A 40616-nucleotide genomic window follows, 5' to 3' on the forward strand; every position below is an offset into this window, starting at 1 on the left:
CGATCTTCTCCAGACGCGGAATCTGGTTCGGGTTGGTGTAGTTGAAGGCTTGCTTCAACTGGTCCCGCACCGAGCTCTTGTAGTGCTCGTACAGTCTTGGCGAAGACATGATCCGGTCGCTCCTTCCGCTCGCCGCTACCGGTCGATGATCTCGCCGGATCGCTTGGCAAAGCGCACTTTCCGGCCGCCTTCCAGGAAGGTGTAGCCGACCCGCGTCGCCGTGGAATCCTTCGGATCGACCATCGCCACATTCGAAATGTGAATCGGCGCTTCGCGCTCGACGATGCCGCCGGGATTCATCTGGGTCGGCTTGGTGTGCCGCTTGACCATGTTTGCGCCGCCTACGACGACGCGGTGATCCCCCGGCTTGCTCCCCTTGATGACCCTGGTGATGTCGCCGGTCTTGCCCTTGTCCTTGCCGGCGGTGATGACCACCCGGTCTCCCTTCTTCAGCCTGATCTTGACAGCCATGGTCTCGACCGTTCCTTCCGACCGTTCGTTCTTCCGCCGGTGCCCTAAAGCACTTCCGGGGCAAGCGAGATGATTTTCATATAGCCCTTGCCGCGCAGTTCGCGCGTTACCGGACCGAAGATACGGGTGCCGACCGGCTCGCCAGTCTTGCTGATGAGCACGGCGGCGTTGCGATCGAACCGGATCGCCGTGCCGTCGTCCCGGCGTACTTCCTTCGCGGTTCGTACGATCACGGCACGATGCAGGTCGCCCTTCTTCACACGGCCTCGCGGAATCGCTTCCTTGACCGACACGACGATGACGTCGCCAACGCCAGCCGACCTGCGCTTCGAGCCGCCGAGCACCTTGATGCACTGCACCTTGCGCGCGCCGCTGTTGTCCGCGACTTCCAGCCTGGATTGCATCTGGATCATGGTTTCGGTCTCCCGAATTCAAGCCGTGCTCCGCCGTCAGGCGTCGCCGGCCAGAACCTGCCAGGTTTTGCGTTTCGAATAAGGCCTGCATTCCTGGATCGACACGCGATCGCCCGTCTTGCAGGCATTGCTTTCGTCATGCGCCATGAATTTCTTCGAGCGGCGGATGAACTTCTTGTAGAGCGGATGCATGATCCGGCGCTCGACCCGCACGATCACGGTCTTGTCCGCAGCGTCGCTTACTACGACGCCCTGGAGTATGCGTTTCGGCATCTGCCTCAACTCCCTGCGGCGGCGCCCGCCGCGCGCCGCTTTTCGTTCATGATCGTCTTGACCCGCGCGATGTCTCGCCGGACTTCGCGTGCCCGCACGGTGTTTTCGAGCTGGCCGCTGGCCGCCTGAAAGCGCAGGTTGAACTGCTCCTTTTTCAGGTCCTCCAGCTGCTCGTTCAGCTGATCCATGGACTTGGGGCGGAGATCGCCGGCGTGCATGGCCCCTACTCCTCTTCCAGCCGCTTGACGAACCGGGTGCTGACCGGAAGCTTGGCCGAAGCCAGTTCGAAGGCCCGGCGCGCGACATCTTCCGGCACGCCATCGAGCTCGAACATGATGCGGCCCGGATGGACGCGCACCGCCCAGTATTCGGGCGATCCCTTGCCCTTTCCCTGGCGGACTTCCGCCGGCTTCTGACTGACCGGCAGATCCGGGAAAATGCGGATCCACAGTTTGCCGACACGCTTCATATGGCGGGTGATTGTCCTGCGTGCCGCCTCGATCTGGCGCGACGTGACGCGCTCCGGAGACGTCGCCTTCAGGCCGTAGGCGCCAAAATTCAGCTGCGTGCCGCCTTTGGCAAAGCCGTGAATGCGGCCCTTGTGCTGCTTGCGGAACCTAGTCCGTTTGGGGCTGAGCATCCTTCCCGCTCCCGTCGGCTAGTTTCGGCCCGCGGTCTGCAGGTCCAGGGCGCGGCGTTCCTGGGCCTGCGGATCGTGTTCCATGATATCGCCCTTGTAGACCCACACCTTGACGCCGCAGGTGCCGTAGGTCGTCTGGGCCGTGGCTTCGCCATAGTCGATGTCCGCACGCAGCGTGTGCAGGGGCACCCGGCCCTCGTGGTAGCGCTCGGCGCGGGCGATTTCCGCGCCGCCCAGCCGGCCGCCGCAGATGATGCGGATACCGGCGGCGCCGAAGCGCATCGCCGATTGCACCGAACGCTTCATCGCCCGGCGAAATGCGACCCGCCGCTCAAGCTGCTGCGCCACATTCTCGGCGACGAGTTGCGCTTCGATTTCCGGTTTGCGGATTTCGACGATGTTCAGGCTGACATCGTCGCCCGTCATCCGGGAGACTTCCCGGCGCAGATTCTCGATGTCGGCGCCTTTCTTGCCGATCACGACGCCGGGACGCGCCGTATGGATCGTCACACGCGGCTTGCGCGCCGGGCGCTCAATCACGATCTTCGAGACAGCCGCACTCGACAGCCGGCGCTTGAGATGATCTCTGAGCGCCAGGTCCTGCTCCAGCAGTTCGGCATAGTCGCCGTCGGCATACCAGCGCGATTCCCACGTCCGGTTTATGCCCAGGCGCATGCCGATCGGGCTTACTTTCTGACCCATTCGATCAGGCCTCCTCGCGCTCTTCGACGATCACGGTCAACTTCGAAAACGGCTTCTTCACCCGTCCGACGCGGCCGCGCGCCCGCGCCTTCCAGCGCTTCATGACCAGGCCCTTGCCGACAAAGGCCTCCTTGACCCACAGCTGGTCGACATCGAGGCCGTGGTTGTTCTCGGCATTGGCAATTGCCGATTCCAGCACCTTCTTGACGTCGCCTGCGATCCGCCGGCGCGAGAAGGCAAGATCGGTGACCGCCTTCTCGGCTTTCTTGCCCCGGATCAGGGCGGCGACCAGGTTCAGCTTCTGCGGGCTGACGCGCAACCGCGTCGCCACAGCCTTGGCCTGGTTGTCTTCGAGCCGCCGTTCGGCCTTGGCTTTACCCATCGTCCGCTACCCCCTGCGCGCCTTCTTGTCGGCAGCGTGTCCGTAATAGGTCCGGGTCGGCGCAAACTCGCCGAACTTGTGGCCGATCATGTTTTCGGTGACGAGCACCGGAATGAACTTGTGGCCGTTGTGCACGCCGAAGGTCAGGCCAACGAACTGCGGCAGGATCGTCGACCGGCGCGACCAGGTCCGGATGACCTCGTTGCGACCGGATTCGCGCGATTTCTCCGCCTTCTTCAGCAGGTAGCCGTCGACGAACGGCCCTTTCCAGACTGAACGCGTCACTGTCCTCTCCTACCGCTTCTTCCGCGCGTGACGGCTGCGGATGATGTATTTGTCTGTCGCCTTGTTGCTGCGGGTGCGCCGGCCCTTGGTCGGCTTGCCCCACGGCGTGACGGGATGGCGTCCGCCGGACGAGCGGCCCTCGCCGCCGCCGTGCGGATGATCGACCGGGTTCATGGCAACGCCACGCACCGACGGGCGCTTGCCCTTCCAGCGGTTGCGGCCGGCCTTGCCGAGGTTGGTGTTCTGATTGTTCGGATTGGAGACGGCGCCGACCGTCGCCATGCATTCCTGGCGCACCATGCGCATTTCGCCCGACGCCAGACGCAACTGGGCATAGCCGCTGTCCCGGCCGACCAGCTGGACATAAGCACCGGCGGCGCGTGCAATCTGCCCGCCCTTGCCGACCTTCATCTCAACATTGTGGACGATAGTGCCGACGGGAATATTGCGCAGCGGCAGCGCATTGCCCGGCTTGATGTCAGCGCCTAGGCCGGATTCCACCGAATCGCCAACTCCCAGGCGTTGCGGCGCCAGGATGTAGGAAAGCTCGCCGTCCGCGTAACGGATGAGCGCAATGAAGGCGGTGCGGTTCGGATCGTATTCCAGCCGCTCGACCGTCGCCCGGCCTTCCCTCGTGCGCTTGAAATCGACGACGCGATAGCGCTGCTTGTGGCCGCCGCCGCGCCGGCGCGCCGTAATCCGCCCGGCATTGTTGCGGCCGCCCTTCTGGCTCTTTCCTTCGGTCAGGTGCTTGACCGGTTTGCCCTTGTACAGGCCGGACCGGTCGACAAGCACCAGGCCGCGCTGGCCCGGCGTCATGGCCTTGTAGTGTTTCAGCGACATCGTTCCGTCCCGTTCCGTCAGTTCCCGATGCCGGTCAGACGCCGGTCGTGATGTCGATAGCCTGATCGCCCAACAGGGTAACCACGGCTATCTTCACGTCGTTGCGCCGGCCTTTGCGGCCCCGGAACATCTTTTCCTTGCCCTTGCGGACATGGGTGTTGACGCGCTTTACCTTGGCGCCGAAAAGCCCTTCGACCGCGGCCTTGATTTCCGGCTTGGTCGCATCCATGGCCACGCGGAAGGTGACCTGGGCGTTCTCCGAACCGGAGGAAGATTTCTCCGTCACCACCGGCGCCCGGATGATGTCGTACATCCGCTCCTTGGGCGGCTTCGCCTTATTAAGATACTTCCAGCTCATTTCAGGCGCGCCTCCAGCGCTTCCACCGCATCCGCCGTCAGGACCAGCGTGTCGTGACGCAGGATGTCGTAGACATTGGCGCCCTGCTGGGGCAGCAGATCGACGCTCCGCAGATTGCGTGCGGCGCGCACAAAGCCGTCGTCGGCCTCCGCTCCGGTAATCACCAGCGGTCGCGACCAGCCGAGTTTTTCGAGTCTGGTCGCCAGATCCCGGGTCTTGCCGGATTTCAATGACGCCGCCTTCAGCACCACGAGCCGGCCTTCCGCCTGTTTGGCCGAAAGCGCCATCTTGAGGCCGAGTTTTCGGACCTTCTTGGGCAGGGCTTGGGCGTGGCTCCGCGGTTTCGGCCCGAAAGCCACGCCGCCGCCGCGCATCTGTGGCGCCTTCAGATTGCCGGCGCGGGCGCGGCCTGTGCCTTTCTGTTTCCAAGGCTTGCGGCTGGTTCCCTTGATCTCGGCCATACCCCGCGTGTTGTGCGTCCCGGCTCGGCGCTTGGCGAGCTGCCAGCGCACCACCCGGTGCAGAATATCCGCGCGCACCGGCAGACCGAAGACGCTTTCGTCCAGCGTAACCTTTCCCGCAGCCTTGGCCGCCATGTCGACAGACTTGATCTCGATGGCCATCAGTCTGCGCCCCCTTCGGCGGGGTCGGCGCCTTCGCCGTCCGAAGCATCGGCCGGCGCGGCGGCATCCAGGATCGCGGCGGGTACCGGCAGATTGTCCGGCGCGGCCTTCTTCCGGGCATCGCGTATTTCGACCAGGCTGCCCTTGGCGCCGGGCACCGCACCCTTGACCATGATCAGGCCACGGGCGGCATCGGTCGCGACGATCTCCAGACTGACGGCCGAGCGGCGTTGCGTGCCCATATGGCCGGCCATTTTCTTGCCCTTGAACACTTTGCCGGGGTCCTGGCACTGACCGGTCGAGCCGTGCGCCCGGTGCGAAACTGAAACGCCGTGGGACGCCCGCAGACCGCTGAAATTATGCCGCTTCATCGCACCGGCAAATCCCTTGCCGATGGTTACGCCGGCGACATCGACAAACTGGCCCGGCACGAAATGCTCGGCCGAGAGTTCTGCGCCGACCTCGACCAGATTCTCTTCACTGACCCGGAATTCGACGAGCCGGCGCTTCGGCTCTACCTTCGCCTTCGCGAAATGGCCGCGCATGGCGCGGGTGACATTCTTCGCCTTCGCCGTGCCGTGGCCGAGCTGGACCGCGGTGTAGCCGTCGCGTTCGGTCGTCCGGTTGTCGACAACCTGGCAGGCATCGAGCTGCAAGACGGTCACAGGCAGATGCCGGCCGTCTTCCGCGAAGATGCGGCTCATGCCTTTTTTCTCGGCGATGAGACCGGTGCGCATCACGCTTCTTCCTTCAGCTTGATATCGACGTGCACGCCGGCCGCGAGGTCGAGCTTGCCCAGCGCATCGACCGTCTGCGGAGTCGGATCGACGATATCGATCAACCGCTTGTGCGTCCTGGTCTCGAACTGCTCGCGCGATTTCTTGTCGATGTGCGGCGAACGGTTCACCGTATATTTGCGGATCCGTGTGGGCAGCGGGATCGGTCCGCGTACTTGCGCGCCCGTCCGCCTGGCCGTGTTGACGATCTCGCCGGTCGATTGATCGAGCAGACGGTGATCGAAGGCCTTGAGCCGGATCCGTATCGTTTGGCTTTCCATCGTCAATCCCAATCAAAATGCCGCCGGTTTCGAAAAGTCCGGCGGCATCCCGCTATTGCCCGCTATTTCTTGATGGCTGCGACGACGCCGGCGCCGACGGTGCGTCCGCCTTCGCGGATCGCGAAGCGCAGCCCCTCGTCCATCGCGATCGGCTGGATCAGCGTCACGTCCATCTGCACATTGTCCCCCGGCAGCACCATCTCCGTGCCCTCCGGAAGCGTCACCGCCCCGGTCACGTCCGTCGTCCGGAAGTAGAACTGCGGACGGTAGTTCGAGAAGAAGCCCGTGTGACGCCCGCCCTCCTCCTTGGTCAGGATATAGGCCTCGCAGGTGAACTCCGTGTGCGGCGTGATCGAGCCCGGCTTCGCCAGGACCTGGCCGCGCTCCACCTCGTCCCGCTTCGTGCCGCGCAGCAACACGCCGACATTGTCCCCCGCCTGCCCCTGGTCGAGCAGCTTGCGGAACATCTCCACGCCCGTGCACGTCGTCTTCGCCGTCTCCTTCAGGCCGACGATCTCGATCTCGTCGCCCACCTTCACCACGCCGCGCTCGACACGGCCCGTCACCACCGTGCCCCGGCCCGAGATCGAAAACACATCCTCGATCGGCATCAGAAACGCCTGGTCCACCGGACGCTCGGGTTGCGGAATGTACTCGTCCACCGCCGCCATCAGCTCGATGATCTTGTCCTTGCCGATGCCGTCGTCCCGGCCCTCCAGCGCCGCCAGCGCAGAGCCCATCACCACCGGAAGGTCGTCGCCCGGAAACTCGTAGCTCGACAAAAGCTCCCGGACCTCCAGCTCGACAAGCTCCAGAAGCTCCTCGTCGTCAACCTGGTCCACCTTGTTCAGATAGACCACGATCGCCGGAACCCCGACCTGGCGCGCCAGAAGGATATGCTCGCGCGTCTGCGGCATCGGGCCGTCCGCCGCAGACACCACCAGGATCGCCCCGTCCATCTGCGCCGCGCCCGTGATCATGTTCTTCACGTAATCCGCATGGCCCGGACAATCGACATGGGCATAGTGGCGGTTCGACGTCTCATACTCGACATGCGCCGTCGCTATCGTAATCCCGCGCTCGCGCTCCTCCGGCGCCTTGTCGATCTGGTCGAACGATACCGCCTCCGTCCCGCCCAACGTCTCCGACATCACCTTCGTAATCGCAGCCGTCAGCGTCGTCTTGCCATGATCCACATGGCCGATCGTACCCACATTCACATGCGGCTTCGTACGCTCAAACTTCTCTTTCGACATGGTCCTGCCTCTGCCTGCCCCTGCCGGGGTCCTTTTCTTTCCTGCTGGTTTTTTCCTGCTGGGTTGAGCCTCGCCGTCAGGCCATCTTGGCGCGGACTTCCTCCGCGACCGCCTGGGGCACCTCTTCATAGTGGTCGAACTGCATGGTGTAGGTCGCCCGGCCTTGGCTCATCGAGCGTAGCGTGTTGACATAGCCGAACATGTTGGCGAGCGGCACCATGGCGTCGATGACCTGGGCGTTGCCGCGGGCGTCCATGCCCTGGACCTGGCCGCGCCGGCTGTTCAGGTCGCCAATGATATCGCCCATATAGTCCTCCGGCGTCACCACCTCGACCTTCATCATCGGTTCGAGCAGCTTCGGCTTGCCCTTCTGCATCGCTTCGCGGAAGGCGGCACGGGCGGCGATCTCGAACGCCATGACGCTTGAATCGACATCGTGATGAGCGCCGTCATAGAGCTCAGCCTTGAAATCGATCACCGGGAAACCGGCCAGCACGCCGGATTCCTTGGCGCCAAGGATGCCTTTCTCGACGCCCGGCGCATATTCCCTCGGCACGTTGCCGCCCACGACCGTGTTCTCGAAAACGAACGGCTCGCCCCGCTCGCCCGGCGAAAAGCGGATTTTGACCCGGGCAAACTGACCCGAGCCGCCGGTCTGTTTCTTGTGGGTGTAGTCGATATCGGCGACCTGCGAGATCGTCTCCCGGTAGGCGACCTGGGGCGCGCCGATATTGGCGTCGACCCGGAATTCGCGTTTCAGCCGGTCGACCAGAATTTCGAGATGCAGCTCGCCCATTCCGGCGATGATCGTCTGCCCGCTTTCCTCGTCCGAACTGACCCGGAATGACGGATCCTCGGCCGCCAGCCGGCCCAGCGCCAGCCCCATCTTGTCGTGGTCGGCCTTGGTCTTGGGCTCGATAGCGATCTCGATGACCGGCTCCGGAAACTCCATGCGCTCCAAGACAATCGGCTTGCCGGCGTTACACAGGGTATCGCCGGTGGCAACTTCCTTCAGCCCGGCAAATGCGACGATATCACCGGCGCGCGCTTCCTTGATGTCCTCCCGGCTGTTGGCGTGCATCAACAGCATGCGGCCGGCACGTTCCTTCTTGCCCTTGACCGTGTTGAGCAGCGAATCGCCGGTGTTGACAATGCCGGAATAAATACGGGCGAAGGCCAGCGATCCGACATAGGGATCGTTCATGATCTTGAAGGCGAGCGCCGAGAACGGCTCCTCGTCTTCGCTTCGGCGTTCCGACGGCTCTTCGCTGCCGGGCAGGATACCGGCAATAGCCGGTACGTCGACCGGCGACGGCATGTAATCGACCACGGCATCGAGCAGCGGCTGGACGCCCTTGTTCTTGAAGGCCGAACCGCACATGACCGGGATGAAAGCGCCGTTGATCGTGCCCTTGCGGATACAGGCCTTCAGTGTCGCTTCGTCGGGCTCAGTCCCGTCGAGAAATGCCTCCAGCGCCGCATCGTCCTGTTCGACTGCCGCTTCCAGCAGCCTGTCGCGATATTCCCCGGCCTTGTCCTGCAAATCGGCCGGAATTTCCTCATCGCGGAATTCGGCGCCCAACTGCTCGCCGGACCAGACGACCGCCTTCATGCGCACCAGGTCGATGACGCCGGCGAACTTCGCCTCGGCGCCGATCGGAAGCTGGATGGCCAGCGGTGTCGCGCCCAGCCGGTCCTCGATCATGGCGATTGTGCGATGGAAGTCTGCCCCGACCCGGTCCATCTTGTTGACGAAACACATGCGCGGCACGCCGTATTTGTCGGCCTGTCGCCAGACGGTTTCGGACTGCGGTTCGACACCCGCCACCGAATCGAACACCGCCACCGCGCCGTCCAGGACACGCAGCGACCGCTCAACCTCGATGGTAAAGTCGACATGGCCCGGCGTGTCGATGATGTTGATCCGGTGATTGCGCCAGAAACAGGTGGTCGCCGCGGACGTGATCGTGATGCCACGCTCCTGCTCCTGCTCCATCCAGTCCATGGTAGCCGCGCCGTCATGCACCTCGCCGATCTTATGGGACCGGCCGGTGTAATAGAGGATGCGCTCTGTGCACGTCGTCTTGCCGGCATCGATGTGGGCCATGATGCCGATGTTGCGATAGCGCTCCAGGGGTGTCTTGCGTGCCATTCTTGCGGGCCTCTGCGGGCGATTCCCGAAACCGGAAACCGCAATTCCTCTATCTTCTCGTTACCAGCGATAATGCGAGAACGCGCGGTTGGCCTCGGCCATCCGATGCGTATCCTCGCGCTTCTTGACGGCGGCGCCGCGATTTTCCGCCGCCTCCATGAGTTCGGCCGACAGCCGCTCGGCCATCGTGCGTTCGGCCCGGGCCCGGGCCGCTGCGATCAGCCAGCGGATCGCCAACGCCTGGGCGCGGTCCTGGCGGACTTCCACCGGCACCTGGTAGGTCGCTCCGCCGACGCGACGCGAACGCACCTCGATGGCCGGGCGGACATTGTCAAGCGCATCGTGGAACACGCGCAGCGGCTCGGTACGCATCCGGCTCTCCACGCGGTCGAGCGCACCATAGACGATATTCTCGGCGACCGACTTCTTGCCGTCCTTCATGATGCTGTTCATGAATTTGGTCAGCACCACGTCGTGATACTTGGCGTCCGGCAAAATCTCGCGTTTTTCTGCGCGGTGGCGACGGGACATGGGTCGGTCTTTCCTCTGGGACCGGCCTGCCGCTCCGCGGTAAGCCGGCGCTACTCGAATTCTTTCGCTGCGGCTTCCGGGTTACTTCGGCCGTTTGGCGCCGTATTTCGAACGGCGCTGGCGGCGGTCGGCGACGCCGTGGGTATCCAGCGTGCCGCGGATGATGTGATAGCGGACGCCCGGCAGGTCCTTTACGCGGCCGCCGCGGATCATCACAACCGAATGCTCCTGCAGGTTGTGGCCCTCTCCCGGGATGTAGCAGGTCACCTCGAAACCGTTGGTGAGGCGGACGCGCGCGACCTTGCGCAGCGCGGAGTTCGGTTTCTTCGGCGTCGTCGTGTAGACGCGGGTGCACACCCCCCGCTTCTGCGGGCAGGATTCCATGGCCGGCACCTTGTTCCGCTTGACCGGCGCCTTGCGCGGCTTGCGGATCAGCTGATTGATCGTCGGCATGACTGCCCTGCCTTTTCGCACCGGACGCGCAGCTCCGAGACGGCGGGCGCAGGCTTCCGGCATTCCTTGTTCTCGTTGGCCGATCCGCTTCGCAGGCCGCCTGACAATCGACGCAGCGACCGGTCGATACAAAACACCGACCCGAAAGCGCTTCATCGGCTTCAGGCCGGTGCAAAGCCGACCCGGCGGCAGTACCGGACGCTGCGTCTGACGCCCGAACCGGCCGGATCGTGTGGATGGCTCTACAAATAGCTGCGGGAGCGGCATTCATCCGCTCCCGCCTGAACGCGAGCGGAAAATATTGCCGACCCGGCGGTCCGTCAAGCGGCAAGCTGCGGGAAAACCCCTATAAACCGCTGCGATGCGACAGTTTTGATACGTTTGTCGGGATTCGAAATGGCATCCCGCCGCCAGGCGCCCGGCGATTCGGAAATCGCCGGGCCGGCCAGTTGCAATGCCCGAGGTCAGGCGGCGTCGAAGCCCGCTTCCTCGCGCGGACCTTCGAGGGCCTCGGCAACTTCGGCCTCTGCCCAGGCGGCGCGTTCCGCAATGATCTGCTGATCGCGTTCCGAAGCCTCGTGGCGCAGACGCTTCATCACGCTGCCCGTCCCTGCCGGGATCAGCCGTCCGACAATGACGTTCTCCTTGAGGCCGGTCAGCCGGTCGACCTTGCCGTTAACTGCCGCCTCGGTCAGCACGCGGGTAGTTTCCTGAAATGATGCCGCCGAGATGAAGCTCTTGGTCTGGAGGCTCGCTTTGGTGATGCCCTGAAGAACCGGGACGCCCGTGGCAGGGTCGCCACCGTCCCCGCGCACCCGGTCGTTCTCTTCTTCGAACTCGTAGCGGTCGATCTGCTCGCCAACCAGAAAAGTGGTGTCGCCGGGCTCCGTTACCTCGGTCTTCTGCATCATCTGGCGCACGATCACTTCGATATGCTTGTCGTTGATCGGCACGCCCTGCAGCCGGTACACCTCCTGGATCTCGTTGATCAGATAGTCCGCCAGCGCCTCGATCCCGAGCACGGCCAGAATATCGTGGGGCACGGCATTGCCGTCCATCAGCAGGTCGCCCGGCTCCACCCAGTCGCCTTCCTGGACCGTGATATGGCGATCCTTGGGTATCAGATATTCGCGGGGTTCCGCCCCCTCGGCCTCGGGCCGTACGACAATGCGCCGTTTGGCCTTGTAATCCTTGCCGAATTCGACGCGGCCGGCGATCTCCGAAATAATCGCGAAATCCTTGGGCTTGCGCGCCTCGAACAATTCCGCCACCCGCGGCAGGCCGCCGGTGATGTCGCGGGTCTTGCCGGTTTCCCGCGGAATGCGGGCCAGTACGTCGCCGGCCTGGATATTCTGGCCGTGCTCGACCGAAAGCACCGCGCCGACCGACATGAAATAGCGGGCCTCCTGCCCGTTCGGCAGAACGACCACCTCTCCGCTGTCGTCACGCAGCGTAATCCGCGGACGGAATTCGGCGCCCTTCGGCTGCTGTCGCCAATCGACCACGACCTTGCTCGCGATGCCGGTCGCCTCGTCGACATCCTCGCGCATGGAGACTCCCTCTGCGAGGTCCATGTAGTTGGCCGTTCCGGCTTTCTCCGTGATGATCGGCATCGTATACGGATCCCACTCGGCCAGCGTATCGCCCCGCGCCACTTTGGCGTCGCTATCGGCGTGCAGCCGGGCACCGTAGGGAATGCGGAAACGCGCGCGCTCGCGGCCGGTTTCGTCTTTCAGGACGATCTCCGAGTTGCGGGCCATCACGACCAGCCGCCCGTCGGCGGCCTCCACGACATTCCGGTTCGTGATCGAGACGACCGAATCGATACTCGCTTCCACGCTGGACTGTTCCGCGCCGCGCTGCGCCGCGCCGCCGATATGGAATGTCCGCATCGTCAACTGGGTGCCCGGTTCGCCGATCGACTGGGCAGCGATAACGCCGACCGCCTCGCCGACATTGACCGGCGTGCCGCGGGCGAGATCGCGGCCGTAGCAACTGGCGCAGATGCCGTTGCGCGCCTCGCAGGTCAGTGCCGAGCGCACCTTCACCACGTCGACGCCGGCATCCTGGATCGCGTCGGCCTCCTCTTCGCCGATAAGCTCCCCGTCCGCGACCAGAACGGTCTCGTCGGCAGGATGGAGGACATCGCCCTGCGCTGTCCTGCCGAGCAGGCGTTCCGCCAGAGAGACGACGATATCTCCGCCTTCGACGACCGCGCGGAGATTGATGCCCCGGTCGGTGCCGCAATCCTGTTCGTAGACGATGCAGTCCTGAGCCACGTCGACCAGACGCCGGGTCAGATAACCGGAATTTGCCGTCTTCAGTGCCGTATCCGCCAGGCCCTTGCGAGCACCGTGTGTCGAGTTGAAATATTCGAGGACCGAAAGCCCTTCCTTGAAGTTGGAAATGATCGGCGTCTCGATGATCTCGCCCGACGGCTTGGCCATCAGGCCGCGCATTCCGGCAAGCTGCTTGATCTGCGCCGCCGAGCCTCGGGCGCCCGAATGGGCCATGACGAAGACCGAGTTGGTCGGCTTGTCCTTTTCGACCGCCTGCATCGAGCGCATCATTTCCTCGGCTACTAGATCGGTGCAGCGCGACCAGGCGTCGACCACCTTGTTGTATTTCTCGCGCTGGGTGATCAGACCGTCCTGATACTGCTTCTCGTACTCCTTGACCCGCTCCTGGGCCTGGACGATCAGCGTGTCCTTGGATACCGGGATCTTGAGGTCGTCTTTGCCGAACGAAATTCCGGCCCGGCAGGCATAGGAGAAACCCAGTCCCATGATCTGGTCGGCGAAGATCACCGTCTCCTTTTGACCGCAATGCCGGTAGACGGTATCGATGACCGTGCCGACCTCTTTCTTGGTCAGCACCCGGTTGACCAAGTCGAACGGCACGTTGGGATGCCGGGGCAGCACATCGCCGATGATCATGCGGCCCGGCGTTGTAATCACCTGTTCCACGGTCTCGTCGCCGGCGTCGTCCTTCGAGCGCCACAGCGCCTTGATCCGCGTGTGCAGATCGACCACGCCGTTGTCCAACGCCAACTGGATCTCGCCGAAATTGGCAAAGCGCGGGACGCGGTAGGCGGCAAGCGCGCCGGCCTTGAGCGCCTTCAACGACGCCTTGAAGTCGGTAACCTCGACCTCGTCAAGCGGCTTCTTCGGGTCCTTGACCAGAATGTCATGATGGTCGACCGCCGCGCGCAATGCATCTTCCGACGGGATATCGACCCGCGGTCCGGTGACGTCAGGTCGCTCGTCCGACAGATAGTAGATGCCCAGGACGATATCCTGGGACGGCACGATGATCGGTTTGCCGTTGGCCGGGCTGAGGATATTGTTGGTCGACATCATCAGCACCCGAGCCTCGAGCTGGGCTTCCAGCGACAGCGGCACATGGACCGCCATCTGGTCGCCGTCAAAGTCCGCATTGAAAGCGGTGCACACCAGCGGGTGGAGCTGGATCGCCTTGCCCTCCACCAGCACCGGCTCGAAGGCCTGGATGCCGAGACGGTGCAGCGTCGGCGCGCGGTTCAACAGCACCGGATGCTCCCGGATCACTTCTTCCAGGATATCCCAAACCTCGGGCAACTCCTTTTCCACCTTGCGCTTCGCCGCCTTGATGGTCGTCGCGAGCGCCCGCTCCTCCAGCTTGGCGTAGATGAAGGGCTTGAACAGTTCCAGCGCCATCTTCTTGGGAAGGCCGCACTGGTGCAGCTTGAGCTCCGGGCCGACCACGATGACCGACCGGCCGGAATAGTCGACGCGTTTGCCGAGCAGGTTCTGCCGGAAGCGGCCCTGCTTGCCCTTCAGCATGTCGCTGAGCGATTTGAGCGGCCGCTTGTTGGCGCCGCTGATAACCCGGCCGCGGCGGCCGTTGTCGAACAGTGCATCGACCGATTCCTGGAGCATCCGCTTCTCGTTGCGGACGATGATATCCGGCGCGCGCAGCTCAATCAGCCGTTTCAGCCGGTTGTTCCGGTTGATCACCCGGCGGTAGAGATCGTTGAGGTCGGACGTCGCGAAACGGCCGCCGTCCAGCGGCACGAGCGGGCGCAGTTCCGGCGGGATCACCGGCACGACATCCATGATCATCCATTCCGGCCGGGCGCCCGAGCCGATAAAGGCCTCGACCAGCTTCAGCCGCTTGACGAACTTCTTGCGCTTGGCCTCGGAACGGGTCTCCTTGAGGTCCGTGCGCAGGGTGATCCGCTCCTTTTCCAGGTCGATTTCCTCGAGCAGCGCCTTCAGAGCCTCAGCGCCGATGCCCGCCTCGAAGGAATGGTCGCCGAATTCGGTGATCGCGTCCCAGTACTGTTCTTCGCTGAGCAACTGGTATTTTGCGAGCGCCGTCATGCCAGGCTCGGTGACGACATAGTTTTCGAAATAGAGGATCCGCTCCAGATCCTTGAGCGTCATGTCCAGCAGCAGGCCGATGCGGCTGGGCAACGACTTCAGGAACCAAATGTGCGCCACCGGCGAGGCCAGTTCGATATGGCCCATCCTCTCGCGGCGCACCTTCTGCAACGTCACTTCGACACCGCATTTCTCGCAGATAATGCCGCGATATTTCATGCGCTTGTACTTGCCGCACAGGCATTCGTAGTCCTTGATCGGGCCGAAAATCCGCGCACAGAAAAGGCCGTCGCGCTCCGGCTTGAACGTGCGGTAGTTGATGGTCTCAGGCTTCTTGATCTCGCCGAACGACCAGGAGCGGATCTGTTCCGGGCTTGCGATCGAAATCTTGATCTGGTCGAAATCCTCCGTCTTGCGGACGGGACCGAAGACATTCATCACTTCGTTCATGCAAGCGTCTCCCGGAGGGTTGCCGCGGCCCGGCGCCGGGGCGAGGGCTCGGGCCGGAGGAGGGTCGGACGACGAAACGGCGGCACTGCGGCCTCCGCACCTGCCGGCCCGGTTCAGTATGGGTCCTGTTTCAGTTCAACGTTCAGGCCCAGCGAACGCAGTTCCTTGACCAGGACGTTGAACGATTCGGGTATCCCGGCCTCGAACGTGTCCTGTCCGCGCACGATCTTGGCATAGACATTGGTCCGGCCGGCGACATCGTCAGACTTCACGGTCAGCATTTCCTGCAGCGTATAGGCGGCGCCATAGGCCTCGAGGGCCCAGACTTCCATCTCGCCGAAACGCTGGCCGCCGAACTGCGCCTTGCCACCCAGCGGCTGCTGGGTCACGAGACTGTACGGCCCGATGGACCGGGCGTGAATCTTGTCGTCCACCAAATGGTGCAGCTTCAGCATATAGATGTAGCCGACCGTCACCTTGCGGTCGAAGGGTTCGCCGGTGCGTCCGTCGATCAGTGTGACCTGGCCTGAGACGTCCAGCCCAGCCTTGCCCAGCAGGTCGACGATATCGTCTTCCCGGGCGCCGTCGAAGACCGGCGTGGCCATCGGTACGCCGGATCGCAGACTGCGCGAAAGTTCGATCACATCGTCGTCGCCCAGGCCCGCGACATGCACCTTGTAGGTTTCGTCACCCAGGGTCGTTCGCAGATGCTCGCGCAAGGCCTTGGCAGCCTCCTTCTTGGCGCCGCCCAGCGATTCCTCGAGCACCTCGCGGACCTGCCGGCCGAGGCCGGCCGAGGCCCATCCAAGGTGGGTCTCGAGAATCTGGCCGACATTCATCCGCGACGGCACGCCCAGCGGATTGAGTACGATATCGACCGGCGTTCCGTCGTCGAGATAGGGCATGTCCTCGATCGGCATGATCTTAGACACAACGCCCTTGTTTCCGTGGCGGCCGGCCATCTTGTCTCCGGGTTGCATTTTGCGTTTCACCGCGACGAAGACCTTGACCATCTTCATCACGCCGGGCGGCAGTTCGTCGCCGCGCTGCAGCTTGTCGACCTTGTCCTGGAAACGCTCCTCGAGTCGGGCGAGCGACGCATCGAAAATCCTGGACAGCCCTTCAATCTGCTTCGATACCTTGTCCGCCTTGACGGTGAAGTGGCGCCACTCGTAACGCTGGCACTGGTCAAGCGTCTCTTCCGTGATCTTGTTTCCCCGTCTAAAGCCCTCCGGCCCGTTCTCACCGGTCTGGCCGACCAGCAGGTCTTTCAGGTTTGCATAGAAAGCGCGCTCGAGGATCGTCCGTTCGTCATCCCGGTCCTTGGCCAGGCGCGCAATCTCCTGGCGCTCGATCGCCATGGCGCGCTCGTCCTTGTCGACGCCGCGCCGTGAGAAGACACGCACCTCGACAACGGTGCCTGCCACGCCCGGCGGCAGGCGCAACGAGGTATCACGCACGTCCGAGGCCTTCTCGCCGAAGATCGCCCGCAGCAGCTTTTCCTCAGGCGTCATCGGCGATTCGCCTTTCGGCGTCACCTTGCCAACAAGGATGTCGCCCGGCTGGATCTCGGCACCGATATAGACGATACCGGCTTCGTCGAGGTTCTTCATCGCCTCTTCGCCGACATTCGGGATGTCGCGGGTGATCTCCTCTTGGCCCAGCTTTGTATCGCGGGCCATGACCTCGAATTCCTCGATATGGATCGAGGTGAAAACATCCTCGCGCACGATGCGCTCGGACAGCAGGATCGAATCCTCGAAATTGTAGCCGTTCCACGGCATGAACGCGACGAGGACGTTCCGGCCCAGCGCCAGTTCGCCGAGGCTGGTCGATGGGCCATCGGCGATGATTTCGCTGCTTTCAACCTCGTCGCCGACCTTGACCAGCGGTCGCTGGGTGATCGAAGTATTCTGGTTCGAGCGCTGGAATTTCAGCAGGCTGTAAATGTCGACGCCCGGCGAGCCGGTCTCGACATCGTTTTCCCGCGCCCTTATCACGATGCGGGTTGCATCCACCTGGTCGACGATGCCCGCCCGGCGCGCGACGATCGTGGCGCCGGAATCGCGCGCCACCCGGCCTTCCATCCCGGTGCCGACGATCGGCGCCTCGGGCTGCAGCAGCGGCACCGCCTGGCGCATCATGTTCGAGCCCATGAGGGCGCGGTTGGCGTCGTCGTTCTCCAGGAAGGGAATCAGCGAGGTGGCGACCGAGACGACCTGCTTGGGCGAGACGTCGATGTATTCGATCGCGTTGGCCGGAACCATGAGATAGTCGCCGGCCTTGCGGCAGCTGATCAGTTCGTCGACGAAGCGGTCCTTGTCGTCCAGCCCCGCATTGGCCTGGGCGATGGTGTATTTGCCCTCGTCCATTGCCGAGAGATAGACCACCTCATCCGAGACTTTGCCGTCGTTGACCTTGCGGTACGGCGTTTCGATAAAGCCGTATTTGTTGACGCGGGCATAGGACGCCAGCGAATTGATGAGGCCGATATTCGGCCCTTCCGGCGTCTCGATCGGACAAATCCGGCCGTAGTGCGTCGTGTGCACGTCCCGCACCTCGAAGCCCGCGCGCTCGCGGGTCAAGCCGCCCGGACCGAGCGCCGATAGGCGCCGCTTGTGTGTGATCTCCGACAGCGGATTCGTCTGGTCCATGAACTGGGAGAGTTGCGAAGAGCCGAAGAATTCGCGCACCGCGGCCGCCGCCGGCTTGGCGTTGATCAGGTCGTGCGGCATTACGCTGTCGATCTCGACTGTCGACATCCGCTCCTTGATCGCCCGTTCCATGCGCAGCAGACCGATACGGTACTGGTTCTCCATCAGCTCGCCGACCGATCGGACGCGCCGGTTCCCCAGATGGTCGATATCGTCGATCTCGCCGCGGCCGTCCTTCAGCTCGAGCAGCAGGTGGACGATCTCCATGATGTCCTCGCGCCGCAGCACGCGGATATCGTCCGGCACTTCGTCGTTGGAAAAGCCGAGGCGCGCGTTCATCTTGACCCGGCCGACCGCCGAAAGGTCGTAGCGCTCGCGGTCGAAAAACATGGATCGGAGCAGGTTCTCCGCTGCTTCCACGGTCGGCGGCTCGCCCGGGCGCATGACCCGGTAAATGTCCATCAGCGCTTCGCTGCGGTTCATGTTCTTGTCGGCCGCCAGCGTGTTGCGCAGATAGGGCCCAACCGTCACATGATCGATGTAGAGGATCGGCAATTCCTTGACGCCGGCCTCTTTCAGCGTGTCCAGCAGCGCCTCGGTGATTTCCTCGCCGGCCTCGGCATGGATCGCGCCGTTTTCCCGGTTGACCAAGTCGCAGGCGACATAGGAGCCGATCAACTCTTCCGGCGACGCAATCCGGTCCTTCAATCCGCCGTCCTTGAGGCGCCGGACTAGGCGCGGCGTGACCTTCTGGCCGGCCTCGGCGACGATTTCGCCGGTCCGGGCATCGATCATGTCGGCAACCAGCTTCTGGCCGGCCATCCGCTCGGCGTCGAACGGCGTCTTCCAGCCTTTCTGCGAGCTGGCGAACGTTACCGTATCGTAAAAGTAGTCCAGCAGGTCGTCCTGGCTGTAGCCGATCCCGTCATGCGGGTCGAACGCCTTGCCCTGCTCTTGGAATTCGGCGCGCCGGGCGGCGGTTTCATCGTTATCGAGCGCCAGCAGCAGCGTGGTGACCGGCAGTTTGCGGCGGCGGTCGATGCGGACATGCACGATATCCTTGGCGTCGAACTCGAAGTCGAGCCACGAGCCGCGATAAGGAATGACCCGCGCGGTGAACAGGAACTTGCCTGAGGAATGGGTCTTGCCCTTGTCGTGATCGAAGAAAACGCCCGGCGACCGGTGCATCTGGGACACGATGACCCGTTCCGTCCCGTTGACCACGAAGGTGCCGTTCTTCGTCATCATCGGCATGTCGCCCATGTAGACGAACTGCTCCTTGATATCGCGGACCGACTTGGCGCCGGTTTCCTCGTCGACATCCCACACGACGAGCCGCAGGGTCACCTTGAGCGGCGCCGCGTAGGTCATGCCGCGCTGCTGGCACTCCTCCACATCGAATTTCGGTTCTTCGAATTCATAGCGGACATATTCCAGCATCGACCGGCCGGAAAAGTCGCTGATCGGGAAGACCGAATCGAAAACAGCCTCCAGCCCCCACTTGCCCCGCACGTCAGGATCGGTGTCCCGCTGCAGAAAATGCTCGTAAGAGGTTTTCTGGACCTCGATCAGGTTCGGCATCGGCGCGACTTCGGCAATCCTCCCGAAGCTCTTGCGAATGCGGCTGCGGCCTGTGAAGGTCTTCGCCATCGAATTTCCTTTTCATACACCCGGTACCGCGGCCGGGACCGACCGGTCCGTCACTTCCGGCTCAGCGATACGTTGCCGGATCCTGCGCCCGGCACTGCCACGCCCGACTCATTTCCAATGGCACAACGCCGAATGGGCCGCGGGGTACGGCCCCGCGGCCTCCACGGTGACAGCGCTTTCGAAAGCGCTGTCAGGCAAGCTATTTGAGCTCGACCGAAGCGCCAACTTCTTCCAGCTTCTTCTTGATTTCTTCGGCTTCGTCTTTGCTGGCCCCTTCCTTGACCGGCTTCGGCGCGCCTTCGACCAGATCCTTGGCCTCCTTGAGGCCGAGGCCGGTAATGGCACGCACTTCCTTGATGACGTTGATCTTCTTGTCGCCGAAGGAACTCAGAATGACATCGAATTCCGTCTTTTCTTCGGCGGCGCCGTCATCGCTCTCGACAGCGGCGGCACCCGGCATGGCGCCCGGCATCATCATCATGCCGCCGCCGGCCGAGGCCTGCACGCCCCACTTCTCTTCCAGCATCTTGCTGAGCTCCGCCGCTTCCAGAACGGTCAGCGACGAAAGATCTTCTGCGATTTTTTCCAGATCGGCCATGTGGCTTTACTCCAGTGAGATAGGGTTGATTTCCGAATCGGCCAGCAGGCAATCGAACAAAATCGAACGCCCGCTGAAGAATGGCGGGTGCGCTTACTCCTTGGCTCCCTGTGCCGCCAGCACGCCGATAACGTCGCGCGCCGGGGCGGCCAGGACGCCCACCGTATCCCGCGCGGGCGCCTGAAGAACGCCGGCGAGCCTCACGGCCGGGGCCTGAAGGAGACCGAGCAGCTGGGCGCGCAGTTCGTCGAGCGAAGGCAGCGTCGCGAGCGCCTTGAGCTGGTCGATATCGATGACCTTGCCGCCCAGTCCGCCGCAAAGAACATCGAGCTTCTGGTTCCTTTTGGCAAAATCAAGAATCGCCTTTGCCACGGATACGGGATCCTCGGCGTAGGCGATGGCGGTCGGTCCTTCGAAACGGTCGGCCAGTCCGGCGTGCGGCGTGCCCTCCAGGGCGATCTTCGCCAGCCGATTCTTGGTCACTTTGAAACGGGCGCCGGCCTCCCGCATTTCCGCGCGAAGCGTCGAGGTTTCGGCCACCGTCATCCCGGTCTGCCGGGTGACGATGACGAGCTCGGCGTCGCTGAAAATGCCGTTCAGTTCGGCAACCAGCTTCACTTTTTGCGTGCGGTCCACGTTTTCCGTCTCCGACACTTGTCTGGTCCGTTCTAGCCGTCGGAATGACGGCGTTCGCGAACCGGTTTCACTCGCCCTGCGCCGGGCCGGAACCCGGCGCCGGGCCGAAACCTGTCCCGGAGAAACGCGGCTCCCATCCGTCACCGGATCGAAACCCTTTTCCTCCGTCTCATGCCGGCCGCCCCACAGGGTGATGAAGGGGGCGATTAAGCCGTTCTTCCGTCCGCGTGGACGGTCCGGCGCCTGCAATCTCGGACAGGGGCCGGCGGCCTCGCTCCGAAAAGCCCGGCCGCCGCTCCGCCGGGCCCCGGGCCCGACGAAATCCCGTTGCTGCGGCTAGCCGCCGCTCAATTCGGCCACGTCCAACCGGACGGACGGGCCCATGGTCGAACCGATCGACACCCGCTTGATGTAGGTGCCCTTGGCGCCGCTCGGCTTTGCGGCGCTGATCGCGCCGAAGAAGGCGCGGACGTTTTCGACCAGCGCCTCCTCCGCAAAACTCGCCTTGCCGATACCGGCATGGACGATGCCGGCCCGCTCGGCGCGATACTGGACCTGGCCGCCTTTGGCGTCCTGGATCGCCTTGCCGACATCCGGCGTTACCGTGCCGACCTTCGGGTTCGGCATGAGGCCGCGCGGCCCGAGGATTTTGCCGAGCCGGCCGACCACAGGCATCATGTCCGGAGTCGCGATCACCCGCTCGAAATCCGATCGCCCGTTGCGGATTTCCTCTGCCAGGTCCTCGGCCCCGACGATATCCGCGCCCGCCGCCGTCGCTTCCTCGGCCTTGGCGTCGCGTGCGAATACCAGCACTCGAAGGCTCTTGCCGGTGCCGTTGGGCAGGGTGACGGCGCCGCGCACATTCTGGTCGGCATGGCGGGTGTCTACTCCGAGATTCATCGACATTTCGATGGTCTCGTCGAACTTCGCGGTCGCCCTCTCCTTGATGACCCGGACAGCTTCCTCCACCGGATAAGTCCTGTCTCTTTCAAGGCTTTCACGAGCGTTGCGGAGACGTTTTCCTGCGCGCGCCATGACTACCCCACCACCTCGATGCCCATCGAGCGGGCCGAACCGGCGAGAATGCGAACGGCCGCGTCCACATCGTTGGCATTCAGGTCCTTCATTTTCTCTCCGGCGATCTGCTCGAGCTGCTTGCGTGTCACTGAGCCGGCGACGATATGGCCGGGTTCGGTCGACCCGCTTTCCAGCCTGGCGGCCTTCTTGATGAAATAACTGGCCGGCGGCGCCTTGGTTTCGAACGAGAAACTGCGATCCGCATACACGGTGATGATCACCGGGATCGGCATACCCTGTTCCATATTCTGCGTCGCCGCGTTGAAGGCCTTGCAGAATTCCATGATGGTGATGCCGCGCTGGCCCAGCGCCGGCCCGACTGGCGGGGACGGGTTGGCCTGCCCCGCCGGTATCTGAAGTTTCAGATACCCATCGATCTTCTTTGCCATGCTTTTTCAGCTCCCGTTTCGGCGGCGACCTTCCTCGTCGCTGCCGGATTGCTGACGCGCGGTGCGGCTATGGCGGGCCTCCCGCACGATTCGGCGATGGCCGGCAGACGGCACCGGCCGATGCCCTTCCCTGACCGGAATTTCCGGCCGTCTAACCCTTCTCGACCTGGGTGTACTCCAGTTCGACCGGTGTCGACCGGCCGAATATCGATACCAGAACCTTGAGGCGCGTCCGCTCCTCGTCCACTTCCTCGACCATGCCGTTGAAATTCTCGAACGGTCCGTCGCACACCCTGACCTGCTCGCCGATCTCGAAGGTGACCGAAGGTTTCGGACGCTCCACACCTTCCTGGACCTGCTGCAGGATCTGCCGGGCTTCCCGCTCCGTGATCGGGACCGGCTTGCCGCCGCCGCCAAGAAATCCCGTTACCTTGGGCGTATTCTGCACGAGATGCCAGGTATCGTCGGTCAGTTCCATGTTGATCAGCACATAACCGGGGAAGAACTTCCGCTCTGCATTGACTTTCTGGCCGCGGCGCATTTCCACCACTTCCTCGGTGGGCACCAGCACGTCGGAGATCTGCCCTTCCAGCCCCTTTGCCCGGGCCTGTTCCCGGATCGAACCGGCGACCTTCTTCTCGAAGCCGGAATAGGCGTGAATGACATACCAGTGCTGCGCCATCCGGCTAGCTCCCGAGGCCGAGTATGGCCTGCACGACCGAACCAAGCAGCCAGTCCACGATCATGAAGAACACTGCGACCAGCGCCACCATGACGAATACCATGACGGTCGTCTGCACGGTTTCCCTGCGCGACGGCCAGGTGACCTTGCTGGTCTCCTGTCGCACCTCGCGTAAGAATTTGGCCGGGTTCATACCTGTCGTTTTCCGCCTGTTTGAGGTCGCCGGTTACGCGCTACCCGTCACATGTCGGTCGTCGCGCTCTTCGAGTGCGCCCACCGCCTGTCTGGCAGGAGTGGAGGGGCTCGAACCCCCAACCCCCGGTTTTGGAGACCGGTGCTCTACCAATTGAGCTACACTCCTGCCTGCCCTGCCGGCGGCCGGAGAAGCGCCGCCCCCGGTCGAGGAACGGCGTCGGCCCGCTGTATCGCGATACCGACGCCGAAATGAAGCGGTCTACATACGCTTTCATGGTCCCGAATCAAGCCAACGGATTGCCGCGCTGCCCAATCGTGCCCCGTTGTTTCCTGCCCGCTATTTCTTGATGGCTGCGACGACGCCGGCGCCGACGGTGCGTCCGCCTTCGCGGATCGCGAAGCGCAGCCCCTCGTCCATCGCGATCGGCTGGATCAGCGTCACGTCCATCTGCACATTGTCCCCCGGCAGCACCATCTCCGTGCCCTCCGGAAGCGTCACCGCCCCGGTCACGTCCGTCGTCCGGAAGTAGAACTGCGGACGGTAGTTCGAGAAGAAGCCCGTGTGACGCCCGCCCTCCTCCTTGGTCAGGATATAGGCCTCGCAGGTGAACTCCGTGTGCGGCGTGATCGAGCCCGGCTTCGCCAGGACCTGGCCGCGCTCCACCTCGTCCCGCTTCGTGCCGCGCAGCAACACGCCGACATTGTCCCCCGCCTGCCCCTGGTCGAGCAGCTTGCGGAACATCTCCACGCCCGTGCACGTCGTCTTCGCCGTCTCCTTCAGGCCGACGATCTCGATCTCGTCGCCCACCTTCACCACGCCGCGCTCGACACGGCCCGTCACCACCGTGCCCCGGCCCGAGATCGAAAACACATCCTCGATCGGCATCAGAAACGCCTGGTCCACCGGACGCTCGGGTTGCGGAATGTACTCGTCCACCGCCGCCATCAGCTCGATGATCTTGTCCTTGCCGATGCCGTCGTCCCGGCCCTCCAGCGCCGCCAGCGCAGAGCCCATCACCACCGGAAGGTCGTCGCCCGGAAACTCGTAGCTCGACAAAAGCTCCCGGACCTCCAGCTCGACAAGCTCCAGAAGCTCCTCGTCGTCAACCTGGTCCACCTTGTTCAGATAGACCACGATCGCCGGAACCCCGACCTGGCGCGCCAGAAGGATATGCTCGCGCGTCTGCGGCATCGGGCCGTCCGCCGCAGACACCACCAGGATCGCCCCGTCCATCTGCGCCGCGCCCGTGATCATGTTCTTCACGTAATCCGCATGGCCCGGACAATCGACATGGGCATAGTGGCGGTTCGACGTCTCATACTCGACATGCGCCGTCGCTATCGTAATCCCGCGCTCGCGCTCCTCCGGCGCCTTGTCGATCTGGTCGAACGATACCGCCTCCGTCCCGCCCAACGTCTCCGACATCACCTTCGTAATCGCAGCCGTCAGCGTCGTCTTGCCATGATCCACATGGCCGATCGTACCCACATTCACATGCGGCTTCGTACGCTCAAACTTCTCTTTCGACATGGTCGCCTGTTTCCTGTTCTCACGGGCTCTGCCGCCCTGCGGCGCACCGGCCGGGCAGTGCCGGCATTTCCGATTCTCCTATGGCCCGCCGCGCTTCGGCGGCCGCCACGTTTGACGACGAACGATCCGGCAGACCGTCAACTGGAGCGGGCGACGGGAATCGAACCCGCATAACCAGCTTGGAAGGCTGGGGCTCTACCATTGAGCTACACCCGCAACCGGCGCTCCGGCGCACCGCGGCTGGATGGCGTTGGTGGAGGGGGTTGGATTCGAACCAACGTAGGCTAAGCCAACGGGTTTACAGCCCGTCCCCTTTAACCACTCGGGCACCCCTCCGCGACAAGACCGGCCCTGCGCCGGTATACTGGCCGGCATCCTGAAAGAACCGGAAATCCGGGTAACGCCATTTGGAATCCGCTTGCCGGATGTCAACGCATCCAGACGCAAAACGAGCCGCAGAAGCCGCCGCCATCGCACTCCGGCCGCCGTTCCTGCAGCTTGTTTGCGTTCCGGTCGCCGCTACTATGCGATTCCATGGCAAAAAGCAAGTACCCGGGCAGGCAAAAAACCCGGCCGCAACACGGCGTCGCAGCTAGGTCGGGGCCGGCCCGGCAGGGCCCCGCTGCCGCGCGGGTGAAGGCGCCAAGACAACCGCTCATGCTGTGGGGCACGCACGCGGTCCGGGCGGCGCTCGCCAATCCCGCGCGGCGGGTCGCCGCCGGATGGGCGACCCCTTCGGCGCAGGGGGAACTTGGAGATTCGCGATTCCGAAAACCGGATTTCGCGTGGTCGACGGTGACGGCGGCGCAACTCGCCGCCCGGCTGCCCGACGGTGCAGTTCATCAGGGTGTGGCGGTAGCCGTCGAGCCGCTTCGGCGGGTTCCGCTCGACGCAATTCTCGCCTCCGAAGCGCCGGCCGGCCCGATCGTCGTGCTCGACCGGGTGACGGACCCGCACAATGTCGGCGCGATCCTGCGATCCTGCGTGGTGTTCGGGGCGGCGGCGCTGATCACCGCCGACCGCCACGCCCCGCCGGAATCGGGCGCGCTGGCCAAGGCCGCCGCCGGAGCGCTCGACCTCGTGCCGTGGGTGCGGGTCGCCAACCTCGCCCGGGCCCTGGCGATAATCCGGGACGCCGGCTGGTGGGTCGCCGGCCTGGACGGAAGCGCGGAGGCGACACTCGCCGGGACCGGCCTCGCGGACGGCAATTCAAGAACGGCGCTCGTACTCGGCGCAGAAGGTCAGGGGCTCCGGCGGCTGACCAAGGAAAATTGCAATATTCTCGTTCGCATACCCATGCAGTATGCAAATTACGCAAATTGCGTTAACCTGATCGATAGCTTGAACGTCTCAAACGCTGCGGCAGTTGCTCTTTACGAACTTTGCCGCAATTGAACGGCAATTTTGCCGCAGCTCGAATTCCTGTAATTCTTCGTGGTAGAGGCTGCACGATCGGTTCGGCCCATGCGGAAACTCCTTCTCATCTTGGCGATCTCGGTGGCCATCGCCATCCTGTACCGCGCCGAGGCGCGTGCCGCGCCGCCGCAAACCGCCGGCACCGGCCCTCTTCAATCGGACATCGACCATTCGCGCAGCCGGCATGCCGGTTTCCGCCATGATCGTTGACTGGCACGTCCACTGGCTGCCGCCGCAACTGGCCGATGCGCTGCGGGCGCGCGCGCAGCCGCCGCGCATCGTCGGCGGCCCGGAGGGCGAGCGGCTCGACGTTCATCGCGAGGTCCTGCCGGTCACCCCGGCCTTGTTCGAGTCCGGCGCCCGCCTCGAATTCATGGACCGGCACGGCGTGTCGCGGCAGGTTCTTTCACTGCCCGGCCTGTTCGGGATCGATAGCCTCCCCGCGGACGAGGCCGCCCCTCTGGTCCGCCGGTTCAACGACGCCCTCGCCGGGCTCATGGCGGACCTGCCGGATCGCTTTTCGGGCCTGGCCGCCCTGCCACTGGCCGATCCGGCGGCGGCGGTCGAAGAGCTGGCGCGGGCAATGGATATCACCGGGTTCGTCGGCGCGATCCTGCCGGCCGATGCTTTTCTTACCCGCCGCGAGGCCGAGGCTTGGGCGCCGCTGCTCGAGGCTGCGAACGCACGCAGGGCCCATGTCTTCATCCATCCCGGCCCGGTGCCGCCCGGCGGCGCCGGTCCGCCGCCCGACTTCGGCGACAACACCAATCTGCGCCACATCGTACTGGACGTGCAGGCCCGGCTGAGCGCGGTAACCGTCACCCTGACGCTGACGGATTTCCTCGACGCATTCCCGGAGATCACAGTCCAGGTCGCCAATCTGGGCGGATCGGTGCCGATGATGGTCGAGCGTATGGATCATGTCTCCGCACGCCGCACGCCTGACGCGCCGCTGCCGTCAAGCCGCATGAGCCGGATCTATGTCGATACGTCCAGTTTCGGCCCGAGATCGATTGCGCTGGCCGCGGGCACATTCGGCGCCGGGCGCGTCCTGCTGGGCACCGACCATCCGATTTTCGATACGCAACGCACCGTGAAGGCGATCCGGTCGTCGGGACTGCCGGAAGCGGACATCGCCGGAATTCTCGGCGGCAACGGGAGTGCCCTGCTCCACCGCTGAACCCGGGGCTGCGCCCTTGCCCGCGGGCGCCGGTGTCGGCTAGCCATTCCCGAAACCGCGTCGAGAGGAAGGACTGTGCCATGAGCGGCAAGCTGCAGGACAGGGTCGTTGTCGTTTCCGGCGCCGGATCGATCGGGCGGGGCTGGGGCAACGGCAAGGCGGCGGCGGTGCTTTACGCCAGAGAAGGGGCGAAAGTGCTGGCTGTCGATATCAACCCGGAAGCCGCGGCGGAAACGGCCGGCATCATCGCCGGAGAGGGCGGCATTGCCGAAGCCTGCACGGCGGATGTCAGCCGGACCAGGCAGGTCCAGACGATGGTCGAGGTCTGCCTCGACCGGTTCGGCCGGATCGACGTACTGCACAACAATGTCGGCGTCGTCGCACCCAAACCGACCGCCGAGCTGAGCGACGCGGAGTGGGACCGGTTTCACGACGTCAACCTGAAAAGCATGTTCCTGACCTGCCGCGCCGTCCTGCCGGTCATGGAACGCAACGAATTCCGCACCGACGCCCGCGGCCGCAAGATCGGCCGGGGCGCCATCGTCAACGTTGCCTCGATCGCCGGCATTCGCTGGCTCGGCGTGCCTTATATCCACTACTCCGTGACCAAGGGCGCGATCCTGCCGCTGACCCGGACGATCGCCGTGGAATATGCCGGCCGGGGCATCCGCGCCAACGCCATCCTGCCTGGCCTGATGGATACGCCCATGGTCGTCGAGCCGCTCAAGGAGACCTATGGCGGCGGCGATCTCGAACGGATGGCCGAGGCGCGCAACGCCCAGTGCCCGACCGGCTATATGGGCGACGGCTGGGACGTCGGCCACGCCGCCGTGTTCCTCGCCAGCGACGACGCCCGCTACATCACCGGCGCCGAACTGACGGTCGACGGCGGGTTCAGCGCGCGTGCGGCATAACCGGAGGGATATGGCGCGCAGCCCACATGCTCATCCGTTCTTTATCTTCTGCATCTGCCGGTGCAACCAGTGCGGCCGCAACCGTCCGGCAGGCAGCCAGATGCGCGCCGAGAAGGTCGGGCCGTGAGCGCCTGAGCAGTCCCTATTCCCACTCTATGGTCCCCGGCGGCTTGGAGGTCACGTCGTAGACGACGCGGCTGATGCCGGGGACTTCGTTGACGATACGCGTCGCGGTGCGGCTGAGGAAATCGTGGGAGAAGGCGTAGCTGTCCGCCGTCATGCCGTCGGTCGAGGTCACGGCGCGCAGGGCGCAGACCCAGTCGTAGGTGCGCTCGTCGCCCATGACGCCGACCGCGCGCACCGGCAGCAGCGCGGCGAAGGCCTGCCAGATTTCGTCGTACAACCCGGCGTTGCGGATTTCCTCCAGGTAGATGGCGTCGGCGCGGCGCAGCAGATCGGCCTTCTCGCGCGTCACCCGGCCGGGGATGCGGATGGCGAGGCCGGGGCCGGGGAACGGATGGCGCCGGATGAAGGCCTCGGGCAGCCCGAGGTCGCGGCCAAGCGCCCGGACCTCGTCCTTGAACAGGTCGCGCACCGGCTCGACCAGCGCCATGTTCATCCGCGCCGGCAGCCCGCCGACATTGTGGTGCGATTTGATGGTGGCGCTCGGCCCGCCGGTCGCCGAAACCGATTCGATGACGTCGGGATAGAGCGTGCCCTGGGCCAGGAACCGGGCGCCGCCGATCGCCTTCGCCTCCTCCTCGAACACGTCGATGAACAGGCCGCCGATGATCTTGCGCTTGGCTTCCGGGTCTTCGATGCCGTCCAGCGCATCGAGGAACGGGCCCGACGCCTCGCGATGGATCAGCGGGATGTTGTAGTGGTTGCGGAACAGTTCGATGACCTGTTCCGCCTCACCCAACCGCAGCAGGCCGTGATCGACGAAGATGCAGGTGAGCTGTTCGCCGATCGCCTCGTGCAGAAGCACGGCGACGACCGACGAGTCGACGCCGCCCGACAGGCCGCAGATCACGCGCCCGCGGCCGACCTGGGCGCGGACCCGCTCGATCGCCTGCTCCCGGAACGCCGCCATCGTCCAGTCGCCGGCGCAGCCCGCGATCAAGTGTGTGAAATTCCTCAGCAGGTGCGCGCCCGAAGGCGTGTGCACGACCTCCGGATGGAACTGGACGCCGTAAAAGCGCCGAGCCTCGTCGGCGATGGCGGCGAAGGGTGCCCCCTCGCTGGTGCCGACGGCCCGGAACCCTTCGGGCAGGGAAATCACCCGGTCGCCGTGGCTCATCCACACCTGGTGGGTCTCGCCCGGCTGCCAGACCCCGTCAAACAACGCGCAGCCGGCCTCGACGCGCAGCGACGCCCGGCCGAATTCGCGGTGATCGGAGGATTCGACGGCACCGCCCAGGATATCGACCATGGTCTGCTCGCCGTAGCAGATGCCGAGCACCGGCAGGTCGAGCTCGAAGACGACCGGGGGCGCGGCGGGCGTGCCTTCCGCCGCCACCGAGGCCGGGCCACCGGACAGGATAATGGCCGCCGCGCCGAATTGGCGGATCGCCGCTTCGCCGATACTGAACGGGTGAATCTCCGAATAGACGCCGGATTCCCGGACCCGGCGGGCGATCAATTGCGTCACCTGCGAGCCGAAATCGAGAATAAGGACGCGGTCGGTCATGGCGGTGTCGGCGGCCGGGAAATTGTCGTTTGGACGGGCTTATAGCAGCGGCGGGCTTGGGCGGGCCACGGGCGAGTTTCTCGCCGCTTCAGGCTTCGCTCAGGTCACGCCAAGTATAGCTGATTTCCTTCAGGTCCGTGCCCCACAGCCGTTCGGTCCGTTCGGCTGTCCGCACTCCGCCGGCCGCCTCGTAGAAGAAGCGCGACGGGTTGCCGGACAGCACCCACAGCATCGCCCGGCTGTAGCCGCCGGCGCGCAGCCCGCGCAACGCCGCGCGCAGCAGGGACCGGCCGATGCCCCGGTTCTGCCAGTCATGGTCGACATAGAGCAGATAGATTTCGCCTTGCGCCTCCGGCCCGCCCCGCGCGGGCCCGGCGCTGCAAAGGCCGACGACACCGCGGTCAGGCACCCGGCAAACAAGAATGAATTGCCTGTCCGTTTGCTGACCGATCCAGCGGGCGAACCGTGCTTCGTGGACCGATTCCTGCATCGACACGAGAACCCGGTCCGGGACCAGGCCGGCATAGGCCGCCCGCCAGGTCTCGACATAGACCCGGGCGAGCCCACCGGCGTCCGCCGGCCGGGCCCGTTCGATCCGGAAGCGATCATGCGTTGTCACTGCCGCGTCCGTTCCATGACGGCGACGAAGAATCCGTCAGTCGACGCAATATGGGGCAGGAGCCGGACAGCGTTGCCGGCGATGGCGGCGGCCGGCGCCGCTGCGCCAAGGACCGCCGGCCAGATATCGCCGACCGCAAGGGGCGCGAACGCCGGATTACTGCGGAGGAACCGTCCCACGACCGCATCGTTTTCGGCCGGAAAGACGGAGCAGGTCGCATAGACGAGGCGGCCGCCGCGCGCGACCGCCGGAGCCGCCGCGGTCAAAATTCCAAACTGGTCGGTCTGCAGCGCATCGTAGCGCTCGCGGTCGAGACGCCACGGCGCTTCAGGCTGGCGGCGCCAAGCGCCGCTGCCGCTGCACGGCGCATCGACCAATACACGGTCGAACCCGCCGGCTTCGACCGGATCGCCCGGTTCGATGGTCCGGGTCTCGATGATCGTCGCGCCGGCGCGCCGCGCCCGGCGGGACAGCGGGGCCAGACGGTCGGGATCGGTATCGGTCGCGACGATCCTGCCCTCATTCGCCATAGCGGCAGCGAGCGCCAGGCTTTTGCCGCCGCCGCCCGCACAATAGTCGAGCACGCGCATACCCGGTCGGGCAGCGACCAGGGCCGCTGCAATCTGGGAACCTTCGTCCTGGCTTTCCAGCCAGCCTTCCCGGACAGCCGCCAATTGCGCCAGGTTCACCCGGCTCAGCAATCGGATTCCGAGCGGGTCAAGCGCCGTCGGAACGGCATCGACGCCGGCGTTCCGCAACGCGGCCAGACAGGCTTCGCGGGCGGCCTTGAGCGTGTTGACCCGCATGGTCGCCGGCGCCTCTTCCGCGAGCACCCGCCAACCTGCCGGACCGGAGGTGCCGAGCACCGGTTCGGCTTCGGCAGCCAGCCAGTCCGGCATGTTGGCAACAGCCCAGGGCGGCGGCCCGGACGCCGCGCGCACGGCATCGGCCAATGCCCTCTCCGATGCGTTCAACCCCTGCGGGCCGTAGGCCGAACCGCCGAACAGGCCGTCCATTTCCGCTTCGGAAAGACCCGATGCACCAGCCAGCGCTGCGACGGCGAGGTCCCGGCCGGACAGCCTTTCCTGTCCGTTAGCCCACAGCGCCCGGCCCCGGTAACGCAACGCCTGCCATACCAGACCTGTGATTGCCCGGCGGTCTTTCGATCCGATATAGCGGCGCTTCCGGGTGTATCCAGCGACGACCGCGTGGGCTGGCGTCCGCTCCCGCCCGGCCGGTGGCGAGAGGATGGCGTCGAGGATTTCGATCGCCGCCTGGACGCGCCCGCCCGGGGTCATGCCGCTCGTCTAGAACCCGCGATAGTTGGGCGCTTCGCGGGTAATCGTCACGTCGTGGACGTGGCTCTCGCGCAGACCGGCGCCGGTGATGCGCTGGAACCGGGCGTTGCGCTGCAACTCGGCGATCGTCCGGCTGCCGGTATAGCCCATCGCCGCCTGAAGGCCGCCGACCAGTTGATGCAGCACGGCGGAGAGCGGCCCCTTGTAGGGCACCTGTCCTTCGATGCCTTCGGGCACCAGCTTGAGCGGCTCGGCGATTTCCTGCTGGAAATAGCGGTCGGCCGAGCCGCGCGCCATGGCCGCGACCGAACCCATGCCGCGATAGCTCTTGTAGGACCGGCCCTGGTAGAGGAAGACCTCGCCCGGCGCTTCGTCCGTGCCGGCGAACAGCGAGCCGATCATTGCGACGGACGCGCCGGCGGCGATCGCCTTGGCCAGATCGCCGGAATATTTGATGCCGCCGTCGGCGATCGCCGGAACGTCCACCGCCGCGCAGGCTTCGGCGCACTCCATGACAGCCGTCAACTGGGGCACGCCGACGCCCGCGACCATTCTTGTGGTGCAGATCGATCCCGGCCCGATACCGACCTTCACGGCGTCGGCGCCCGCATCGATCAGGGCTTTCGCGCCGTCGGCCGTCGCGACGTTGCCGGCGACCAGTTGCGTGGCGTTGCTCAGCCTCCGGATCCGCTTCACCGCCGCCAGAACGCCCTCGGAATGGCCGTGCGCGGTATCGACGACCAGCACGTCCACGCCGGCGTCGAGCAGGGCTTCGGCCCGTTCCAGCCCGGCCTCGCCAACGCCCGTCGCCGCCGCGACCCGCAGCCGCCCCCGTTCGTCCTTGCAGGCGTTCGGATGGCGTTCGGCCTTGTCGATGTCCTTGACCGTGACCAGTCCGGTGCAGATGCCGTCCTCGTCCACCACCAGCAGCTTCTCGATCCGGTGCTTGTGCAGCAGGCGCTTGGCTTCGGCCCGATCGACCGATTCGGCCACGGTGACCAGGTCTTCGCTGGTCATCAGCTCGCGCACCGGCTGCTGCGGATTGTCGGCGAAGCGCACATCCCGGTGGGTGATGATCCCGGCCAGACGGCCGTTGCCGCGCTCGACCACCGGAACGCCCGAGATCCTGTGGCGGTTCATCAGATGCAGCACGTCGGCCAGCGTCTTGTCGGGCGTGACCGTGACCGGGTTCACCACCATGCCCGATTCGTATTTCTTGACCTTGCGGACTTCGCCGGCCTGGTCCGCCGGCTCCATATTCTTGTGCAGAACGCCGATGCCGCCCGCCTGGGCCATGGCGATGGCAAGCTTGTGTTCGGTGACCGTATCCATCGCCGCCGAGATCAGGGGAATTCCCAGCCGGATCGACCGGGTGAGCCGGGTGCCGGTCCCGGTTTCCGCGGGCAAAACGTCCGACCGGCCGGGTTGCAGCAGGACGTCGTCGAACGTCAGGGCCTCGGGGATGGAAGCGGAAAGCGGAACGTCGGGGGCGGACATGCGGTTCGGGCCTGCGCACTTTGCCGTTGCAGCGCAACTCCGGATCGGTTGCGGCGGCGGACGGCGGTTGCCGATTGTCCGGCCTGTTTAACCACGTTCCCCCGGTCAGGCAAAGCCGCGCGCTACTCGGCGTCCTCCTGATTGCCGGGCGCGGCGCGCTCAAAGGCGTCGTGCGCGTTGCAGGCTTCCCCGATGCGGCGAATCGTCGGAAAGCGGTCCATGTCCGCGCCGAAACGGGCGGCGTTGAACAATTGCGGGACCAGGAAGACGTCCGCCATCGTCGGCGTTTCGCCGTGGCAGAAAGTGCCGGTTGCCGGATGGCCGGCCAGCATGCGTTCGAGCCCGGCGAAACCGAGCTCGATCCAGTGCCGCGCCCAGGCCGTCACCGCCTCCTGATCCTGGCCCAGTTCGTCTTGCAGATATTGCAGCACCCGCAGGTTGCCGATCGGGTGGATATCGCAGCCCGGCACCGCCGCCATCGCACGCACCCGCTGCTTTCCGAGCGGATCGGCGGGGAGCAGCGGCGGTTCCGGGAAGGTTTCCTCCAGCCATTCGAAGATTGCCGGCGACTGGACCAGCAGATCGCCGTCGTCCGTCTCGAGCGTCGGCACCTGATGCTGCGGGTTGAGCCGGCCATAGTCCTCGGCATACTGCGCACCGTTGCGCAGGTGGATCGAGACCTTGCGGTATTCGAGGCCCTTGAGATTGAGCGCGATCCGCATCCGGTAGGCGGCGGACGAGCGGTAATAGCCGTACAAGGTCAGCATGGCGGATGTCCCCGCTTTGTCCGGGCGCTCGCGGGCGGCCGGGTCTCGGCCGTCCGCGGTACGTCGGGATGGAGCGCCGTCACGCTGCCGTCTTGCGGAACACCTCCAGCAGGGCGTCCGGCTGGGCGTAGAAGGGTGAATGGCTGCCGCCCATCCGGTGCACGACGGTCTTGCCGCCGATGCCGGACCCGTCGACCAGTTCGACCATCCTGTCCTGCGCCGCCGCCGGGATCGCCCGGTCCTCGGCCAGATGGATGTAGTGGCGGGCGACCTTGCCGAATTTCTCCGGCGTGACCGGCGATTTGACGCCGACCGTCTGGGCAACCTCGTCGCAATGCAGCAGATTGGCGATCGCCGCGAAATGGCCGTCGGTCACGTCGGCATAGAACGCTTCCTTCGCCGCGGCGACGTAGGCGGGATCGGACGATCTGGGATCGATCCGCAGCGCGCCGATCTTGGCCGGATCGCCCATCACCAGCGGCAGCACCTTGCCGGCCTTGAAGCTGGGATCGCCGAGCATCTCGCCCGGTGACATGCCGCCGCGCAGCATGAAGGCGGTAAGGTAGACGACGGAATGGATCAGGTCGGGAACCGCCTCGGCGACGGCCGAGATCGTGTTGCCGCCCCAGGAATGGCCGACCAGCACCACCTTGCCGTTGCCGACGCCGGCAGCGCTCTTCACCACGTCGACGACATGGGCGGTGCGCTGCGCCTGGGTGACCTTGGCGACCGGCGAGACTTCGGTGGCGAAGGCCTTCTTGTCGAGCGGGCGCTTCAGGAACGAGGCGGGAAACCGGGTGCGGGAGCCGGCGCCGGGCAGATCCACGGCGAAGGCGGCGTGACCGGCCTTGGCGAGCCGGATCGTCATCTCGTTCCAGGTCCAGGCGCCGTGCCAGGAGCCGTGCACCAGCACGAAGGCCGGCTTCGCCTTGCCGGCGGCCCGGGCCCCGGCGGACGCGAGCGCATAGACGCCGGCGCCCACGGCCCCGGCTTTGAGGATATCGCGGCGGTTCATGGCGGAAGCCTCCCTTGATGGTTCGATACCGGATTGTGCTGGGAGCGTCCCCGGATGGCAAGAACGCCGAGTCCCGCGGCCGGAGAAATTCAGACCGGAAAGATTCGGGCCAGAGAAATTCAGAACACCATTTCCATCGGCAGGCCGCGGGCGTCTTTCGGCGGATCGGCGGGCAACTGCCCGTGACGGCCCAGAAGGACCCGGGCGGCGGAACGGCACAGCGCCAGCGCATCGACGATATCGTCCCGCGCCGCGCCCGAGCCGCGCGCCGCCTTGAGCCATTCGAGCACCGTATCCCGGTCGATGAAGCCGGCGAGCGCGTCAAGCCGTTCCGCCTCGCCCTCCGGCGTTTTCTTGTAATGGGCCATCGGCCGTCCCGAAACGCCGGCAAACGCCAGTTCGGGGTGGCCTTCGCGGAAGGTCCGGCTGCGCGCCGGCGTGATCCAGATATCGACCTCGCGAATCTTGGGAAGGATGTTCCACATCTGCCTGGTCAGCCCTTCTCCGTCATCCTTGCCCCAGGCGTTGGCCGATTCGTAGCTGCTCATGGCGAGCAGGGTCCGGCGCACGCCGGTGAACACGCTGCTGCGCCGCGGGCCGAGCATGGCGCGCGCTTCCAGGTCGCAGGCCCGCCGGCCGCTCTCCGGCAGGCCGATCGGGATGTCGATCACGACCATGTCGGTCTCCGGCAGGTCGTCCAGCGCGGCGACGACGAGCGGCGCGGCGAAGCGGTCGGCCGCATCGCGCCGGACCATGACCCAGCCCGCCCGGCAGCCGTCGACCCCGGCGACCGAGCGGCCCGGTGTCGGCAATGATGAAGAGCGCCGCTCCGAAGCGAACGGTTCTGACGGCATTGCCCTATCGTGCGCCATGCGCGGATTTCGCGCCAACAGTCGTTGCAACCGCCCCGCCGTTGCGCCGGTTCCGGGGCTTGCCTATAAGCGCCCTGCCGTCCTCGCCGCCACCACGCTCCGCAACCCGATGGGAAACCCGCATGCCCGGTCCGCTGGAAGGACTCCGCGTTTTCGACCTGACCCGCATCCTCGCCGGGCCGACCGCGACCCAGGTTCTGGCCGACCTCGGCGCCGACGTCATCAAGGTCGAGCGGCCCGGCACCGGCGACGACGTGCGCGGCTGGGGCCCGCCCTTCCTGAAGGACGCAGACGGCGAAGAACTCCTCAACGACAGCGTCTATTTCAACGCGGCGAACCGCAACAAGCGCTCGGTCACGATCAACCTGGCGACGCCGGAAGGGCAGGGCCTGGCCCGGCGCATGATCGCGCAGTGCGATATCCTGTTCGAGAACTACAAGACCGGCGCGCTGGCGAAATACGGCCTCGCCTACGACGATCTCAAGGACGAATTTCCGGGTTTGATCTACTGCTCGCTCACCGGCTTCGGCCATACGGGCCCGTACGCCCCGCGCAGCGGCATCGACCTGGTCATCCAGGCGACCGGCGGCATCATGTCGATCACCGGACCGGAGAGCCAAGAGCCGTGCAAAGTCGGCGTCGGCGTGGCCGACCTGATGTGCGGCCTTTACTGCAACGTCGGAATCCTGGCCGCGCTGCGCCATCGCGACCGCACCGGCGAGGGACAGCACCTCGACATGGCCCTGCTCGATTCCCAGGTCGCCTGGCTGGTCAACGAGGGCATGAACTATCTGCACACCGGCGAATCGCCCAGGGCCTGGGGCTCGGCCCATGTCTCGATCGTGCCCTACCAGGCATTCCCGGCGTCGGACGGGCGCTTCATCCTGGCCGTCGGGACGGACCGGCAGTTCGTCGCGTTTGCCCGATTCGCCGACGCGCCGGAGCTGGCCGAGGATCCGCGATTTACGACCAACGCGCTCAGGGTGCGCAACCGGGCCGCCTGTGTCGAGGCGGTCTCGGCGCTGACCCGCGGGCTTCCGCGCAGCCATTGGCTCGAGGGCCTGCCGCCGCTCGGCGTGCCGGTGGCGCCGGTCAACAGCATCGGCGAGACCTTCGACGATCCGCAGGTCCGCTCGCGCGACATGGTCGTGGAGATTCCCCACAGCGCGACCGGCAAGGCCGAACCCTACATCGCCAGCCCGCTCAAGCTGTCGAAGACGCCGCCGGAATACACGCGCCCGGCGCCGACCGTCGGCGAGCATACCGAAGAGGTGCTCGGCGAACTGCTGGAACTGGACGAAGCGGCGGTTGCCGCGCTGCGCTGCAAAGGCGTGGTATAAGCGGCGGCCGCCCCTCAAAGCTGCCGGTTGACCGCCGCCGTGGCGGCGTCCGACAGGCGCTGGCCCTCGAAGACGTAGCCGACCGCAACTTTCCGGCCGCGCGGGTAGAAGCAGCTGGCCAGCTTGCGGGTATTGTTCTGGATATAGGTCAGCGTCACGTCGGTGACCTTTTGACCGTCGACCGTCCGCGCGGCCTCGGCGCTGTCGTCCACACTGTATTTTGCGGTGTTGGGGCCGGTCCGGACCAGCACCGCCAGCGCCTTTTCGCACTGCGCCACTTCGGCAGACGAGAAGACGCCGCCGGTGGACGCGCAGGCGCCGAGCAGCATTGCGGACAGCGGCGCCAGGATCGGCAATGGAAGAATACGCATTCGGAGCCTCGAACGGCAGCAACCCGTCTTGGGAATATGCGGAACGGGCGGCCGATGTGCAATCCCGCGCTGCACAGAACGGCGGCGGTGCCCTGCGTCACGCCCGCGAGGTCCGATCATCCGGCGCCTGCAAGCTCCGAGAACCGCGCAGCGCCCAGCCCGGTCGCTGTCGCAGCGGCCTGCAATTCGGACCACGTCGTTTCGTCGATCCCGATGCCGGCGCGGCTGCGTTCGGCCTTGTGCAGGCGCTCCGGCTCGCCCGCGACCAGCACCGGCTCGGACGGGTCGGCCGGCGGCGAAGCCTTGACCCAATCGACCACGGCGGCGGCTTCGGCGAGGAACGGCCCGCGACCGGCCAGCCGCTCCGGATCGATGACGATGGTGAGCATGTTGTTGCGGATGCCGGCGTCGCGCCCGCGCTCCGGCCGGATCGTCATGCCGCCGGTGAGCGCCGCGCCCAGCAGTTCGGCCATCAGCGCGAGCCCGTAGCCCTTGTGATCGCCCATCGGCGTCATGGCGCCGGTCGGATCGGTGAACATGACCGAGGGATCGTCCGTCGGCCGGCCGGCGCTGTCGATCAGCAGGCCGTCGTCCATCCGGCGGCCTTCGTTCATGGCGACCCGGACCTTGCCGAGCGCGACCTTGCTGGTGGCGAAATCCAGGACGATCGCCGGCTTGTCTCCGGCGGCGGGCACGGCGATGCAGACCGGGTTGGTCAGGAACCGGGCGTCGGCGCCGCGGAACGGCGCGACGGTCGCCTCGTGGCCGCCGACATTGACGAACTGGATGGAGACCATGCCGGCATCGGCGCAGGCCTCGCCATAGGTGCCGACCCGCCCGATATGGTGCGCCAGGATCAGGCCGCTGACCGCGACGCCCAGCTCCCGCGCCCGTTCGACCGTCCGCCGGGTGATTTCCAGCGCCGCGACCTGGCCGTGACCGCCGCCGGCGTCGCAGACCAGGAACGGCCCGTCGTCGCGCAGGGTCTCGAGCGGCCGGTTGAGGGCGAGCGTGCCGGCCTGCCAGTTCCGCACATAAAGCGGCATCATGCCGACGCCGTGGCTGTCATGGCCTTTCAAATTGGCCTCGACCAGATGATCGGCCACGATTTCCGCTTCGGCGTCGCCGCTGCCCATCGCGGCGAGCATGGCCTTGACGGCGATTTTGAGGCTGGCGTGCGGCACGGTCGGCATGGCAGGACACTCGCAGATTTCCCGGAACAGGTGGCCGGCCGGGGCGCCGGCGGTAAGGATGGCCGGACTTTCCCGCATTTTGACGATTGCCGACATGCGCGAGGCGGCGCAGCGCCGGCTGCCCAGGGTGATCTTCGATTTCGTCGACGGCGCCGCCGAAGACGAGCTGGGCAAGGCGCGAAACACCGATGCGCTCGACGCCGTGCAGGTAACGCCGAACTACCTGGTCGATATCCGCGAGCGAAGCCAGAAGAAGGACCTGTTCGGGCAGACCTGGGACCGCCCGGTCGGGATCGCGCCGACCGGCATGAGCAACCTGCTGTGGCCCGACGCGGACCTGTGCCTGGCGCGCGCCGCCCTGGCGGCCAACGTGCCCTATATCGTCAGCACCGCAGCGACGACATCGATCGAGGATATCGGCAGGGCGACCGAGGGCCGGTTCTGGTTCCAGCTCTACGCCCAGAGCGACCGGGAAACCAACCTGGACCTGATCCGCCGGGCGCGCGAGGCGGACGCGCAGGCGCTGGTGCTCACCGTCGACGCGCCATGGCCCGGCAAGCGCGAGCGCGACCTGCGCAACGGCTTCAGCGTGCCGTTCAGGATGACGCCGAAAACGGTGCTCGACGGCGCCCTGCATCCGCGCTGGGCGCTGCGCTTCCTCGCCGGTCCGGCGCCGCGCCTCGCCACCATCGCCGCCTACGCCCCGGAGGGCGCCACCGCCGGGACGCTGGCGGCCTTCATGGTGGCGCGGATCTCGCAGACCCTGACCTGGGACGATCTCGCCTGGCTTCGCGACGCCTGGGACAGGCCTTTCATCCTGAAGGGGCTGCAATCCGCCGCCGACGCCGCCCGCGCGAAGGCGCTGGGGGTGAACGGCATCATCGTCTCGAATCACGGCGGGCGGCAGCTCGATGCCGCGCCGGCGCCGGTCAGCGTCCTGCCCGCGATCCGCGCCGCCGTCGGGCCGGAGATGGCCCTGATCCTGGACAGCGGCATCCGGCGCGGCTCCCATATCGGCCGGGCGCTGGCGCTCGGCGCCGACTTCACGCTGGTCGGCCGTGCGACGCTGTACGGCGTCGCCGCCGCCGGCCGGCCCGGCGCCGCCCGTTCGCTCGATATCCTGCGCGACGAACTCGACCGCTTCCAGGCCCAGACCGGCTGCCCGGACATCGGCGACATCGGAAAGCTGGAGGCCGCGCTGCCGGCAGCAGCGTAACCGCCGGCCCGCTTCCGCAGCCGGACGGGGCACCCTGCGGGATATGCCGATGCGTCATGAAATGTCATGATTCGTCATGATTCGTGGCGGTATCCTCCTCCGTTGCGCATCCGCAGCCCGGCCTCAATTCTGAGACAGACCGGTCTATCTTTCGCGTTTTTTTCGCCACCGATCCGCTTTTTCCGGCGTGGAATCCGCAGAAATCCGCCATTTCCGTTCCGGAATTTATGCCCAACAAAAACAAGGTGTGTATAATTTCCCAAATTGCCGACATCGGACGGCCGCGCGGCGGCGGCGCGACCGCGGCGCCGGAAAGGCGGCTTTGGGCAGGCGTCAGGAAATGTCATGATTCGTCATGTTTCTCCGTTTCCGGCCAAATTCTGGGCTTCAATGCGTCCCCCCTCCCCTTGGGGGAGGGGGTTAGGGGGAGGGGTCCGTTGGCGTCGCCGCAGACCTTGAACCCGACATCGGCGCGGCGGCGGACGCGGGGGGGGGGGGGGGCGGGCCCCCGCCCCGGGGGGGGGGGGGGGGGGGGGGGGGGGGGGGGGGGGGGGGGGGGGGGGGGG

General features: G+C 65.5%; 42 protein-coding genes and 3 tRNA genes (1 of these 45 running past the window's edge). 6 read left to right on the plus strand and 39 right to left on the minus strand.

Annotation, left to right across the window (positions count from 1 at the left end; genetic code table 11):
• From rplE to OXM58_02430, 30 genes are all read right to left on the minus strand, one after another.
• A protein-coding gene (rplE, locus tag OXM58_02285) for a 50S ribosomal protein L5 (protein ID MDE0147175.1) crosses the window boundary here: on the minus strand, positions 1-109 show its 5' portion. 440 nt of this gene lie to the left of the window's left edge; the window shows 109 of its 549 coding nt (coding positions 1-109); it begins with the start codon at positions 107-109; the stop codon falls past the left edge of the window.
• Positions 110-135: 26 nt separating this feature from the next.
• Complete coding sequence (gene rplX, locus OXM58_02290; protein MDE0147176.1) at positions 136-471, minus strand: 50S ribosomal protein L24; 336 nt, start codon at positions 469-471, stop codon at positions 136-138.
• Between the two features lie 44 nt (positions 472-515).
• Entirely contained in the window at positions 516-884 is a 369-nt protein-coding gene (gene rplN / locus OXM58_02295; protein MDE0147177.1) for a 50S ribosomal protein L14, read from the minus strand.
• 36 nt (positions 885-920) lie between these two features.
• Positions 921-1157: a 30S ribosomal protein S17 gene (gene rpsQ / locus OXM58_02300; protein ID MDE0147178.1), complete on the minus strand. Its 237-nt coding sequence runs from the start codon at positions 1155-1157 to the stop codon at positions 921-923.
• A 5-nt stretch (positions 1158-1162) separates the two neighbouring features.
• Positions 1163-1375 carry a 50S ribosomal protein L29 gene (rpmC, locus tag OXM58_02305; protein ID MDE0147179.1) on the minus strand — a complete coding sequence of 71 codons (213 nt, stop codon included), beginning with the start codon at positions 1373-1375 and terminating at the stop codon, positions 1163-1165.
• A gap of 5 nt (positions 1376-1380) precedes the next feature.
• Positions 1381-1797: a 50S ribosomal protein L16 gene (gene rplP, locus OXM58_02310; protein MDE0147180.1), complete on the minus strand. Its 417-nt coding sequence runs from the start codon at positions 1795-1797 to the stop codon at positions 1381-1383.
• A gap of 18 nt (positions 1798-1815) precedes the next feature.
• Positions 1816-2499: a 30S ribosomal protein S3 gene (rpsC, locus tag OXM58_02315; protein MDE0147181.1), complete on the minus strand. Its 684-nt coding sequence runs from the start codon at positions 2497-2499 to the stop codon at positions 1816-1818.
• 4 nt (positions 2500-2503) lie between these two features.
• Positions 2504-2881 carry a 50S ribosomal protein L22 gene (rplV, locus tag OXM58_02320; GenBank protein ID MDE0147182.1) on the minus strand — a complete coding sequence of 126 codons (378 nt, stop codon included), beginning with the start codon at positions 2879-2881 and terminating at the stop codon, positions 2504-2506.
• A 6-nt stretch (positions 2882-2887) separates the two neighbouring features.
• Positions 2888-3166 carry a 30S ribosomal protein S19 gene (gene rpsS / locus OXM58_02325; GenBank protein MDE0147183.1) on the minus strand — a complete coding sequence of 93 codons (279 nt, stop codon included), beginning with the start codon at positions 3164-3166 and terminating at the stop codon, positions 2888-2890.
• 9 nt (positions 3167-3175) lie between these two features.
• A complete protein-coding gene (gene rplB / locus OXM58_02330) occupies positions 3176-4009 on the minus strand; it encodes a 50S ribosomal protein L2 (protein ID MDE0147184.1) in 834 nt (277 codons plus the stop codon).
• A gap of 34 nt (positions 4010-4043) precedes the next feature.
• Complete coding sequence (locus tag OXM58_02335) at positions 4044-4367, minus strand: 50S ribosomal protein L23 (protein MDE0147185.1); 324 nt, start codon at positions 4365-4367, stop codon at positions 4044-4046.
• Positions 4364-4990, minus strand: a complete 627-nt coding sequence (gene rplD, locus OXM58_02340) for a 50S ribosomal protein L4 (GenBank protein ID MDE0147186.1) — start codon at positions 4988-4990, stop codon at positions 4364-4366. The genes OXM58_02335 and rplD overlap by 4 nt, the downstream gene beginning before the upstream one ends.
• A complete protein-coding gene (gene rplC, locus OXM58_02345; GenBank protein ID MDE0147187.1) occupies positions 4990-5727 on the minus strand; it encodes a 50S ribosomal protein L3 in 738 nt (245 codons plus the stop codon). The genes rplD and rplC overlap by 1 nt, the downstream gene beginning before the upstream one ends.
• Positions 5727-6047: a 30S ribosomal protein S10 gene (gene rpsJ, locus OXM58_02350; protein ID MDE0147188.1), complete on the minus strand. Its 321-nt coding sequence runs from the start codon at positions 6045-6047 to the stop codon at positions 5727-5729. Before rpsJ ends, rplC begins: the two co-directional genes overlap by 1 nt.
• A 62-nt stretch (positions 6048-6109) precedes the next feature.
• Positions 6110-7303 carry an elongation factor Tu gene (tuf, locus tag OXM58_02355; GenBank protein ID MDE0147189.1) on the minus strand — a complete coding sequence of 398 codons (1194 nt, stop codon included), beginning with the start codon at positions 7301-7303 and terminating at the stop codon, positions 6110-6112.
• Positions 7304-7379: 76 nt separating this feature from the next.
• The gene (gene fusA, locus OXM58_02360) at positions 7380-9455 is read right to left on the minus strand and encodes an elongation factor G (protein MDE0147190.1); all 2076 of its coding nucleotides are present in this window, start codon (positions 9453-9455) and stop codon (positions 7380-7382) included.
• A 60-nt stretch (positions 9456-9515) separates the two neighbouring features.
• Positions 9516-9986, minus strand: a complete 471-nt coding sequence (gene rpsG / locus OXM58_02365; protein ID MDE0147191.1) for a 30S ribosomal protein S7 — start codon at positions 9984-9986, stop codon at positions 9516-9518.
• 81 nt (positions 9987-10067) lie between these two features.
• On the minus strand, positions 10068-10439 hold the full coding sequence (gene rpsL / locus OXM58_02370; protein ID MDE0147192.1) for a 30S ribosomal protein S12: 372 nt from the start codon (positions 10437-10439) through the stop codon (positions 10068-10070).
• Between the two features lie 464 nt (positions 10440-10903).
• The gene (gene rpoC, locus OXM58_02375) at positions 10904-15250 is read right to left on the minus strand and encodes a DNA-directed RNA polymerase subunit beta' (protein MDE0147193.1); all 4347 of its coding nucleotides are present in this window, start codon (positions 15248-15250) and stop codon (positions 10904-10906) included.
• 113 nt (positions 15251-15363) lie between these two features.
• The gene (rpoB, locus tag OXM58_02380; protein MDE0147194.1) at positions 15364-19554 is read right to left on the minus strand and encodes a DNA-directed RNA polymerase subunit beta; all 4191 of its coding nucleotides are present in this window, start codon (positions 19552-19554) and stop codon (positions 15364-15366) included.
• Positions 19555-19753: 199 nt separating this feature from the next.
• Complete coding sequence (gene rplL / locus OXM58_02385; GenBank protein ID MDE0147195.1) at positions 19754-20152, minus strand: 50S ribosomal protein L7/L12; 399 nt, start codon at positions 20150-20152, stop codon at positions 19754-19756.
• A 93-nt stretch (positions 20153-20245) separates the two neighbouring features.
• Entirely contained in the window at positions 20246-20788 is a 543-nt protein-coding gene (gene rplJ, locus OXM58_02390) for a 50S ribosomal protein L10 (protein MDE0147196.1), read from the minus strand.
• 336 nt (positions 20789-21124) lie between these two features.
• Entirely contained in the window at positions 21125-21823 is a 699-nt protein-coding gene (rplA, locus tag OXM58_02395; GenBank protein MDE0147197.1) for a 50S ribosomal protein L1, read from the minus strand.
• 2 nt (positions 21824-21825) lie between these two features.
• Positions 21826-22254 carry a 50S ribosomal protein L11 gene (gene rplK / locus OXM58_02400; protein MDE0147198.1) on the minus strand — a complete coding sequence of 143 codons (429 nt, stop codon included), beginning with the start codon at positions 22252-22254 and terminating at the stop codon, positions 21826-21828.
• Between the two features lie 151 nt (positions 22255-22405).
• Positions 22406-22936, minus strand: coding sequence for a transcription termination/antitermination protein NusG (nusG, locus tag OXM58_02405; protein ID MDE0147199.1), 531 nt, complete (start codon positions 22934-22936; stop codon positions 22406-22408).
• Between the two features lie 4 nt (positions 22937-22940).
• Positions 22941-23129, minus strand: a complete 189-nt coding sequence (gene secE, locus OXM58_02410) for a preprotein translocase subunit SecE (protein MDE0147200.1) — start codon at positions 23127-23129, stop codon at positions 22941-22943.
• Between the two features lie 92 nt (positions 23130-23221).
• A tRNA-Trp gene (locus tag OXM58_02415) sits at positions 23222-23297 on the minus strand.
• 171 nt (positions 23298-23468) lie between these two features.
• Positions 23469-24662 (minus strand): elongation factor Tu, encoded by a 1194-nt coding sequence (tuf, locus tag OXM58_02420; GenBank protein ID MDE0147201.1) that lies wholly within the window; start codon positions 24660-24662, stop codon positions 23469-23471.
• Between the two features lie 142 nt (positions 24663-24804).
• Positions 24805-24878: transfer RNA gene (locus OXM58_02425), tRNA-Gly, on the minus strand.
• Between the two features lie 35 nt (positions 24879-24913).
• Positions 24914-24998, minus strand: a tRNA-Tyr gene (locus tag OXM58_02430).
• Positions 24999-25319: 321 nt separating this feature from the next.
• On the opposite strand from OXM58_02430, the gene OXM58_02435 reads away from it, so the two are divergent.
• The 4 genes from OXM58_02435 to OXM58_02450 all read left to right on the plus strand — a co-directional run bounded on the left by OXM58_02435 (position 25320) and on the right by OXM58_02450 (position 28172).
• The gene (locus OXM58_02435; GenBank protein MDE0147202.1) at positions 25320-26057 is read left to right on the plus strand and encodes an RNA methyltransferase; all 738 of its coding nucleotides are present in this window, start codon (positions 25320-25322) and stop codon (positions 26055-26057) included.
• 90 nt (positions 26058-26147) lie between these two features.
• On the plus strand, positions 26148-26288 hold the full coding sequence (locus tag OXM58_02440; protein MDE0147203.1) for a hypothetical protein: 141 nt from the start codon (positions 26148-26150) through the stop codon (positions 26286-26288).
• On the plus strand, positions 26263-27258 hold the full coding sequence (locus tag OXM58_02445; protein ID MDE0147204.1) for an amidohydrolase family protein: 996 nt from the start codon (positions 26263-26265) through the stop codon (positions 27256-27258). The genes OXM58_02440 and OXM58_02445 overlap by 26 nt, the downstream gene beginning before the upstream one ends.
• 80 nt (positions 27259-27338) lie before the next feature.
• Positions 27339-28172 (plus strand): SDR family NAD(P)-dependent oxidoreductase, encoded by an 834-nt coding sequence (locus OXM58_02450; GenBank protein MDE0147205.1) that lies wholly within the window; start codon positions 27339-27341, stop codon positions 28170-28172.
• A gap of 142 nt (positions 28173-28314) precedes the next feature.
• Here OXM58_02450 and guaA read toward each other — a convergent pair whose 3' ends face one another.
• From guaA to OXM58_02485, 7 genes are all read right to left on the minus strand, one after another.
• Positions 28315-29862 (minus strand): glutamine-hydrolyzing GMP synthase, encoded by a 1548-nt coding sequence (gene guaA, locus OXM58_02455; protein MDE0147206.1) that lies wholly within the window; start codon positions 29860-29862, stop codon positions 28315-28317.
• An 88-nt stretch (positions 29863-29950) separates the two neighbouring features.
• Positions 29951-30481, minus strand: coding sequence for a GNAT family N-acetyltransferase (locus OXM58_02460; protein MDE0147207.1), 531 nt, complete (start codon positions 30479-30481; stop codon positions 29951-29953).
• Positions 30478-31779, minus strand: coding sequence for an RsmB/NOP family class I SAM-dependent RNA methyltransferase (locus OXM58_02465; GenBank protein ID MDE0147208.1), 1302 nt, complete (start codon positions 31777-31779; stop codon positions 30478-30480). Before OXM58_02465 ends, OXM58_02460 begins: the two co-directional genes overlap by 4 nt.
• A gap of 9 nt (positions 31780-31788) precedes the next feature.
• A complete protein-coding gene (gene guaB / locus OXM58_02470) occupies positions 31789-33276 on the minus strand; it encodes an IMP dehydrogenase (GenBank protein ID MDE0147209.1) in 1488 nt (495 codons plus the stop codon).
• A 122-nt stretch (positions 33277-33398) separates the two neighbouring features.
• Positions 33399-34040, minus strand: a complete 642-nt coding sequence (maiA, locus tag OXM58_02475) for a maleylacetoacetate isomerase (protein MDE0147210.1) — start codon at positions 34038-34040, stop codon at positions 33399-33401.
• A gap of 82 nt (positions 34041-34122) precedes the next feature.
• Entirely contained in the window at positions 34123-35058 is a 936-nt protein-coding gene (locus tag OXM58_02480) for an alpha/beta fold hydrolase (GenBank protein ID MDE0147211.1), read from the minus strand.
• 119 nt (positions 35059-35177) lie between these two features.
• Positions 35178-35870 carry a DUF429 domain-containing protein gene (locus OXM58_02485; GenBank protein MDE0147212.1) on the minus strand — a complete coding sequence of 231 codons (693 nt, stop codon included), beginning with the start codon at positions 35868-35870 and terminating at the stop codon, positions 35178-35180.
• 182 nt (positions 35871-36052) lie between these two features.
• On the opposite strand from OXM58_02485, the gene OXM58_02490 reads away from it, so the two are divergent.
• Positions 36053-37270: a CoA transferase gene (locus OXM58_02490; protein ID MDE0147213.1), complete on the plus strand. Its 1218-nt coding sequence runs from the start codon at positions 36053-36055 to the stop codon at positions 37268-37270.
• 14 nt (positions 37271-37284) lie between these two features.
• Here OXM58_02490 and OXM58_02495 read toward each other — a convergent pair whose 3' ends face one another.
• Both OXM58_02495 and OXM58_02500 read right to left on the minus strand, forming a co-directional pair.
• Positions 37285-37641 carry a hypothetical protein gene (locus tag OXM58_02495; protein ID MDE0147214.1) on the minus strand — a complete coding sequence of 119 codons (357 nt, stop codon included), beginning with the start codon at positions 37639-37641 and terminating at the stop codon, positions 37285-37287.
• A gap of 116 nt (positions 37642-37757) precedes the next feature.
• A complete protein-coding gene (locus OXM58_02500) occupies positions 37758-38834 on the minus strand; it encodes a malate/lactate/ureidoglycolate dehydrogenase (GenBank protein ID MDE0147215.1) in 1077 nt (358 codons plus the stop codon).
• 58 nt (positions 38835-38892) lie between these two features.
• Here OXM58_02500 and OXM58_02505 point away from each other — a divergent pair, with 58 nt between their 5' ends.
• Complete coding sequence (locus OXM58_02505) at positions 38893-40050, plus strand: alpha-hydroxy acid oxidase (protein ID MDE0147216.1); 1158 nt, start codon at positions 38893-38895, stop codon at positions 40048-40050.
• Positions 40051-40616: the final 566 nt, after the last annotated feature.

The sequence above is a fragment of the Rhodospirillaceae bacterium genome (assembly GCA_028819475.1).
Lineage (GTDB): Bacteria > Pseudomonadota > Alphaproteobacteria > Bin65 > Bin65 > Bin65.

Bases quoted from the DNA above. Each gene is read 5' to 3' on its own strand.
- rpmC (MDE0147179.1), bottom strand. From the start codon at position 1,375: ATGCACGCCGGCGATCTCCGCCCCAAGTCCATGGATCAGCTGAACGAG.
- rplC (MDE0147187.1), bottom strand. From the start codon at position 5,727: ATGCGCACCGGTCTCATCGCCGAGAAAAAAGGCATGAGCCGCATCTTC.
- OXM58_02335 (MDE0147185.1), bottom strand. From the start codon at position 4,367: ATGAGCTGGAAGTATCTTAATAAGGCGAAGCCGCCCAAGGAGCGGATG.
- rpsJ (MDE0147188.1), bottom strand. From the start codon at position 6,047: ATGGAAAGCCAAACGATACGGATCCGGCTCAAGGCCTTCGATCACCGT.
- guaA (MDE0147206.1), bottom strand. From the start codon at position 29,862: ATGACCGACCGCGTCCTTATTCTCGATTTCGGCTCGCAGGTGACGCAA.
- OXM58_02480 (MDE0147211.1), bottom strand. From the start codon at position 35,058: ATGAACCGCCGCGATATCCTCAAAGCCGGGGCCGTGGGCGCCGGCGTC.
- OXM58_02435 (MDE0147202.1), top strand. From the start codon at position 25,320: ATGCTGTGGGGCACGCACGCGGTCCGGGCGGCGCTCGCCAATCCCGCG.
- rpsC (MDE0147181.1), bottom strand. From the start codon at position 2,499: ATGGGTCAGAAAGTAAGCCCGATCGGCATGCGCCTGGGCATAAACCGG.
- OXM58_02495 (MDE0147214.1), bottom strand. From the start codon at position 37,641: ATGCGTATTCTTCCATTGCCGATCCTGGCGCCGCTGTCCGCAATGCTG.
- rplK (MDE0147198.1), bottom strand. From the start codon at position 22,254: ATGGCAAAGAAGATCGATGGGTATCTGAAACTTCAGATACCGGCGGGG.
- rplX (MDE0147176.1), bottom strand. From the start codon at position 471: ATGGCTGTCAAGATCAGGCTGAAGAAGGGAGACCGGGTGGTCATCACC.
- nusG (MDE0147199.1), bottom strand. From the start codon at position 22,936: ATGGCGCAGCACTGGTATGTCATTCACGCCTATTCCGGCTTCGAGAAG.
- rplB (MDE0147184.1), bottom strand. From the start codon at position 4,009: ATGTCGCTGAAACACTACAAGGCCATGACGCCGGGCCAGCGCGGCCTG.
- OXM58_02500 (MDE0147215.1), bottom strand. From the start codon at position 38,834: ATGCCGACCGTGCCGCACGCCAGCCTCAAAATCGCCGTCAAGGCCATG.
- tuf (MDE0147201.1), bottom strand. From the start codon at position 24,662: ATGTCGAAAGAGAAGTTTGAGCGTACGAAGCCGCATGTGAATGTGGGT.
- rplP (MDE0147180.1), bottom strand. From the start codon at position 1,797: ATGCTCAGCCCCAAACGGACTAGGTTCCGCAAGCAGCACAAGGGCCGC.
- OXM58_02450 (MDE0147205.1), top strand. From the start codon at position 27,339: ATGAGCGGCAAGCTGCAGGACAGGGTCGTTGTCGTTTCCGGCGCCGGA.
- rpsG (MDE0147191.1), bottom strand. From the start codon at position 9,986: ATGTCCCGTCGCCACCGCGCAGAAAAACGCGAGATTTTGCCGGACGCC.
- rplL (MDE0147195.1), bottom strand. From the start codon at position 20,152: ATGGCCGATCTGGAAAAAATCGCAGAAGATCTTTCGTCGCTGACCGTT.
- secE (MDE0147200.1), bottom strand. From the start codon at position 23,129: ATGAACCCGGCCAAATTCTTACGCGAGGTGCGACAGGAGACCAGCAAG.
- OXM58_02465 (MDE0147208.1), bottom strand. From the start codon at position 31,779: ATGACCCCGGGCGGGCGCGTCCAGGCGGCGATCGAAATCCTCGACGCC.
- guaB (MDE0147209.1), bottom strand. From the start codon at position 33,276: ATGTCCGCCCCCGACGTTCCGCTTTCCGCTTCCATCCCCGAGGCCCTG.
- OXM58_02505 (MDE0147216.1), top strand. From the start codon at position 38,893: ATGGCCGGACTTTCCCGCATTTTGACGATTGCCGACATGCGCGAGGCG.
- rplA (MDE0147197.1), bottom strand. From the start codon at position 21,823: ATGGCGCGCGCAGGAAAACGTCTCCGCAACGCTCGTGAAAGCCTTGAA.
- rplV (MDE0147182.1), bottom strand. From the start codon at position 2,881: ATGGGTAAAGCCAAGGCCGAACGGCGGCTCGAAGACAACCAGGCCAAG.
- rplD (MDE0147186.1), bottom strand. From the start codon at position 4,990: ATGGCCATCGAGATCAAGTCTGTCGACATGGCGGCCAAGGCTGCGGGA.
- rpoB (MDE0147194.1), bottom strand. From the start codon at position 19,554: ATGGCGAAGACCTTCACAGGCCGCAGCCGCATTCGCAAGAGCTTCGGG.
- rpsL (MDE0147192.1), bottom strand. From the start codon at position 10,439: ATGCCGACGATCAATCAGCTGATCCGCAAGCCGCGCAAGGCGCCGGTC.
- fusA (MDE0147190.1), bottom strand. From the start codon at position 9,455: ATGGCACGCAAGACACCCCTGGAGCGCTATCGCAACATCGGCATCATG.
- rpsQ (MDE0147178.1), bottom strand. From the start codon at position 1,157: ATGCCGAAACGCATACTCCAGGGCGTCGTAGTAAGCGACGCTGCGGAC.
- rpoC (MDE0147193.1), bottom strand. From the start codon at position 15,250: ATGAACGAAGTGATGAATGTCTTCGGTCCCGTCCGCAAGACGGAGGAT.
- OXM58_02445 (MDE0147204.1), top strand. From the start codon at position 26,263: ATGCCGGTTTCCGCCATGATCGTTGACTGGCACGTCCACTGGCTGCCG.
- rplN (MDE0147177.1), bottom strand. From the start codon at position 884: ATGATCCAGATGCAATCCAGGCTGGAAGTCGCGGACAACAGCGGCGCG.
- tuf (MDE0147189.1), bottom strand. From the start codon at position 7,303: ATGTCGAAAGAGAAGTTTGAGCGTACGAAGCCGCATGTGAATGTGGGT.
- OXM58_02490 (MDE0147213.1), top strand. From the start codon at position 36,053: ATGCCCGGTCCGCTGGAAGGACTCCGCGTTTTCGACCTGACCCGCATC.